The sequence below is a fragment of the Methanosphaera sp. BMS genome (assembly GCF_003268005.1).
Taxonomy (GTDB): domain Archaea; phylum Methanobacteriota; class Methanobacteria; order Methanobacteriales; family Methanobacteriaceae; genus Methanosphaera.
On sequence record NZ_CP014213.1, the window covers coordinates 1,960,823 to 2,018,493 of the forward strand.

The 57,671-nt window shown below is 32.8% G+C and carries 49 protein-coding genes and 1 tRNA gene (2 of these 50 running past the window's edge); 25 read left to right on the forward strand and 25 right to left on the reverse strand.

Translation table 11 applies throughout. The annotated features are described in order from the left end of the window. The 3 genes in view from AW729_RS07130 to AW729_RS07140 are tightly spaced (at most 35 nt apart) and all read left to right on the forward strand, a layout consistent with a single transcriptional unit that may run on beyond the window. A protein-coding gene (locus AW729_RS07130) for a hypothetical protein (RefSeq protein WP_112124460.1) crosses the window boundary here: on the forward strand, positions 1 to 80 show its 3' portion. The gene continues 811 nt to the left of window position 1, outside the view; 80 of the gene's 891 nt are visible here — the last part of the coding sequence; its start codon lies off the left edge, out of view; its stop codon occupies positions 78 to 80. A gap of 17 nt (positions 81 to 97) precedes the next feature. Further along, the gene (locus tag AW729_RS07135) at positions 98 to 1,279 is read left to right on the forward strand and encodes a toxic anion resistance protein (RefSeq protein WP_112124461.1); all 1,182 of its coding nucleotides are present in this window, start codon (positions 98 to 100) and stop codon (positions 1,277 to 1,279) included. Positions 1,280 to 1,314: 35 nt separating this feature from the next. After that, positions 1,315 to 1,626 (forward strand): hypothetical protein, encoded by a 312-nt coding sequence (locus AW729_RS07140; protein ID WP_112124462.1) that lies wholly within the window; start codon positions 1,315 to 1,317, stop codon positions 1,624 to 1,626. A gap of 41 nt (positions 1,627 to 1,667) precedes the next feature. Here AW729_RS07140 and AW729_RS07145 read toward each other — a convergent pair whose 3' ends face one another. Further along, positions 1,668 to 2,834, reverse strand: coding sequence for an aspartate aminotransferase family protein (locus tag AW729_RS07145; RefSeq protein WP_112124463.1), 1,167 nt, complete (start codon positions 2,832 to 2,834; stop codon positions 1,668 to 1,670). 872 nt (positions 2,835 to 3,706) lie between these two features. Here AW729_RS07145 and AW729_RS07150 point away from each other — a divergent pair. Further along, positions 3,707 to 4,138 carry a peptidylprolyl isomerase gene (locus tag AW729_RS07150; protein WP_112124464.1) on the forward strand — a complete coding sequence of 144 codons (432 nt, stop codon included), beginning with the start codon at positions 3,707 to 3,709 and terminating at the stop codon, positions 4,136 to 4,138. Positions 4,139 to 4,631: 493 nt separating this feature from the next. Here the strand turns inward: AW729_RS07150 and AW729_RS07155 are convergent, their stop codons facing one another. From AW729_RS07155 to argF, 5 genes are all read right to left on the reverse strand, one after another. Then, positions 4,632 to 5,843, reverse strand: coding sequence for an ATP-binding protein (locus tag AW729_RS07155; RefSeq protein WP_112124465.1), 1,212 nt, complete (start codon positions 5,841 to 5,843; stop codon positions 4,632 to 4,634). A 255-nt stretch (positions 5,844 to 6,098) separates the two neighbouring features. Next, positions 6,099 to 7,019 (reverse strand): DNA glycosylase, encoded by a 921-nt coding sequence (locus AW729_RS07160; RefSeq protein ID WP_236951214.1) that lies wholly within the window; start codon positions 7,017 to 7,019, stop codon positions 6,099 to 6,101. Between the two features lie 83 nt (positions 7,020 to 7,102). Further along, positions 7,103 to 8,026: a hypothetical protein gene (locus AW729_RS07165; protein ID WP_112124466.1), complete on the reverse strand. Its 924-nt coding sequence runs from the start codon at positions 8,024 to 8,026 to the stop codon at positions 7,103 to 7,105. A gap of 8 nt (positions 8,027 to 8,034) precedes the next feature. Further along, positions 8,035 to 8,859, reverse strand: coding sequence for an imidazole glycerol phosphate synthase subunit HisF (gene hisF, locus AW729_RS07170; protein WP_112124467.1), 825 nt, complete (start codon positions 8,857 to 8,859; stop codon positions 8,035 to 8,037). A gap of 44 nt (positions 8,860 to 8,903) precedes the next feature. Beyond that, complete coding sequence (gene argF / locus AW729_RS07175) at positions 8,904 to 9,803, reverse strand: ornithine carbamoyltransferase (protein ID WP_112124468.1); 900 nt, start codon at positions 9,801 to 9,803, stop codon at positions 8,904 to 8,906. A gap of 535 nt (positions 9,804 to 10,338) precedes the next feature. Here argF and AW729_RS07180 point away from each other — a divergent pair. Then, positions 10,339 to 11,391, forward strand: coding sequence for a carboxypeptidase-like regulatory domain-containing protein (locus AW729_RS07180; protein WP_112124469.1), 1,053 nt, complete (start codon positions 10,339 to 10,341; stop codon positions 11,389 to 11,391). A gap of 284 nt (positions 11,392 to 11,675) precedes the next feature. Further along, positions 11,676 to 11,981 (forward strand): hypothetical protein, encoded by a 306-nt coding sequence (locus AW729_RS07185; protein WP_162685839.1) that lies wholly within the window; start codon positions 11,676 to 11,678, stop codon positions 11,979 to 11,981. Between the two features lie 34 nt (positions 11,982 to 12,015). On the opposite strand, the gene AW729_RS07190 is transcribed toward AW729_RS07185, so the two are convergent. Beyond that, entirely contained in the window at positions 12,016 to 13,224 is a 1,209-nt protein-coding gene (locus tag AW729_RS07190) for an IS4 family transposase (protein WP_162685782.1), read from the reverse strand. Between the two features lie 395 nt (positions 13,225 to 13,619). Here AW729_RS07190 and AW729_RS11285 point away from each other — a divergent pair, with 395 nt between their 5' ends. Beyond that, complete coding sequence (locus AW729_RS11285) at positions 13,620 to 13,757, forward strand: hypothetical protein (RefSeq protein ID WP_162685840.1); 138 nt, start codon at positions 13,620 to 13,622, stop codon at positions 13,755 to 13,757. Between the two features lie 154 nt (positions 13,758 to 13,911). Here AW729_RS11285 and purD read toward each other — a convergent pair whose 3' ends face one another. Next, on the reverse strand, positions 13,912 to 15,228 hold the full coding sequence (purD, locus tag AW729_RS07195; RefSeq protein ID WP_112124471.1) for a phosphoribosylamine--glycine ligase: 1,317 nt from the start codon (positions 15,226 to 15,228) through the stop codon (positions 13,912 to 13,914). A 271-nt stretch (positions 15,229 to 15,499) separates the two neighbouring features. Here purD and AW729_RS07200 point away from each other — a divergent pair, with 271 nt between their 5' ends. After that, positions 15,500 to 16,066, forward strand: coding sequence for a GNAT family N-acetyltransferase (locus tag AW729_RS07200; RefSeq protein ID WP_112124472.1), 567 nt, complete (start codon positions 15,500 to 15,502; stop codon positions 16,064 to 16,066). A gap of 98 nt (positions 16,067 to 16,164) precedes the next feature. On the opposite strand, the gene AW729_RS07205 is transcribed toward AW729_RS07200, so the two are convergent. From AW729_RS07205 to AW729_RS07255, 11 genes are all read right to left on the reverse strand, one after another. Next, complete coding sequence (locus AW729_RS07205; RefSeq protein ID WP_112124473.1) at positions 16,165 to 16,770, reverse strand: ABC transporter ATP-binding protein; 606 nt, start codon at positions 16,768 to 16,770, stop codon at positions 16,165 to 16,167. 2 nt (positions 16,771 to 16,772) lie between these two features. Next, on the reverse strand, positions 16,773 to 17,723 hold the full coding sequence (locus tag AW729_RS07210; protein ID WP_112124474.1) for an ABC transporter ATP-binding protein: 951 nt from the start codon (positions 17,721 to 17,723) through the stop codon (positions 16,773 to 16,775). A gap of 9 nt (positions 17,724 to 17,732) precedes the next feature. After that, entirely contained in the window at positions 17,733 to 18,596 is an 864-nt protein-coding gene (locus AW729_RS07215) for an ABC transporter permease (protein ID WP_112124475.1), read from the reverse strand. After that, the gene (locus tag AW729_RS07220) at positions 18,574 to 19,509 is read right to left on the reverse strand and encodes an ABC transporter permease (protein WP_394339569.1); all 936 of its coding nucleotides are present in this window, start codon (positions 19,507 to 19,509) and stop codon (positions 18,574 to 18,576) included. Before AW729_RS07220 ends, AW729_RS07215 begins: the two co-directional genes overlap by 23 nt. A gap of 141 nt (positions 19,510 to 19,650) precedes the next feature. After that, complete coding sequence (locus AW729_RS07225; RefSeq protein ID WP_112124477.1) at positions 19,651 to 21,270, reverse strand: ABC transporter substrate-binding protein; 1,620 nt, start codon at positions 21,268 to 21,270, stop codon at positions 19,651 to 19,653. Between the two features lie 218 nt (positions 21,271 to 21,488). Next, the gene (locus AW729_RS07230) at positions 21,489 to 22,100 is read right to left on the reverse strand and encodes an ABC transporter ATP-binding protein (protein WP_112124478.1); all 612 of its coding nucleotides are present in this window, start codon (positions 22,098 to 22,100) and stop codon (positions 21,489 to 21,491) included. Then, complete coding sequence (locus tag AW729_RS07235; protein WP_112124479.1) at positions 22,084 to 23,040, reverse strand: ABC transporter ATP-binding protein; 957 nt, start codon at positions 23,038 to 23,040, stop codon at positions 22,084 to 22,086. The genes AW729_RS07230 and AW729_RS07235 overlap by 17 nt, the downstream gene beginning before the upstream one ends. Positions 23,041 to 23,054: 14 nt before the next feature. Then, complete coding sequence (locus tag AW729_RS07240) at positions 23,055 to 23,906, reverse strand: ABC transporter permease (RefSeq protein WP_112124480.1); 852 nt, start codon at positions 23,904 to 23,906, stop codon at positions 23,055 to 23,057. Next, positions 23,899 to 24,894, reverse strand: a complete 996-nt coding sequence (locus AW729_RS07245; protein ID WP_112124481.1) for an ABC transporter permease — start codon at positions 24,892 to 24,894, stop codon at positions 23,899 to 23,901. The genes AW729_RS07240 and AW729_RS07245 overlap by 8 nt, the downstream gene beginning before the upstream one ends. A gap of 95 nt (positions 24,895 to 24,989) precedes the next feature. Next, positions 24,990 to 26,597 (reverse strand): ABC transporter substrate-binding protein, encoded by a 1,608-nt coding sequence (locus AW729_RS07250; protein WP_112124482.1) that lies wholly within the window; start codon positions 26,595 to 26,597, stop codon positions 24,990 to 24,992. A gap of 234 nt (positions 26,598 to 26,831) precedes the next feature. After that, positions 26,832 to 28,253 carry an IS4 family transposase gene (locus AW729_RS07255; protein ID WP_112124483.1) on the reverse strand — a complete coding sequence of 474 codons (1,422 nt, stop codon included), beginning with the start codon at positions 28,251 to 28,253 and terminating at the stop codon, positions 26,832 to 26,834. Positions 28,254 to 28,918: 665 nt separating this feature from the next. Here AW729_RS07255 and AW729_RS11290 point away from each other — a divergent pair. The 9 genes from AW729_RS11290 to ilvC all read left to right on the forward strand — a co-directional run bounded on the left by AW729_RS11290 (position 28,919) and on the right by ilvC (position 39,555). Beyond that, positions 28,919 to 30,343, forward strand: coding sequence for a hypothetical protein (locus AW729_RS11290; RefSeq protein WP_162685841.1), 1,425 nt, complete (start codon positions 28,919 to 28,921; stop codon positions 30,341 to 30,343). Between the two features lie 280 nt (positions 30,344 to 30,623). After that, positions 30,624 to 32,294 (forward strand): biosynthetic-type acetolactate synthase large subunit, encoded by a 1,671-nt coding sequence (gene ilvB, locus AW729_RS07270; RefSeq protein WP_112124486.1) that lies wholly within the window; start codon positions 30,624 to 30,626, stop codon positions 32,292 to 32,294. A 2-nt stretch (positions 32,295 to 32,296) separates the two neighbouring features. Next, entirely contained in the window at positions 32,297 to 32,791 is a 495-nt protein-coding gene (gene ilvN, locus AW729_RS07275) for an acetolactate synthase small subunit (RefSeq protein WP_112124487.1), read from the forward strand. Between the two features lie 193 nt (positions 32,792 to 32,984). Then, a complete protein-coding gene (locus AW729_RS07280; RefSeq protein WP_112124488.1) occupies positions 32,985 to 34,661 on the forward strand; it encodes an acetolactate synthase large subunit in 1,677 nt (558 codons plus the stop codon). 5 nt (positions 34,662 to 34,666) lie between these two features. Continuing rightward, a complete protein-coding gene (gene ilvN, locus AW729_RS07285) occupies positions 34,667 to 35,167 on the forward strand; it encodes an acetolactate synthase small subunit (protein WP_112125258.1) in 501 nt (166 codons plus the stop codon). A gap of 101 nt (positions 35,168 to 35,268) precedes the next feature. Then, entirely contained in the window at positions 35,269 to 36,051 is a 783-nt protein-coding gene (locus AW729_RS07290; protein WP_112124489.1) for a hypothetical protein, read from the forward strand. 414 nt (positions 36,052 to 36,465) lie between these two features. Next, entirely contained in the window at positions 36,466 to 37,242 is a 777-nt protein-coding gene (locus AW729_RS07295; RefSeq protein ID WP_112124490.1) for a hypothetical protein, read from the forward strand. Further along, entirely contained in the window at positions 37,242 to 38,045 is an 804-nt protein-coding gene (locus AW729_RS07300) for a hypothetical protein (protein WP_112124491.1), read from the forward strand. The genes AW729_RS07295 and AW729_RS07300 overlap by 1 nt, the downstream gene beginning before the upstream one ends. 517 nt (positions 38,046 to 38,562) lie before the next feature. Then, positions 38,563 to 39,555 (forward strand): ketol-acid reductoisomerase, encoded by a 993-nt coding sequence (ilvC, locus tag AW729_RS07305; RefSeq protein ID WP_112124492.1) that lies wholly within the window; start codon positions 38,563 to 38,565, stop codon positions 39,553 to 39,555. A gap of 175 nt (positions 39,556 to 39,730) precedes the next feature. On the opposite strand, the gene AW729_RS07310 is transcribed toward ilvC, so the two are convergent. Together AW729_RS07310 and AW729_RS07315 are read right to left on the reverse strand one after the other, a co-directional pair. Next, positions 39,731 to 41,998, reverse strand: a complete 2,268-nt coding sequence (locus tag AW729_RS07310) for a right-handed parallel beta-helix repeat-containing protein (protein ID WP_162685842.1) — start codon at positions 41,996 to 41,998, stop codon at positions 39,731 to 39,733. Positions 41,999 to 42,241: 243 nt separating this feature from the next. Beyond that, positions 42,242 to 45,364 (reverse strand): hypothetical protein, encoded by a 3,123-nt coding sequence (locus AW729_RS07315; protein WP_112124494.1) that lies wholly within the window; start codon positions 45,362 to 45,364, stop codon positions 42,242 to 42,244. Between the two features lie 578 nt (positions 45,365 to 45,942). Here AW729_RS07315 and AW729_RS07320 point away from each other — a divergent pair. Then, a complete protein-coding gene (locus AW729_RS07320) occupies positions 45,943 to 46,953 on the forward strand; it encodes a methanogenesis marker 12 protein (RefSeq protein ID WP_112124495.1) in 1,011 nt (336 codons plus the stop codon). Here AW729_RS07320 and surE read toward each other — a convergent pair. Next, the gene (surE, locus tag AW729_RS07325) at positions 46,950 to 47,723 is read right to left on the reverse strand and encodes a 5'/3'-nucleotidase SurE (RefSeq protein ID WP_112124496.1); all 774 of its coding nucleotides are present in this window, start codon (positions 47,721 to 47,723) and stop codon (positions 46,950 to 46,952) included. The two genes, AW729_RS07320 and surE, sit on opposite strands and share 4 nt — an antisense overlap. A 193-nt stretch (positions 47,724 to 47,916) precedes the next feature. Between surE and AW729_RS07330 the strand changes: the two genes are divergently transcribed. After that, on the forward strand, positions 47,917 to 48,801 hold the full coding sequence (locus AW729_RS07330; protein WP_112124497.1) for a restriction endonuclease: 885 nt from the start codon (positions 47,917 to 47,919) through the stop codon (positions 48,799 to 48,801). 286 nt (positions 48,802 to 49,087) lie between these two features. Here the strand turns inward: AW729_RS07330 and AW729_RS07335 are convergent. After that, positions 49,088 to 49,159: transfer RNA gene (locus tag AW729_RS07335), tRNA-Val, on the reverse strand. A 280-nt stretch (positions 49,160 to 49,439) separates the two neighbouring features. Here AW729_RS07335 and AW729_RS07340 point away from each other — a divergent pair. Together AW729_RS07340 and AW729_RS07345 are read left to right on the forward strand one after the other, a co-directional pair. Continuing rightward, positions 49,440 to 50,360, forward strand: coding sequence for a branched-chain amino acid transaminase (locus AW729_RS07340; RefSeq protein WP_112124498.1), 921 nt, complete (start codon positions 49,440 to 49,442; stop codon positions 50,358 to 50,360). Positions 50,361 to 50,818: 458 nt separating this feature from the next. Then, positions 50,819 to 51,658, forward strand: coding sequence for an undecaprenyl-diphosphate phosphatase (locus AW729_RS07345; RefSeq protein WP_335645347.1), 840 nt, complete (start codon positions 50,819 to 50,821; stop codon positions 51,656 to 51,658). A 445-nt stretch (positions 51,659 to 52,103) separates the two neighbouring features. On the opposite strand, the gene AW729_RS11295 is transcribed toward AW729_RS07345, so the two are convergent. After that, on the reverse strand, positions 52,104 to 52,409 hold the full coding sequence (locus AW729_RS11295) for a hypothetical protein (protein WP_162685843.1): 306 nt from the start codon (positions 52,407 to 52,409) through the stop codon (positions 52,104 to 52,106). A 232-nt stretch (positions 52,410 to 52,641) separates the two neighbouring features. On the opposite strand from AW729_RS11295, the gene AW729_RS07355 reads away from it, so the two are divergent. Next, complete coding sequence (locus AW729_RS07355; RefSeq protein WP_112124501.1) at positions 52,642 to 53,334, forward strand: class I SAM-dependent methyltransferase; 693 nt, start codon at positions 52,642 to 52,644, stop codon at positions 53,332 to 53,334. Positions 53,335 to 53,338: 4 nt separating this feature from the next. Then, positions 53,339 to 54,139: a class I SAM-dependent methyltransferase gene (locus AW729_RS07360; RefSeq protein WP_112124502.1), complete on the forward strand. Its 801-nt coding sequence runs from the start codon at positions 53,339 to 53,341 to the stop codon at positions 54,137 to 54,139. Between the two features lie 383 nt (positions 54,140 to 54,522). Here the strand turns inward: AW729_RS07360 and AW729_RS07365 are convergent, their stop codons facing one another. Then, positions 54,523 to 56,136 (reverse strand): bifunctional N(6)-L-threonylcarbamoyladenine synthase/serine/threonine protein kinase, encoded by a 1,614-nt coding sequence (locus AW729_RS07365; RefSeq protein WP_112124503.1) that lies wholly within the window; start codon positions 56,134 to 56,136, stop codon positions 54,523 to 54,525. 137 nt (positions 56,137 to 56,273) lie between these two features. Here AW729_RS07365 and cobT point away from each other — a divergent pair, with 137 nt between their 5' ends. Further along, a complete protein-coding gene (gene cobT, locus AW729_RS07370; RefSeq protein ID WP_112124504.1) occupies positions 56,274 to 57,350 on the forward strand; it encodes a nicotinate mononucleotide-dependent phosphoribosyltransferase CobT in 1,077 nt (358 codons plus the stop codon). 154 nt (positions 57,351 to 57,504) lie between these two features. Next, positions 57,505 to 57,671: the 5' portion of an XTP/dITP diphosphatase gene (locus tag AW729_RS07375; RefSeq protein ID WP_112124505.1), read on the forward strand. It continues 385 nt past the right edge of the window; 167 of the gene's 552 nt are visible here — the first part of the coding sequence; its start codon is at positions 57,505 to 57,507; the stop codon falls past the right edge of the window.

Below are 57,671 nucleotides of genomic sequence, written 5' to 3' on the forward strand. Positions count from 1 at the left end.
ACACTAATTCGGATGAAACAATTAAGAATCTGATAGATCAAATGGATAAATTAATAGATTCTGTAAAGGAATATAAATAAACAAGTGAGTTGATATTATGGGTGAATTTTCACTTGATGTAGATAGTATAAGAAATGATGTTGAAAAAACACTTAAACAGGAGGAAGAAAAACTACAGGATTCCCCTCTTAAAAGTCAGGCAGAAACGAATGCAGATGCAATATTTGATTCTGACTTAAATAATCCATATGAAAGAGAAAAAATAATAGAACCAATAGAAAAATTTGGAATGGCAGATATGGACAAGTCAAGCAAGCAAAATGAACTGTTAAGTCATCGTTTAGCTGATTTTTCAAATGGAGGAGAAGATGCAAATAATATTGGAGAGAAAATACTGCAACTGGATAAGCAACTTCAGGAATTAGATCCCGGCCAAGTTGACTTTTCAAAAAAGGGAATTCTAAAGAAATTACAAAATCCTGTGAAGAAATACTTCGGCAAGTACCAGAAGGCCGAACCTGTAATAGCGGATATTATTGATTCTCTTGAAAACAGCAGAAAGGTATTGGAAAACGATAACGTAACACTTCTTCATGAAGAAAATGCATTAAGAGAAACAACCAATAAATTGATTGCAGATGTTGAACTTGGTAAAATGATGGACAAATCCATTGAATCACAAATAACTAAGGCTGAAATGGAGGGAGTAGATTCAGAGAAAGTTGCAATTGTAAAGGAAGAGATATTGTTCCCATTAAGACAAAGGGTAATGGATTTACAACAGATGGTTGTGATTAACCAACAGGGAATCATCTCCTTAAACACTATCAGAAAGAACAATAAGGAACTTATTCGTGGAGTAAATCGTGCCAAGAATGTTACAGTAACTGCTTTAAAAACGGGTGTGATGGCTGCAACGGCATTATATGACCAGAAAATTGTAATGGATAAAATTAACCTATTAAATGATACGACAAGTGACATTATTATGTCAACTTCACAGATTCTACGTCAACAGGGAAGTCAGATTCAGAAATCAAGTGCTTCAACAATGATTTCTACGGAAGTTCTTCAAGAAGCATTTGCCGAGGCTATAGCCGCGGTTGAAGAGGTAAGTACATATAAGCAATTGGCACTTCCAAAGATGAAAGAAACAATTGATTCATTTAATCAAATGGCCATTGAAGGTCAAAAGGTCGTTGAAAGAATTGAAACTGCTGATAAATTAAAAGAGGAGTCCACCGTTGACAATAAAACCAAGGCTTCTTTGAATAAATAATGCCATTTTCCAATATTATTTTTTTAGGTGAGTATATGAAAATAACTGATATTATCATTAATTCATTATGGGTCTTGCTTTCATTGATTAACTTTATCAATGGTGTGGGTTTTATCTATATGGGTTTTAAAACAAAAAATAATATGTGGCTACTGGAGGGTATTGTATATGAAATGCCATGGATACTGATAATTATCTGTGGATTATTGATGCCGAATGTTATTGTAATGCTATACCTGGGAACATTTGCCTTTTTACTGCAGGTAATATCAATAATAAGATCAATATGGGTTGATTATAAATACATACAATTTATCCATTCCAATGAAAAGTATTTAAACGAATAAATCCTTAAAAATTAGTTAAAAAAAAGAATAATAAAGTAGTATTAAGGTAATATTTCATCAATTACACATACTACTTTATCCAATTCATCTCTGGTTATTATAAGTGGTGGTACGAATCGTATCACGGTATGATTTGCAACGTTTATAAGTACTCCTTTTTCTTGAGCTTTAGCTACCAAATCGTCACATCCATAGTTAACTTCTACTCCGACCATTAAACCATGACCTCTTACATCAACGATACAGTCATGATTAGCTTTGAGAGCTTCCAATTTTTCCATGAAGTATAATCCGTTTTCATGGGATTTGTTTACCAAATCCTCTTCTTCATAGATATCCAATACCGTGTTTCCTGCACAGCATACGAATGGACTTCCACCAAATGTTGTAGCGTGATTTCCTGGCTGGAACGCTTCAGCTATTTTTTCATTAGCCAGTACTGCACCCATTGGTAATCCACCTGCAATTGCCTTAGCACAGGTTGTTATATCAGGGACTGTGCCTGTTAATTCTGATGCAAACATTTTACCTGTTCTTCCATAACCGGTTTGTACTTCATCGAATATTAAAAGGATTCCTTTTTCATCACAGATTTCTCTTAGTGTTGGCAGATAATCATCGTCAGGTACTCTTACACCACTTTCTCCCTGGATAGGTTCAACCAGTATAGCAGCAGTATCATCTGTTATGGCCTCTTTTATCTGTTCAATATCATTGTAGTCTACATGTTTGAATCCTGCTGGTAATGGTTCAAATCCTTTCTGGTATTTAGGCTGGCCTGTAGCTGTTATTGTGGCTAGTGTTCTTCCATGGAATGAGTTCCAAGTTGATATTATTTCACCTTTTCCCGTGTATTTTCTTGCCAGTTTTATGGCCCCCTCATTTGCTCCTGCTCCACTGTTTGCAAAGAATACTTTGTCATGTGGTGATGCTTCAACCAATCTTTTAGCAAATGTTGCCTGTTCTTCGGTATAATACAAGTTAGATACATGTATCATCTTATCTAACTGTTTTGTCAAGTTTTCTGTCATCTTTTTATGAGTATGACCTATGTTGTTTACTGCTATTCCTGCAACACAGTCAATATACTCGTTACCTTCACAATCATATACTATGCTTCCATGTGCATGATCTATTACTAAATCATATCTTCCATAGGTATGCATAACATATTCATCCAAGGTTTCTTTTATGTCATTTGAATTCATATTTAACCTCCAATTTTTTTTAATGAAATAAATTAAAATGATTAAAGATATTATACAATATTATTTATATTCATATTCTATGATAAAACTTTCTACATCTTAAAATTATAGGGGAAAATATTAATTAAATATGGTTGAGACTTTACATACATTAATTCACAATGAAAAAAGAATATTTCGATAGGGATAAATATGGAAAACAGAGAATTAATAATTAATCCGTTTGATAGAATTTATATAAATCTTGAATCTGAGTAATTTATACGTTTTAGTAGCATCTTTACAACTTTAATAAGTACTCTTCATTTACCCATTTAAAGACTTTCTTAAATTTTTAATATAAGTACCATCTTTCACTTTGATAGTTCAATCTTCTCTTGAAGTATATTTTAAATATAATTTCTCATTTTGAAGAATTAAAGAAATATGAAATGCTAAAAAAAATATTAATATTAAAATAGTATGTGACAGTGATGAAGAATCCCATAATACAATATGAATCATAGTATGTTGATGTTTGTTGAGATAGATGTTTGATATAACTTTTTATTAAATATTAATGATGGCATATTACAAACAAATTTATATATTATAATGTAATGTTATTATCAAAAAGTTTGCCTTAAACATCCGCCATAAATTATTAATTAATTAATTATCAGGACTTTCAGCAGCAAAATTTACTGCAAGATATATCTACAATTAATACGATAGTATGAGAATTAATCCATGGGAGTCTTGAAAAGTAATAATTAATCATAAAATAACATAACTCCAAAAAATTATTAAGGATTACAAATAAATAATACTATATACTTTATGTAAACACTCTAATTATAACAAATTATAAATTTAATTAAAAGGTGAAATATATGAAAAAAGCTATAATTAAAACTGACAAAGGTGACATTACAATAGAATTATTCCCTAATGAAGCACCGGGAACTGTTAAAAACTTTGAAAAACTAGCAAATGAAGGATTTTATAATGGATTGACATTCCATAGAGTTATTCCCGACTTTGTAATTCAAGGCGGATGTCCTAATGGAAACGGAACCGGTGGCCCTGGTTATACAATCAAATGTGAAACCGAAGGAAACCCACATAAACATGGTACCGGAGCTTTATCAATGGCACATGCCGGTAAAGATACCGGTGGAAGCCAGTTCTTTATTACTCACAGCCCTCAACCACACCTTGATGGGGTTCACACCGTTTTTGGTCAGGTAATTGATGGAATGGATGTCGTATACGAGATTAGACAAGGCGACAAAATGAATGAAGTAATAATCGAAGATGATTAAGTTATTACAAATTGAGTGAAAAATAGCATAATATTATTAATAAGAAAAAATAAACTATATATTATAGAATTTATATTATATATTCATTCTACCCTTCACCTCCCAAAATACATTTCTTTTATTTATTTATTTATTAAAACTATTTTAATGGCAGTATACAAAATACAGTCCTACTTTCTAGAGATTTAATTATTTCAGGCGGTTTTATTGCAAAAAACGGGCATGATAAATTTTTTCAAGTGTACTTTCAAGAATTCCAATCACAATCAGGATAACTTGACTGATTAATTAAATAACAGTTAATATATAATTTAATTGATGATTAAATTGTTGTATATTATTATATTGTATTTTAACATGTTTTAAATAATAAAAAAAATAAAATAATTCATGGAATAATTTCATATCATTAACAGACACCATAACTCAGAGCATATTTGGGATACTCCTTACCATGTCCCGAATTAAAAAAATATCTTTTTGAAACTGTGTCTTATATTGTTTCATCTTTTAAGAAGTCCATTATATTGATATTTATAATACCCTGTTTTGAATAGTCAGTTATGTCTTCAGTAATTATATATTTTGGATAATTGTCTTTAATCTTCATTAAAGGCTTGAATTCTCTTTTTCTAGTTTTTTCTCCTTTTAATGTTTCTGAAACTTGAACATAAAGCACTTGGTTATTTTTTTTACATACAAAATCGATTTCTAAATCTTGATATATTCCTACGGTAATCTTATAACCCCTTCTTAATAATTCATTGAAAACTATGTTTTCAAGTTTTTGACCTTCATTATGATTGTTATCTCCGACTAATGCTTTATAAAATCCATGATCCATTAGATAATATTTTTCATTAACTGATAGAATTTCCTTACCTTTTAAATCTTCCCTTTTTACTTGTGTGAATAATAATGCATTTCTCAGTAGTTTTATATAATTTAATACTTTTTCAGGATTTGCTTTTCTTTTTTCATGTTTGAAAAACTTGGATATGCTATTGGCTGAAAACATATGCCCCATGTTATCAATTAAGAAATATATTAATCGTTCAAGAAAATCCAAATCTCGTATATCATAACGTCGAACTACATCTTTTAGTAGTATTGAATCATAAACATTATTAATATAATCCATTTTTCCTTTATTTAATTGTTGTAAATAGGGTAATCCCCCATATTCCTTATACTCTTCAAATAATTGCAGTTCTTCAAATCTATTTAATTTCTTATTTTGAGATTTATAGGTTAAAATTTCATTAAATGAGAAGGGATATATTTTAAATTCAATATACCTGCCGGCAATATATGTTGCTAGTTCTCCTGACAATAAATTAGAATTAGATCCTGTAATATATAAATCACAGTCTAAATCCACCATGTATGAATTTATACTTTTTTCCCATCCTTTTACATTTTGAATTTCATCAAAAAATAGGTAGGATTTACCATTGATTTTTTCAGTCAGCTCCCATACAATTTCATCTAATTTTTCTGCATTTTCTATCCATTTGTATTTTGTTGATTCAAAGGATATTAAAAAGATGTTATCCTCTGGGATGTGATATTTATTTATTAATTCCTTTATTATTAATTTGAACATAGTTGTTTTTCCACAACGTCTCATTCCTGTTAATACCTTAATTAAATCCGTATCAACAAATTCATTAATCTTGTCCATATAAAAAGGTCTATCAATCATTGATGAGCAACCCCTACATTATAACATTAAAATATACTCGGTATAATAATTTTATACGATATAACTTATAAAATATCTCATAGTAAAATATATATATGATATAACATATAAAAGTTTTTAAAAATAAATAAGGATATACTGATATTTTGCATTTGAAAAGAGGTCATGAAGACATATTTATAGAATAATTATATATAGAATATGTCACATCCTAATCGAAGAGATAAAGTTCACATACATTTTCCAAATAATCGATTATTTTTTAAGTTTCTCCATTAATCCGGAGAGTCTTGCATAATTAAACAGATATAATTGAATATAACCGGAATACTTGCCAAATCTTTCCTGTGCAAATTCCATAATCTTCCTATTAGATAGCTTCTGACCATTAAAATACAGGTAAGTTGTAATCCTATTTATCCATACGTCAACAGGATATGCCTCACGCTTATTATATGCATATAACAATATACAATCGGCAACCTTAGGACCTACACCCTCCAATTCAATGATTTTCTCAAAGGATTCCTCATAGCCCATTTCAAATATATTTTCATGGAAAGCATCCTCCTCCAATATCATCCTAGTGGTATTTAGCATGTATGAGCTTCTATAACCTACACCAAAGGACTTTAGCTTATCTTCATCTATCTGCACAAAGTCTTTCTCGGATGGAAAAGTAGGGTATTTTTTTCCGTCAAATATGTGTTGATTACCACATGATTTTTTTATATCATCAATGGATTTTGTCCATCTTTTTATGGAGTTATTTGCTGAACATATCGATGATATTATGGATTCAAAAGGATATTGAGCCTTATATAATCTTAATCCCCTGTTGAATTTATACACATCCCTTAATTCTTCATTGGATTCTAAAAAATCATATACTTCAGTAATGTCATAATCCAAATCAAAGATGTAAAAAAGCTTATCCTTAACCAATTGACAGTCAACATCACCATCACAGCAGTATGATACGTCAACATCAGCATTTAACTTTTTCTGGCTTATTTTAACAAGCACATCCTCATTTTGAATAGACAGTATCTCATGATATGTTCCATCAACATTCATCCATGGCGGTTGACTTGTCTGACCGGAGTCCATCGTTAGTTTTAAGTCAAAGTCACCCATATAATCATCATATTTTATTACAAAATTCTTAGTAATCATATTATCACTATGCTGTTCAAATCGTTTAATTAGTAATATAATTTAATTTATTCTCATTTAGAAAAAATAGTTAAAAAGAGGGTTTAAAAGTCTTGGGGATAATGCAATTGTTTTTTATTAATCCAATCCACACCTTCATCAAGTCGTATTACCGCTATGTCTATTGGCCCGCCGACATTCTGAACATCACCGATGTCCATGTTGATTCCATCAGCATAAGCTTGAATCATCTGTGTTGACTTAATGAGAAATACAGCCAGGTTAATTGCATCCTGCAGTGTCATTAATCCCCATTGTATATTGTATTCAAGTCCATGCAACTGATTTAACAATTCCTTCTTATGATTGGACATCCTGTCGAATACCGGCATGTTTAACATTTTTGAATCATATCCCAATATCAACCGGCTTACTACATCTCCCTGACCTACCCATGTACTGCCATATTCTTCAATATCACGTTCCAGTGTTATCTCACCGGGACATCTTAGTTCATATGTTTGAGTTGTTCCATTCTTGTTATATCCACTTACAAGAATATCCACTGCCTCAATATCAAGGTGTCCCTCTTCTATTCTTCCATTTGCCTGTTTTATCTTAAATTCAATGGAATCATCGAGTTTTTCTATGGACAATACCTGTGCACCTTTCTGTTCGGCTTCAATCTTCAGCTGTTGAGCAGACAAGTCCAACTGCTTTTCCCATGGATACTTCGTATTTATATAATCATGTAACTTATAGGCTATCTCCTTAACGGTCAAATCATCCAAGTCATTTTCCTTGGAAAAATCAGTGATGTATTTTGAAACATTTGTAGGCATGCCCTTTTCGTTTGGGAAAAATGCAAGACCTGCTGTCCCAACGATGACCCGGTCATTTATTTGAAATAGCTTATCCGCCGTATTGGTGGATATTCTTGTGATTTGCTTGATGTTTCTTTGGGATTGCCTGCTGTCTGATGCCATTATTATTCCATCAGGTGTCGTTACATTTATGATTAATGTCATTTTTATCCCTATATTCTTGTAGCTATGTCCTTTTGTTTAATGTATTTTTTTACTTCAGGTATTGGATATTCATCAAAGTGGAATATGCTGGCAGCCAGTGCGGCATCGGCTTGACCCTTGGCAAATGCTTCATATATGTGTTCTGGATTTCCAACCCCACCAGAGGCTATCACCGGTATTGATACGTTTTGACTTATTGTTTTTGTCAAATCCAAATCATAACCGATTTTGGTTCCATCACGATCCATACTTGTAAGCAGTATCTCACCGGCACCTCTTTCTTCACATTCTATTGCCCATTTGACTGCATCGATTCCAGTAAACTCACGTCCACCATATATGCTGCAGTCAAACCAGCAATATCCATCATCGGTTTCTATAATATAATGGTCATCCTTTTCTGATGGATTTTCAACATATCTTCTTTTTGCATCGATTCCTATTACACATGCCTGGCTGCCCACATGACTTGAAGCCCTGTTTATCAGGGAAGGATCCTTTATTGCCGCCGTGTTTGTTGAACACTTATCAGCTCCTGCCTTAAGCATGTTAACATAATCCTTTACTTCACGTATTCCACCACCGACACATATGGGACAGAATACATTTTCAACCGTTTTTTTAATTACATCGGCCATTGTTGATCTGCGTTCATGAGAAGCGGTAATGTCCAGGAATACTATTTCATCGGCTCCATCCTCATAGTATTTTGTTGCCAATTCCACCGGATTTCCGGCATAGCGTATCTGCTTGAATTCTACTCCTTTAACTACTCTTCCTTCAGGTACTTGTAAGTCACAGTCCAAACATGGAATTATTCTTTTTGATAACATGGTATCACTTTTATAACAATTTTGGGGAAAGGGTGTTTTATAATTTATAGTAACTTGTACATTATTGCTTTTTGAGCGTGTAGACGATTTTCTGCCTGGTCCCATATGGCTGAATGTGAGGACAGCATTACCTCATCGGTTATTTCCTGGTCTCTTATGGCAGGTAGACAATGCATTACTATCACATCTTCTTTTGCCTTGTTTACCAGATTCATATTTATTTGATAATCCTTGAATATTCTTTCCCTTTCTTCTTTTTCTTCTTCATCACCCATACTGACCCATACATCGGTGTAGAGAATATCCGCATCCTTTACTGCTGTGTATACGTCATGTTCGATTTTTATGATGGAACCGGTTTTTTTGGCTTCTTTTTTGGCTAATTCATATATGTCTTTATCTGGTTCATATCCCTCAGGACATGCTACCGTTACATCCATTCCGGTGTATGCTCCGGCTAGAAGTAATGAATTGCATACGTTGTTTCCATCACCAATAAATACCAGTTTTCTGTTAAAATCACCCTTGTATTCCTTTATGGTAAGTAAATCGGCAAATATTTGACATGGATGTTCCATGTCGGTTAATCCACTTATAACAGGTATTGTTGAGTATTTTGCCAATTCTTCCACATTGGAGTGTTTTTTGGCCCTTATCATTATTCCGTCAAGATATCTGGACAATACCCTTGCGGTATCTGCTATTGTTTCTCCCCTGCCTAACTGCATGTCATCACTAGACAGGTATAAAGCCTGTCCTCCCAACTGGTACATTCCAACTTCAAATGATACCCTTGTACGTGTTGATGATTTTTCAAATATCATTCCCAATGACTTAGCTTCTAATGGTTTATCAGTTATTTTTCCACTTTTTAAGTCTTCTGCAAGTTCAATTATTTCAAAAACTTGATCTTTTACATCAGACATTGATAATAAATGTTGCATATTTATCCCTTTCCCATAATACCCTTAAATTAAAAATATATAATAAATCATATTTTAACAATAAATAATATATTGATTTGTATTTTGTAATTTAAAAAATTTTGTATTGTAAGTCGATGTTATCAAGTTAAGAAAATATTTATATTAACTTTCCTAATTTTTTATTTAATCCTTTGATTTGCTTTAATTTAGATTATTAATCATTATCATATAATTATAATGAATATTAAAGGTATTTATTTATATTTTTTTAATGGATTAACTATTTAATTTATTATTCAGATGCAATTGCATATGACTTAGGAATATGTTATTATTAAAGTTTATATATAACTTATTCTAAACCTTTTTAATATAATAAAAATGAAAAAAAATACATAATCAATAGAAAACATGAAAATGGGGTGATTATAATCCTAAATTAATATTTAATAAATGAAAATATTTTAACAGATTATAATAATGCATCCTATTACAAAGTGTGAATATTGAAAAAACCAGGAAAAATTTAATAGTATTATGGGAGATAAAAAAAATGAGAACTTCAAGTGCTGTAATATTAATGGGTGGATTAATATTATTAGTATTAATAGGAGTAGTTGTAGCTGAAGACTTCATCATGCCTCAGGATTTTGAGGAGGAAGTTTCTGTATTGTCAACCAACAACAGTACAAACAATACAACTACTGGAACTGTAAGTGTTAAAAAACACGTCCCACCTAGAGGTATAATGCAAAAATTTGTCGTAATCTTTTGGAATCCTTGGGCTACTGCACCAACATACAATGGATTCGTAGTTTATAAAAATTACATATACAACCGTTTATCAAATAATATGTGGACCAGTGTTGCATCGGTTGATAAGAACAACCAGATTGTTAACATAACCGCGTCTGATCAAAGTATTGTGGATAAACTGAATGAAACTTTCAACATAACCCCCAATGCAACAATAACAATGACAGAAACACCATCAACTAGCATTACAAATGAAGGAAATAGTACAAATACCAATGAAAATAGTACAAATACCAATGAAACAAGCACCACACAAAACAATACGGAAAAAATTGGTACAAGCATTAATTTAAATGATCAAACTCTTGAAAACGGTACCTCTTCAACAATAACAGGTACTTTAGTTGATGAAAACGGTACTGGAATTGCCGATGCCGAAGTAACCATTACAATAAATGGTGAAACTACTACACAGACCACAGACTCCAATGGACAATTTAGTTATCAATACACCAGTGATTCTAACTTAGATGTTGGAGAATATAGCATGGATGTGAGTTATCAGGGAAATGATACTTATCAGGAATCTTCCAAGTCAATAACAGTTACCATTAAAGCTTCGGCTGATGAAAATCCTGAAGAGAATACGACTGCAGATGAATATAGCAGTGCAAATGAAAAACAGTCAAGTAATTATAATAATGATAATTCGTACAGATCATCATCCTCTTCATCATCACACAAATCATCAAGCAGCGATTCATCAAGCTCATCAAGCAGTTCCTCTGGTAGATCATCTTATGATAGTTATTCCAATGAAGAGAATTATGCTAGTTCAGAGTCCTATTAGATAATTTAAAGAATATTAATTTATTCTTAAAACTATTTTTTTTATATATTTGAGGGTGTGCGACAACTCTCATTGAAGACTAAACATTTTTATTATTTTCACGTATATTTATTTTATTAGGGTATTTTTTTCTGTTTTTTCTCACGGTTTTTGTTTTCAAGTTTAATAGATTTTTTAGTTTATTATTATGTGTATATTACTAATACAAGCAAACAACTAGCATCGCATCAAATAAGATCTCTTACGAAGATAACATCAACAAATATCAAACAACAATAAATAATGTGGATTTTCAAAAACACAACAGGATATATGATGAAGAAAAAACACTGATATGTCTGTACAGAAAAACAAAGAATACCCATCAACAAGTCTACCCTGGAAAATGCAACGACAGAATAATATACTACACACATAAATGCAGTAAATGCCCTTCAAAAAACATATGTCTAACCAATAAACTGACAGGAAAAGTACTCACAGACTACACCAGCCAAGCCAAAGAATTACTGGCCTATAGGTTTGAAACACCACATGGACAAAAACAATACAAAAAACGAATGCCAATCAATGCTGTCAAGTTAAGATAGTTTTTATGTGAAATTTTTTTGTAGTGTGTTTTTTTTAGAATGATCTTTTGTTGTTGTCGTTGAATTTGTGTCCGTAGTCTACTGGTTCTCGGGTTGTTGTTTTTGTTTCTTCTTTTATGGGTATTAGGTTTTTTTGTAGTATTTTGAATATTTTTTGTATTGCTTGTTGTTGTTTTTCTTCATCAGGAGTTAGTAAGTTGAGTAATTCTTTTTTTACTAGTCCTACTGCTATGTTGAAGTTTGTTGAGTATTCTTTGTATTGGTGTTTGTTGTTTTTTTGGGGTTGTCGTGTTATTTGTTGGTTTGCGTCGTGTTTGATTACTGTTGCTATGTTAAATACGTATACGTCTGAGTAGAAGTCTTGTTCTATGATTATTTTTCTGCGGCCCGAGAAGTTTTCTGTTTCTAATTTGTTTTTTAGTTTGTCGTAGTTGGTTTCTATTGTCCATCTTTTGTTGTATATTTCTTTAAAATCTTGTATTGTCATTGTTTTATCGAATACATTGGTTGCTAGTGTTTCTATTTCTCCGGTTGGTAATTTTATGTTTATTATTCTTATTTTGAGTTTTTGTTCTTTGTTTGCATAGTTTCTTAATTTTTCGTCTTGTATTGTTTTTATGAATGATTTAGTTAGTGGTACTTCAATTATTTCATCATCAGTAGTCATTTTATATCTTTGATCTATGAATGTGTCTTTTTTTAGCCGTATTACGAAATATGAATTTAGTTGCATTATTTTTAACATTAGTTTTTTTGAACCATAACCTCTATCACATATTGATATTGTTTTTTGAAGGTTAATCTTATTTTTAACATCTTCTAAATGGTCAATGGCAAGATCAGGTTCACTGGACTTTCTGCTGGTAATGGTAGAACTTAAAATAAATTCATTTAGTACATCAACCATTGTAGATACTCTGGCAGTAGCCGTATGTTTGGAATGATCAATATTATCTTCAATACCAAAATCTTCACGGATAGTAGGATAATTCGGCAAATCAAATATAGAACCATCATGAGCTGCTAAATAATAACCTTTAAATGTTTTTAATTCGGGTTCCGTATATATTCTTTTTAATAAATCACCATTCATATCAATATATGCCTGTGGGTCAATAATCATCCTTCTTTCAGAAATAGCCTGTTTAGACACATCCATATCCATTTCACCCCAAAATTCTTCCATAAAATACAAGGCCTCTAATGCAGTTGTACGTCCACGATTCCATGGAACATATTTCATAATACATTCCTGAGGCAACTTACGATTACGAACAAAATTATTTTCTCCTAATATATATTTTTCACAAACATAATTATTAAAATTTCCTAAATTATCCAACAAATGATTACATAAAAACATAATTACCACCAAAATACTATTACTCAAATCCACACAAAACAATAATAAAAAACAAATATAAACACAATGTGAATTTACTAAATAATAATATATAATAAGTAATATATAAATTAAACTATAATTTATTCTTAAAATAAGCTCAAATAAAATAAACACTTATAATATTTAATATAATTAAATATGCTATGGAATTAAGTAAAATTAAAGTAAATATTGGTTAGAATAAGTAAACTAAGGTATAAAAATAAGTAAAAATCTTAACTTGACAGCATTGAATGCCAATGGTAAAACCACGATTCGCATACAACAAATACACCCTGAAATACAGACAATATCATATATTGGGCCTTGAAAATGCAAAAATGCAACAAACACTCATGGCAACAGCACAAAAACATAGTGAAAATACATAATTTAGAACTAAAAGAACAAACAAAAAATAAAAATTTAATTGATTTAACTTGAAGATATTCCATTTATGTTTTGAAAATTATTCAGTTATTTAAAATCAGTAAATGTATCATTTGTCATATTACTTTATAAAACACCAAAAAAAATAATGGGGGATTAGGATTTAACTTCCTTCATGTGTTCTAATTTTTCATTTAATAATTCTTCGGTAGCAACGTCACATCTATGATATACTTCTCCGTTGACATATTTTATTGCCTCTTCACAGACTTCTTCTGCCTCTTTTATGCTATCACGTACGGCAAGTACTGCTATGGCCCGTGATGAAGTTAAGCGTATGTCCTCGTTTTCATCCTCATATACTGCGGCGTAGTATACCTGTGCATCCATTTGATTGATTTTTTCTTCATCCACTTCCACTATTGTGTCGGCTGCTTTTGTGTCAGGATACTTATCCGGTACAATGTATTTGCATACTGATGCCTTGTTTTCAAACAATGCCTTATCAAGAGTGCCGTCGACTATTTGTTTGGATATTTCTGCCAGGTCATAGTCGAATACTGCCAGTACGTTCATTGACTCCGGATCGCCAAATCTTGCATTGTATTCTATGATTTTTGGTCCTTCTTTTGTAAGCATGAATTGACCGTAGAGTATTCCCTTGTATGGTGATGCCTCTTTTTTTATTGCATCTATTGTTTCTTTCATTATTTCAACAGACTGGTCATATTCTTCCTGGCTTAAAAATGGAAGTAAATGATTTTTATCGGAGTATGAACCCATTCCACCGGTTATTGGTCCTTTGTTTCCTACGAATGCGTGTGGATGATCCTGTGCTGCTGGCATTGGGATGAGGTGTGTTCCATCTACGAATGCCTGAATGGTATATTCTTCTCCTATGAGCAATTCCTCTATTACCACTCCTTCGAATCCGCCCATTTTCTGTTCGAATATTTCCTTGACATATTCCTTAGCTTCTTCATTATCTGCAAGCTGATCACCTACAATTTTAACTCCTTTTCCACCTGTTAATCCTATGGGTTTTACTACGACAGGTTCGTTAAAATTATCGATAAATTCATATGCTTCTTCAAGTGTGTAGAATGTTCCATATTTTATTGAACCGGATATATCATAGTCTTCAAAAAGTTTTCTCATGAATGCCTTGTTTGTTTCAATTTGGGCTGCATCCTTATTTGGTCCAACAGACTTAATTCCAACTTTTTCCAATTCATCAACTATGCCCTTTTCAAGTGGTGCTTCAGGTCCGATGAATGCTATTTCAATTTCATTATCCTGTGCAAACTTTATAATGTTTTCAAAGTCGGATTCATCTGCTACTTCATATTCTTTTGACAATCTTGCTAGTCCAGGATTTTTACGTCCCATATATGTAAATACATCGGCGGTTTTGGCAAGGGACTTTGCTATTGCATGTTCTCTTGCTCCACTACCTACTACTAATATATTCATTATTTAAACACTTCCTATTAAAATGAAAAATTTTATTATTATATATTTATGTCATAATTTCTATTTAGATTTTTACTTTTTAACCAATGTGAAATGAGATATCTTTCTGCAAGAAGTTTACTGTTAATACATTTTAGTGCTTTTTTCATGGATTTGTAATACAAAACAAAGTATTTATAATACAAACAATATAATTTAAATTAATAATATACATTACAATAGTAATACAAATGTGTGTTAAATCAGGCAAAAAGTAATAACGTGAGTAAATATGAATCTTGAAATAATAGAACTAAAAGAAAAACACCTATCAGAATACCAAGTAGAAGACTTCATTTTTAAAATGATAAAGGAAAGCTACGGTTTAGATTACGTGCCGGAATATCATTTTGATGTGATTGACTTGAAAAACTATTATATAAATCCATCAAAAAATAACCTATTCATGGTAATAGATAAAGACAACAATCAATTAATTGCTACAGCCGCGGTAAGAGGTTATGACAGAAACGACAACATAAAAAACAGAAACTATAACCTAAACAGCACGGCCAGCATCTACAGATTATTCGTTAAAAAAGAATACAGACACAATAAAATCGCTACAAGACTACTTAGAAAAATAGAAGATTTCTGCAGAGAAAAAGAATATAATGAAATATATTTACACACACAAAAAGACAGTTATGGTGCATTGGCATTCTGGCTACATCAAGAATATGAAATAGTAGATGACACACACGATTCAATGGGAACAATACACATGGAAAAGGTATTGAATAAAAATGTATACAAGTTAACCTCCATAAATGAAGTAGAAGACAAGATAGAATCATAATTCTATTTTTCTAATTTTTAATATTAAATAAGCTATTTTTTCAAATAATTTAACTTTAAAGACAAAAATAAAAAAAAGTGTAAGGTTAAATGTTAACCTTAATCTGTAATATCCCGTAAATAGATTATATCATCACATATACGATTTAATAACTTTTTATCGTGACTGACTACAAGTACACCCACCTTGTTTTTACGAGCCACAGTCAACAGGCTTTTCCATATTTGTACCTGTGTAACAGCATCAAGCATAGTACTAATCTCATCGGCTATTATAAACTGTGTCTTTGGATTTAACGCTCTTAATATGCTAAAACGCTGCAGTTCTCCACCGGATAGCTCTGAAGGATATCTGTCAAACCATTCCTTTTTGATACCGAATTCATCCAGTATATTATCGTCAGGCATCCACGACTCCTCAAGTACGTCCTTCATCTTCCAGCGAGGATTCATAACCTTTTCAGGATGTTGATAAATCAACTGAATAGGATTATATCCTTTTTTATATTTTTGGTCATTGACCGTGACACTGCCTTCATAATCCTTTATAAATCCAGTCAATACCTTACAGAGAGTACTTTTTCCAGAACCGCTGTCACCGAACAACCCTATTACCTGCTCGTTATTCATCTCAAAATTCAGATTCTTGAGAATTTGATGTGAACCATAACCGAAACTAACATTTTCCGCTTTCAATACATTCATATCTAATCACCATCCACCAATGGATTGAAACAACGGATAACCGTTCCATTTACCTCTCTAAGTTCGGGAATTTCATAGTGACACTCCCTTACCTGATGAGGACAGTTTTCATGATATGGACATCCCTTCGGTATATGCAAATAGGAAGGCTGATGACCCTCGGTCAGTTCAAACTCGGTTTCCGGAAGAGCCCTGTAAAGAGACCTTGTATATGGATGAAGTAATTTTTCACCATTTCCGGAGAAGTTTTTGGTATCCGTAATCTCTATAACATAACCCAAGTATAATATTGCTATTCTATCACTGGTTTTTATAGCAGTATATATGTCATGGGTAATGAGTATCATACCAATACCCCTTTCCTTTAGCTCTATGAGATTGTTGATTGTTTCTTCAACCGCATGTTCATCAAGACCGGGCGTCGGTTCATCGGCTATTATTATTTCAGGATCATTAAGCAATGCAGTTGATATTAAAACCTTACGTGCCATTCCACCCGACAACTGGAAGGGATACATTTCATCAACTTCGTCGGATAAATTATATTGATTGAAAATTTCTCTCTGCTTTTTAAGTACTTCCTCTTTTTTATCCTCATCATCAATATAACCTATTGCCTGCTCCTTAACTTTCATCAAGGGATTTAAGTTATTTACTGATTGTGGAATAAAACTTATCTTATTACCCCTTAGTTCTTGCTTAAATTCATCATCCATTTCTTTGCCCTTATACCGTATACTACCCGATACTTTGGCATTTGTTGGCAATATGCCTAGGATTGCATGTGCAAGCAAACTTTTTCCAGAACCACTACTTCCAAGAACAGCCAATATTTCATGATCATCAACATCCATCGTCAAATCAGATAATACCTTTAGTTCTCTCTGCTGGAGACCTTTGAAGTATTGTGAGAAAGAAATTGATAACTTTTCTACTTCCAATAATTTACTCATTCTAAACACCTACTCTTGTGCACTTTGCGGATCCAATAATTTATGCACATTTTCACCTATTAAGTCAAACAACAGTACCAGGAATAATAATGCTAAACCCGGATAGAAGGCTAGCCACCAATATCCCATACTAAGATATTTCATTGATTCCGATAGGATAATACCAATGGCCGGTTCATGAGCCGGCAATCCAAAACCTAAGAATGAAATACTTGCTTCGTGCATAATTGCATGAGGGAACATCAATATTACCCCTACAATAATTTGTGATATTATAAGTGGGAATATGTGTTTTTTAGCTATCCACATTTTAGATTTTCCGAATTCATTTGATAGTTTGATGTATTCACTGGTATTGATTTTCTTAATTTCTGCTCTGAGTACCCTGGCAAGCGGGGTCCAGTGGGTTAAACCTACGGCCATAATAACACCATAATAACCTCCACCAAATGCAAGAGATACCAATATTATTAACAGTATGTGAGGAATTGAACCGAACAAGTCAATTACTGCAGTTACCAATTCATCAACCAAGGTATTGACGCTGGAGAATACGCCTAAGATTATTGCAACTATGGTACTTATTACTGATGCAAATGCTCCCACACCTATACTTATTCCAAGACCAAGTAATGTACGCATGAACATATCCCTTCCCATCCAATCGGTACCAAACCAATGCTCAAAGGATGGTGGTTGATTTATATTATAGAAATTACTTGTAAGTACGGCGGTATGATCAATAAAGTAATTACTTATAAATACTGAAAATAGTATAATAAATGCAATGACTATTATAAGTAGAGTTTTTGTTCTTAAATTAAGATTTAAGATTCCTTTTTGTTTTTCTTTACTGTCTGTCAAGGTTCTCATTCTCCCTAATTCTTGGATCAACAAAGTAGTACATTATATCCGCCAGTAGATTTCCTACAAATACAAATACTGCACTTATCAATACGATACCCAAGAGTAACGTAACATCACTTTGTAGTCCTGCAGCTACAGCCGTTTGTCCTATTCCAGGATAAGAAAATACCTGTTCTACTAGTACTGCTCCACCAAATAGTTCTGCAAAGTTCTGGAACTGTAATGTCAATGCAGGTAAGAGCACATTTCTTAATGCTTGTCTCTCAATCAATGGCCAGCCACTTTCTCCTCTAGCTCTGGCAAACAAGATATAATCTGAGGACAATACATTTACCAATTCATTTCTGGTATACATTGCAATAGGAGCTACTCCAACCAAACTTAAAGTCAACGTCGGCAGTACCAGCCGTGCAAGCCACTGCCATATTGTAGCATCCGAGCTAACCGTTCCTATGGCAACACTCATCCCTATAGGGAACCATCCCAGCTCTACCGAGAATATGATTAAAATAACCAATCCTATCCAGAATGAAGGTGCTGACTGTAGGATATAACAGTATAGTTTTACCAGTTTATCTATCCAGCTACCCTTATTTTTTCCGGCAACTATTCCCAATCCAAATCCAAGCAATCCGCTAAGTACCCATGAAATTGCCATTAAGACAAAAGATGCCATGAATCTTTCTTTAATAACATCTATAACTGGTATACGATATATTAAAGAGTTTCCAAGGTTTCCCTGTAATAAGTTACATAGCCAACCCCAGACTTTAGTAATCAGTGGCTGATTCACGCCCCAGTACTGTTCTAGAACAATCCTTTGTTCCGGGCTGATTACGGCTTGTTTAAGATAAGCATTTACGGGATCTATAGGAGATAATTCAAGTAATATAAAACTAAAAATAGCTACTGCAAACATTAAGACTATGAAATGAATTGCTTTATTTCTAATAAATTTTTTTGTTTTATTATTCAAAAATAAAAGCCTCCTAATAAAAAAAATGATAATTAAAAGTATGGTGATACCTTTAATTATCTTGTTAAAGTTTTTTTTATATGATTATTTACGTTTCCAGTCAAGGATATTACAGTAATAATCCTGACCTAATTTGGATAATGTTCCCATGTCAACATTGTCTTTTACGAAGTATCCGAAGTGGTTGTCTGCTGCCCATAGCCATGGTGCATCACCATTAGGACCGAATCCTCCACTTCCTGTGTATGCTGCCTTACTCCAGTATTGATTTGCATCTTCTAGGCTTCCGGCCTGCATACCCTGTTCGAGGATTGCATCCACTTCTGAATTGTTATATGCGTTAGGGTTTCTGTAATCGGATTCCAGGTATCCTTCCTTATCCTTACTTAGGTATTGTTGATATACTGCTGAGTATGGGTTATCTGAGGATTGTTGCATTACTACTGCCTGTGAATACATTTTGGTGTAAATTGTATCCCAGTCGGCTGATTTAAGTACTACTTCAATACCCAGATCTTTAGCCTGTTCGGATATGATTGTTGCAAGGGATTGTCTGTCTTCTTTGTTAGGTGGATAATATACTTCAAATGATGCTTTTACACCATCTTTTTCTCTTATTCCATCACCATCGGTATCTTTCCATCCGGCTTCTTCCAATATTTTTTTAGCTTCATCCGGCTTGTTGTCTGTTACTTTAGCTTGTTCATTGGCAAATGGCAGTGAGTCTACTCCGGTATATTCTGCTTTTCCAAATCCTTTATATACTGATTCTACTATAGCTTCACGATTTATTCCTATGTTTAATGCTTTTCTTATTGCTGGATCTGAGGTTACGTTGTTACCTACAGGGTTTCCATTGTCTGTCTTGAGTCCGGTATCAGGTAGGTATGGTAATGAGAATCCTTGTGCCCTTGGACTTTCGAATTCTACCAGTTTGTATCCTTCTACTGTTTCGTTGTATGCTGAAATTGGTGCTTCAGCCACATCGATTTGACCTGATTTTACCATTTGTAAGACATTGTCCTCTTCAGGGAAGACCATGGTAATCTGTTTGAAGTATGGTTCCTTACCGTAGTATTGGTCGTTGTATTCAAATATTGCCTGTTGACCTTTATCCCATTGTTTGAGTTTATATGGTCCTGAACCTATTGGGTTTGCACCATATGATTCGTTATTATAGTCTTTTTCAGGTACTATACCAACATATCTCAAATCATAAATGAATGTGGATTGTGGTTTTTTAAGCTTAAATTCAACAGTAGTATCATTGACTGCTTTTGCTTCCTCCAAATTGGTAAGGTCAAGTTCCCCGTCACTTACTTTTGCTTCGTTGAAGGTGAAGGCAACATCTTTTGCCGTCAATGTTTCGTTGTTCGTGAATTTTACATCATCTCTAATGTTTACCGTCCAAGTTAACCTATCCTCACTGATAGTGTAATTTGTCGCTAAGTCATTAACAAAACTACCATTTTCATCTGAACCGAATAATGTACTTTGAACTAATGGATTGAAGTTCAAGTGTCCATTACCCCACCCTGTCAGTGGGTTGAATCCTGTTTCAGGCTCTCCTGTATGTCCAGGTACCGTTATGACGATGTGAGTTGGATCATCGTCTGTACTGTTACCCAGCATTGAAGAAGCTGCAATAATAGCTATGATAATAACTGCTAATGCTATAATAGCATATTTTATCTTATTATCCATAGTTATTTCTCCTACTAATAAATATAATAAAGAATTTATTCAGGAAGTAATACATTTTACCCAAAATGGACTAAAAAAGTAATACATGTCATAAATTAATTATTACATATGTTTAGTTTAATTAAACTTGTATTTAAATATTACTTTAATAAGATAAAGTAATACGATTAGGGCAAAAATCAATTAAAAAGTAATACGTTCAAAAAAAGAGAAAAAAATTATATCTGATTTATTTCATTGAACAAAACAATGTCATCAGATATAACTTCCAACAAATCCTTATCGTGACTTACTGCAAGTATGCCTATGTCGTTTTTCATACAGTAGTCAATCAAGGAATCCCATATCTGTACTTGCGTAACGGCGTCAAGCATCGTGGTTATTTCATCGGCAATAATAAATTTGGTCTTTGGATTCAATGCCCTGAGAATACTGAATCTCTGCAGTTCTCCACCGGAGAGTTCACTGGGCCATCTTGTCATCCAACTGTCCTTCAAACCGAAAGTTTCCTTCAGTTGGTCGGGAGGATTCCAGGACTCTCTAAGTACCTTATTCATTTTCCATTTAGGATTCATGGTTTTTTCAGGGTGCTGGAATATCAGCTGAACCGGACAATAGCCTTTCTTATCTATGGCCTTTTCATCCAATGTAACAGTTCCGCTATAATTATCTATATACCCAGCAATTATCTTGCATAAGGTACTTTTTCCACTACCGCTATCGCCCATCAAACCAATGACCTTATCGTGACTTACCGAAATAGATAGATTTTTTAATATTGGCTTGTTCTTCTTATATGCAAACGAAATGTTTTCAGCCTTGAGAGTCATCTTCTACCTCCTTGCTATAGTTATGACAACGTATCATTACACCATCGACATCTATAAGCTCCGGTTTAACGTTTTGACAAATGTCTTTTCTTACAGGGCAATTTTCATAGTAAACGCATCCTTGAACTTCTTCCAATGGCTGCACACCCTTTGTTAATTTAAAACCGTTCTTAGGTAGAGCTTCCATTAATGATTTCGTATAAGGATGCAGCAGCTTATTGACATCCCTGAAGTTTTCCGTATTATTAATCTCGATTACGTATCCGGAATAAAATATGGCTATTCTGTCGGCGGTCTCCAAGGCCACCTTTATATCATGGGTAATCAATAGAACGCCTTTTCCTTCATCCTTTAAAGCTTTGATATCCTTAACGGTCTCCTCAACACTTTTTTCATCCAAACCCGGCGTCGGTTCATCTGCTATCAATAAGTCCGGATTGTCCAGCAATGCCGTGGACAAGAGTACCTTTCTTGCCATCCCCCCGGACAGTTCAAATGGATACAAATCATCAACGCTTTCGTCCAATCCATATTTGGCGAATACTTCCCTTTGATGAAGCTTCTTCCTATCGTATTCATCCTCATCTTCACATTCTCCAATTGCTTGCTGAGAAACTTTCATTAATGGATCTAAAAAATTAACGGACTGTGGAATCAGACAAATCTCCTTACCGCGTATCTCTTCCTTTAAATTTTGATCCAATACTTTTCCTTTATATTTTATTTCTCCTATAACATTAGCATTATAAGGTAAAATTCCTAGAATTGAATGGGCTAAAAGACTTTTACCTGAACCGCTTGAACCTAATACTGCAACAATTTCATGTTCATCAACATCAATAGTTAAGTCAGATATTACTTTAAGTTCATGACGATTCAAACCTTGAACATATTGAGTAAAGGATATTGATAAATTATTTACTTCTAATAATTTTTCCATGAAAACCACCAAACCTAGTTATTCGCTTCTGAAGGATCCAATAACCGTTTAAGGTTATCACCTATAATGTCAAACAATAATACAACTATTAATAATGCAATTCCTGGGAAGAATGCTAACCACCAGGCGCCCATTGCAAGATAAGACATTGATTCTGACAATATTATACCAATAGCAGGTTCATGTGGTGATAAACCAAATCCTAAGAAAGTAACACTTGATTCATGCATAATTGCATGAGGAAATACCAATAAAGTACCTACAAATACTTGAGATAATACTAAAGGCAGTATATGTTCTTTTGCTATCCATAACTTACTTTTACCAAATTTTCCTGATAAGGCAACATATTCAGATGTGTTAATTTGCATTATCTCCGCTCTCAACACTCTTGTTAAATTAATCCAGTGCGAAAATGCCACTGCCATTGTGACTCCAAAAGCACCCTTTCCTAATGCGATAGATATCATCATTATTAATAAGATATGAGGTATTGATGCGAACAAATCAATTAACCATGCAACTACTTCGTCAGAAAGTCTGTTTATACTTGAAATGAATGCCAGTATAACTGCAATAATACTGCTTATTATAGAAGCACCCAATCCAATGATTATACTTAAACTTAAACCTTTTACCGTTCTTATGAACATGTCCCTACCCATCCAGTCAGTACCAAAAATATGCTCAAAGGATGGGGGTTGCATTTTTATAGCAAAATTTGTGGGTAAATTTGCATCAATCATTAAACCCGATACAAAAATTATTAATAAAGCGAAAGCTGTAAGTCCTATGGTTAATAATGTTTTTTGTCTTAGATTTAATGAGCTGAATAAACCTTTATTATACCATGGCAGTTCAGTCATCGTCAACACTCCTTATTCTTGGATCAACATACTGATAAATTATATCAGCAATAAAGTTTCCCACATATACAAAAATTGTACTGACTATTACAATTCCCAATAATAAGGGTACATCTGATCTTAATCCTGCCGCTACAGTTGCCTGACCTATTCCAGGGTATGCAAATACCTGTTCAACAAGGATTGTTCCACCAAATAATTCATTAAATGATAGGAATTGCAAGGTAATGGCCGGAAGCAATACATTTCTAATTCCATGATTTTTTATCATTCCCCAAAAGCTTTCACCTCTGGCTTGAGCAAATAGGAAATAATCACTTTTCTTAACGTTGATAAGTTTATCCCGGGTATACATGGTAATGGAAGCAATTCCTACAACACTTAATGTTATTGCAGGCAATATTAATCTGTATAACCATTGCCAGAAAGTTACAGTATCTGATAATTGTCCGATAGGAACCGATAGACCTATAGGGAACCAGCCTAAATATACCGAGAAGACCATTAAAAATACAAGTCCTATCCAAAAGGTTGGTGATGCCTGTAATATGTAACAATATGTTTTAATTATTTTATCTGTCAATGTACCTTCCTTTGCTCCGGCAAGTATACCTAACCCAAAACCAACTACTGCAGATATTAACCAGGATGTAACCATAAGTGTTAATGAAGCTGTGAATTTTTGCATGATTACTTCTGTAACGGGTACTCTGAATATTAATGAAAAACCCATACTTCCGGAAGCCAGTGTCTTTAACCATCCTAATACTCTTTCAGATAAAGTTAAATCTGTACCCCAATAATGTCCAATGATAGCTAATTGCTCTTGACTAACTATCCTTTGACCAAGATATGCTTTAACAGGATCTATTGGAGATAATTGAATCATAATAAAACTAATAGAAGCTATAACTATCAGTAAAATGATTAATCGTACAATTTTAAATCCTAAAAATTTAGCTAATTTTTTGTTATTAATTTTAATCATCTCTTAAAATCTATTTAAAAAAAGTATTTGAAATAGTGAAAAAAAATGATGATTTATTTATAAAATAAATCATTAAAATATTTTTTTAACTATTATTATGTAGTTGCATTTACACGTTTCCAATCGTAGATGTTACCCCATATGTCTCCACCGTGTGGATAAATAAGGTGTGTGTCAGGGGATATATCTAATGAATCATCTACAAAGTATGTGTAATCCATTGTAGCAATCCATAAATATGGATAATTAGTGTTAGCTTGTTGTGAGGCTTGACTCCAAGTACCGTATGAACTGTTCAAGTCTTGACTCATGGCTGAATTAATTAAATTATCTACACTAGAATCATTAAGTATTTCAGGATTATCATAACCTTCACCTGCTACTTCTGAATCATATTGATGTTGAATTGCATATGGATCTGCTGAACCGAATCCCCATACTACTGCTACTTGACTACATGCTGGGTAGATTTCATCCCAACTTTTACCTTCTGGAGTAATTTCAATACCAAATTGTTTGGCTTGTTCTGCTACTGAAACTGCTATTGCTTGTCTTTCAGTTGCTTTAGAATTATAATATATAGGGAATGATGCTTTGAGTCCATCTTTTTCTCTTATTCCGTCACCATCAGTATCTTTCCATCCGGCTGCTTCAAGTGTTGATTTAGCCTGATCTACTTGTCCATCTTTTATAGTGGAGTCATATGCCCATGGTAACTGATTGGCAACACCTGTAGTGGTTATATTTCCAAATCCATTGAATGCACCATCCAATAGTTGTTGTCTATTTATTCCTACACTTAGTGCTTCTCTTACTGCTGGATCTCCTGTTACATTGTTACCATATGAACGGTTTTCTGAACCTATTTGTAGTCCATCATCCATTTGTGTTGGTAATGAGATTCCACGAACATCAATTGAATCAAAAGATTCTAAATGATAACCTTCTACTGATTCATTTGCATAGGATACTGGAACTTCTGCAATGTCAACTTCTCCTTTTTTAACTGCTGCAAATGCTGCATCGGAGTCAAGGAAAAGGTTGGTAATCTTTTTGAAGTACGGTTTTTCACCATAGTATTCATCGTTTCTTTCAAGGATGAACTGCTGTCCTTTGTCCCATTGTACCAGTTTATATGGACCTGAACCTATAGGATTCTGACCATATGATTCATTGTTATAGTTGGCTTCAGGAACTATTCCAACATCGGTTAACTTGTTAATGAAAGTTGAATCTGCTTTATCAAGAGTGAATACTACTTTGGTATCACCATCTGCTTTAGCTTCTTTCATTGAACTTAAATCTGCACCTTCTCCAAATTCTTTTGCAGTATTATAGGAGAATGCTACATCTTTAGCCGTTAATTTTGATCCGTCGGTGAATTTTACATCGTCACGGATATTTACCGTGTATGTCTTATAATCACCGGAGATATCATAATCGGTTGCTAAATCATTTACAAAACTGTTATTTGCATCTCTTTTTAAAAGAGTACTCTGTATCAACGGTTCCGTACCGGAGTCGTGGTAACCCCATCCGTGCATAGGGTCAAAACCGTATTCCGGTTCTTCACCGTGAGCGGCAACACAGGCTACCAATTCATCTTCGGCATGTGCCGTGTTTGAACCACCTAAAGCAATTGCAGCTATGGCGGCTACTGCCACGACAGCTATAATTGCACCTATTATATACTTTTTATCCATTTTTTTATCCTCTTTATATATTGAAAATAAATTTAATTAACATAAATATTAAAAGCAGTATTACACATGTTGATAGACATCACAAATAGTAATACTTATTCTTAAATTAATGTTAATGATTATAGTTATATTTTTATCAGATATATAAATATTACTTTTTTAGCAATGTCGTCAGGTTAAGATTTTGTCATGACTTATCTCTTCCTAAGAAATAATAATATTCTTTTTTTTCTTTTAATATGTTAGTTTATATTGTGTTTGTAAGTATCTGCGTGGTGTTATTTTTTTTCTTTCGTATTTTCGGGGTTTTTTAATTTTATTGGGTGCTGGTGTGCATTTTTTAATTAAATTGTTGATGAAATTTTTATTTTTTGTTGAATCTAATATTGCTTCGAATAGATCTATTTTGAGTCTACTGATTAAATTAGATTGATTTACATCATATTTGTCTTTTTTTCCTTTTTTCCTCATTTTTTGGTTTATGATTAGATTTAAGTATAATCTTGAATAGCAAAATACGTTATATATTAGAAATGTTGAGTAGATGTCTTGTTGTATTCCGATTTCTGTTTGTGCTGTGTAATTTTGTATTTGAAGTCTTTGTTTTAGTGTTTTGTATGTGCATTCTATTCCCCATCTTGCATCATATATTTCTTCTAATTGTTCTTTACTCATTGTTTCTTGTGGTAAATTTGTTATTAAGGTTTCAATTTCACCTGTTTCTAGTTCTATATTCACGATTCTTAAATTCAATGAACTAATTATATTCATTTTTTGTTTAAGATAATTGCTTTTGAATTGGTTTCGTCTCATTTTATCTAGTTCTATCTGGACTATTTCATCATCAGAAGTCATACATTCACGTTCTCCAATGTATGTGTCTTTTCTTAGTCTTATAACAAAATAACTGTGCATTTCTATTATTCTTACCATTAATTCTATGGAAGTATAGCCTCTATCAAATATAAATATGGATTCTTCAGGAATTATTAGTCTTCTACACTTTTCAAGGTTTCGATGTATCAGAGTATGTTCTCCAACACCTCTTCTTCCAATTAATCCATCGATTATGAAATTATTTAGAACATCCACAACTCCTGAAAATATAACATTAACCTTTTTATCGTAATTTTCTTTAAATCCAAATTCTTTCAAGGTTAACTTTTTATTTGGTAATTCAAATCGAGATCCATCACCAGCAAATAAACGAAATCCATAAAAAGTTTTAAAGAATGGATTTATTTTATTTCTATTTAAATAACCAATATTTCTCAAATAATTAAGACTAATTCTTTTAAACACATCCGGATTAATATTAATTCTCTGTTCTGAAAAACTTTGTTTACTATAACTATCAACACCATCTTCAACGTACTTCAAATGAGTATCAATATTATTCTGAATAGTTTTTCGTTGATTAAACAAAATATGTTTAACATAATCACCAAAACCCCATATACGATTACGAGTAAAAGCAGAATCATTTAAAACATGCTTTCTAAAATCAATACACTCGGATTCTATAGAATCTTTAATGAAGGAGTATTTAAAACTATCATTTTCATAGGAACAAACTTCATTAATTCCATCAAAAATCAAAAAATAAATTAACAACTTACAACAACATAATATTGAGGGGAGGTATTTTCGTTTCATAATATAATATATCCCCTCTTTTATTATATAAACCTATCATATACCATAAAATAACAAATAAAAATAGTACTACTTTTAAAAAATACATAAAATTGATAAATATCAAAATAACAAAAAATAAAAACCAATAAACAACCTATTAAATAAATAAAATAACCATAAATAAAATAACAACAAATACAAAACAAATATTTATTTAATAAGCAAAAATATAATTAAATTAACCTTAATTCTAATTTTAATAATAAATAACAATTTATGATAAAAATCAATAATAATCAACAAACTATTAATGATTTTAATCTATAAAAAGTTGCTGTTGAAAATCAGGTTGCTTAAATCAGAAATTAAAGTATTATTAAAACTTTAATTAGAAATTATTGCATAAATTAATCTTTATTTTTTAATCTAAAAATAACAAACTCTTTTTATTTTGAATTGATAATTATATATTTGTTATTCATTATTTTAATAGTTTTAGGTAAGTTTTTATAATATTTAATTAGGGCTTTGTTTAAATTATTAAAACAGTGATTTATATCATTATTTATTAATATTGTGATAAATATTAAGTCTATTATAAATATTAATATTGTTTAGAATGTTATTTTTGAAAATAAGGTTGTATAAATGTTTATATAATGTGTGGAGTAATATATATTATTATGAAGAAAAATACAAACTCCACATATAAATGTTTGAGTGAACTTCCATTTATTTTTTGTGGTCCCTCTGGTGATGTAGAAGTTTACGAAGATATCAATCCCGAATTAATTGAACACCTCTTAGTTATCTGTAAAATATGTAATAAAAAATTACGTATCATAAAAAGAGAAACTATTTGTCATGTATGTAATAAACCTCTTACACGTAATGGATATAAGTCTGATTATATCAACAATACAGATGAAATACATTTACAAAAATATAACCATAGAAAATGTGAAAACAGTAGTTGTATGGCTTCAGCAAAATCTATTAAAGAAAAAAATTGTACGTATACTAAATCAGTACAAGAAAAGAGCGTATTGATTAATTTGGTTAATTATGAATCATATGAGAAAAAATCAGAGGAAATAGCCAATCAAATGGGTGCAAAACCCCACAGATCTACCTTGTTCTATTATCATAAAAAATACTCAACAGAACTCTTCGAATATTTAGAACACCTACAATTCAAAAGAATAAAAGAACTCGATATAAAAGCTTCCGGCATATATTGCTTTGACGAACAGTACGTCTTTGTAAATAAAAAACTATATTTAAGACTTACATTGATAGATTACCATAATAAACTTATTATAGGCGATTTTCTTGTATGTGAAGAAGATTACAATAACCAAACCATACAAGAATTCCTAGAAGAATCATTGAAAGATCAACCAGTTGAAGTCATAGTTACTGACGGACGTAAAGGATACAAAAGCATAATAGAAGCAGTAGGAGCAATACAACATCGATGCTTCTTCCACATAATGCAAAACCTCATGACACCACTAACCAAATACATAAACAGAAAAAACAGACAAATCAAAACACTAGAAGGAAAAATCAAAGATAATAAAGAAAAAATAGCAAATATCAAGGCAGTAAAAAAGATTTATACAGGAAGAACACCATATTCAGACAAAAAAACAATAAGACAAGAAAAAAGAATAAAAAAATACGAAAACAAAATAAAAGACTACAAAAAAGAAATCAAAGAAATAGAAAAGGAACTCAAAAAAATTGACAAACAAAAAGAACGAGTACATAAAATATGGGAATCCAAAACATTCAAACAAGCAAAAAGAAGATACGACACAATACACAACCAAAAAGACCAACTAAACCCCATAATAGCATCATTCTTAGATAAAATAGAATCCAAATTAGACGTAATGCTAAATCACCTAGAAAACGAATCAATACCAGCAACAAACAACAGAGTAGAAAACTACTACAGAACAACCCTACCAAGATGTCAAAAAAGAATATACAGAACACTAGAAGGACTAAAAAGAAGAATACGAGAACAACAAATACGATGGACACACAGAAACATACTAAACCAAAACACACCACTCAACTACCAAACCACATACAACTAAAAAAAAAACAACCTCATATTCAACAGCAACATAAAAATAAAAATAAATTTTCTTAACCTGACGACATTGACTTTTTTAGACAATTGTATTACTTTTTATCTAATTATAATGGTAAATGTAATACATAAATTAAATTAATTAATAGATACAATTCCGATAATTTAATTGAAATATAATAATGGTTGGAAAAGCCATGGAAAAAATTAGAAAATCATCATTAAATATAATTCAAAGTAACTACAAATGTATATACATTATATAAACTTCAAGGTGTTTTAAAATGAAAGGTAGCAAACTATTAATAGATAAACTAAAGGAAAATGGAGTGGATACAATCTTCGGTTACCCTGGAGGTGTACTGCTTCCATTCTACGACGCACTATGCGAATCGGATATAAATCATATACTTGTAAGACATGAACAGGCTGCAGCCCATGCAGCGGACGGATATGCAAGGGCATCCGGTAGAGTCGGTGTGTGTTTGGCTACCTCAGGACCTGGAGCAACAAACGTGACGACAGGAGTTGCAACGGCGAACATGGACTCATCACCGGTCGTAGTACTTACCGGACAGGTTCCAACCGCCGCTATAGGTACGGACATGTTCCAGGAAGTAGATACGATAGGAATAACCATGCCCATATCAAAGCATAACTTCCAACCTAGAAGTCCAAAAAGAATAGCCGAAGACATTGACAAGGCATTCTATATAGCTTCAACAGGCAGACCGGGACCCGTAGTGATAGACCTTCCCCGCAACGTACTGGAAGAGGAAATAGATATAAGCTCATTAACCATAAACACTGACATTCCAGGATACAAGCCGACAAAAAAAGGCAACCTCAAACAGATCAAAAAGGCGATAAACGTAATCAACCAATCAAAAAAACCCATTATAGTAGCAGGTGGAGGAGCTATACTAAGCGACTGTGGTAAACAGCTCTACGAATTTGCAAAGCTAGCCAACATTCCGATAGCAACGACACTCATGGGAAAGGGGATAATATCAGAATATGATGAACTCTCACTTGGAATGATTGGAATGCATGGAATACAAACCACCAATAGGGCATTGACGGAGTGCGACTGCCTTATAGCAGTGGGATGCAGATTCTCAGACAGAAGCGTAAGTAACGCCACCAAATTTGCACCTAATGCCACGATTATACAGATAGACGTTGACCCCGCAGAGATAGGAAAAACAATACACGTCGACATTCCAATAGTTGGAGATGCAAAAATAACCCTGGAAGAGTTCATCAACCAAATGGATAAAACGGACAATGCGAACTGGACAAAAGAACTTATCGCAAAAAAACGGGACAACGAAGAAAACATATCCTACACGCAAATACCTTTAAAGCCACAGGAGTGCATAAAGGAAATCATGGAAGCTGTAACTGCCGATACTATAGTGACGACCGACGTTGGCCAAAACCAGATGTGGATGGCACACTACTACAAGACCAGAAATCCGCGGACATTCATCTCAAGCGGAGGACTCGGAACAATGGGATTTGGACTGCCGGCTGCTATGGGAGCACAATTTGCAAAACCTGACGCAAATGTACTTGCAATATGTGGAGATGGTGGATTTGCAATGGTATCACAGGAGCTTGCAACGATAAAGGAAAACGACCTACCTGTAGTTGTATGCATACTGAACAACCGTTACCTTGGAATGGTGGCACAACTACAGAAGCTCTTCAACGACCACGTATATGCTACGAAACTGACTGCAACCCCGGACTTCGTAAAACTGGCCGACGCTTATGGAATTGAAGGCCAGAGAGTCGAGAAAGTGGGTCAGCTGAGAGAAAGCATAGAAAACGCGTTCAAATCAAGGGAAGCTACCCTGATAGATGTGGCAATAGACCGGGAAGAACTATTGCCGATAGTACCTCCGGGTCAAAGTCTGGACAAGATGAAAATGACATTTGATGAGGAATAGAAATGACCAACAAGCACACGATAAGCATACTTGTAGAAAACAAGACGGGAGTACTGCAGAGAATAGCAGGACTCTTTACAAGACGAGACTTCAACATAGACAACATCAGCGTCGGTAAAACCTCGGTTGAAAATATGTCCCGTATAACGATTACGACATACGGCGACGACAAGACGCTCGAACAGATTATAAAGCAACTAAACAAGCTAATAGAAGTAATCAAGGTACGGGAAATGAAACCGGACCAGACAATAAGAAGACAGCTGGCACTGGTAAAAATACACGCACCGACAGAAGAGGACAAATCAGAAATAATACAATACACAAACATCTTCAGAGGAAAGATTGCCGACGTTACGCCAAAAACCATCACGGTAGAAATAACGGGAAATCCCGACAAGATAAACGCACTCATAGACCTTTTAAGACCATACGGAATAAAGGAGATGACAAAAACAGGGACTACAGCAATTACCAGAGGACAAAAAACATTATAATCCCCCATCATTTCTATTTTTCAGCTGATAATCAACCTTTAAGCGGGTTAATACTAAATTTTAAAAATTTCATGATTCCATTTAATCACTTAAAAAGTAATAAATAAGAAGCGATATAAATATAATCACTTATTAATTGGAAGAAAAAAACAATAACCATAATTTTTATCAATCATTTTATAGGAGAAAAAAAATGAACGGAAGTGAAGCACTACTGAAAAAACTAAAGGAAAATGGTACAGATGTAGTCTTCGGTTATCCCGGAGGGGTACTGCTACCATTATATGATTCAATATATGACTGTGACATAAAACACATACTAGTTAGACATGAACAGGCCGCAGCCCATGCAGCCGACGGATATGCAAGGGCATCAGGAAAGACGGGTGTATGCATCGCAACATCAGGACCGGGAGCAACAAACCTTGTAACCGGTATTGCAACCGCACAAATGGATTCAAGCCCGGTAATAGCATTGACCGGTCAGGTCGGAACACCTATCATCGGAACGGATGCATTCCAAGAGGTAGATACCATAGGTATAACCATGCCTATTACAAAAACGAATTTCCAGCCAAGAGACTCAAGTGATGTGCCTAAAATAATAGATGCCGCATATCACATAGCATCAACCGGCAGACAGGGAGTTGTAGTTGTAGATTTGCCAAAAGACGTGCTTGAAAATGAAGTAACGGATGAGGATATGGATGCAAAACTGGAAATACAGGGATACAAGCCAAATACTAATGGAAATCCAAGACAGATAACGAAGGCTATCCAAACAATATTGAATTGTAAAAAACCCATCATCCTTGCAGGTGGAGGTGTAATACTTGCAGATGCATCCAAAGAATTGGTTGAATTTGCAACCAAGGCAAACATTCCAGTAGCCACGAGCCTTATGGGTAAAGGATCAATACCTGAAGACCATGAACTGTCACTTGGACTATTGGGTATGCATGGACTGGAATCAACAAACAATGCGGTAACCGACTGTGACTGCCTGATAGCAATAGGCTGCAGATTCTCCGATCGTACAACGGGTAAGGTATCTGAATTTGCATCGGATGCCGTGAAAATCCAGATAGATATAGACCCGGCGGAAATCGGCAAGAACGTCGACATAGACATACCTATAGTTGGAAACGCCAAGATAATACTTGAAAAATTCATAGGCGAAATCGATGGAGTCAACCACGGTGACTGGACCAAGCAAATCGTGAGCAAAAGATGGGCATACAAGCCTAAATATAACTTCGGATGCGTACCATTCAAGCCACAGGAATGCATCAAGGAAATAATGGAAGCCATAACCCCTGAAACAATTGTTACGACCGACGTGGGTCAAAACCAGATGTGGATGGCACACTACTTCAAAACAAAAAATCCGCGAACATTCATCTCAAGCGGAGGACTCGGAACAATGGGTTATGCCCTGCCGGCGGCTATAGGAGCACAAGTGGCAAAGCCCGACGAACATGTACTTGCGGTTGCAGGTGACGGAGGATTCCAGATGGTATCACAGGAACTTGCAACGATAAAGGAATATGATTTACCTATAGTAACATGCATCCTAAACAACAGGTATCTTGGAATGGTATATCAATGGCAGGTGTTATACTACAACAACAGGATATCCCAGACAGAACTGGCACCTACGCCGGACTTTGTACAGTTGGCAAAGTCCTATGGAATAGATGCCGTATCGGTTGAAGAAATAGGTAAGCTTAAAGAGAATATAATGGAAGCATTCGATCAAGGAGAAGCCCGTGTAATAGAAGTTAAAATCGATTCGTCAGAACTGCTGCCAATGGTTCCGCCGGGTGAGAAGATTACAAAAATTGTTGGAGAATATAAGCAAGAGGAATGATTAATATGACAAAACAGAACAAACATACAATCAGCATACTCGTTGAAAACAAGACGGGAGTACTGCAGAGAATAGCAGGACTCTTTACAAGACGAGACTTCAACATAGACAACATTACAGTGGGAAAAACGGCTGAGGAACACATTTCCCGAATGACAATCACGACATACGGCGATGGCAAGACGCTCGAACAGATTATAAAGCAACTAAACAAGCTAATAGAAGTAATCAAGGTACGTGAAATGAAACCGGACCAGACAATAAGAAGACAGCTGGCACTGGTTAAAATACACGCACCGACAGAACAGGACAAATCAGAAATCATACAATACACAAACATCTTCAGAGGAAAAGTAGCTGACGTCACCCCAAAAACCATCACGGTAGAAATAACGGGAAAACCGGATAAGATAAACGCACTCATAGACCTTTTAAGACCATACGGAATAAAGGAGATGACAAAAACAGGAATAACTGCAATTACCAGAGGACAAAAAACATTATAATCCCCTTTTTTTACAATTTTTTTAAATATTATATTTGAATATGTTAAAAAAGTTATTTCCACCTACAAATGATAGAAAGACTATAACAAAAGAGGTTGATTATGGACAAGTATATTATTACTTATTTAGCAATGATAGCAATTTTTTTGATTATGACATTAATATTAAGAGTTTTATATCAAAAACTTAAGAATACAGACATACACATTTTAAAACCAGAGGAATATTTACCTAAACAAGAGATTCAAACACTCAAACAAGTATTTTATTTAGTCATGATGACATTGTTTGTTATAAATATCTTTTATCAAGTGGTTGCTCAGGGAAATGATGTGCTGTATTTTGCAGTATTGGATATTATATTGTCCCTAATTACACTAGCAAATATAAGAATACATGATTTAAAATCCATTTTAATCGCATTAGCAATCATTCCATATTCCAGTATGGATTATATGATATTTGATGATTCATTTATTATATTATCAGTAATATTATTCACGATTCATCTGATAGCGTTATTCTATTTTACCATGTATTTCTATAAAAAGTTTAAGCAATTTACAAAATCTCAGGGTTTAAGTTACACCATTCTGCTATTATTTGGAATAGTATTCTTTAGTTTCATATTCACTTCAATAGTCGAAAGTGTAAACCTGTTGGATTCATTAGTAATGGTATCCAATGCATTTACAAGTAATGGTTATGCAATTCTAGGAAGTACAATACCAGGTAAGCTAAATTCAATATTCCTTGTTTGGTCAGGTTATATTCTATCAAGTGTGGGTACTGCCACATTAAGTGTTGGATTAATGATAAAATATTATAATAATCGATTTGATAAAATGGAAAAAATGATCCAAGAATTAAAAGAAGATAAATAAATTCAGCAAATTATAATCCAGACGAGTTTAATCATAATATTAACCTCTTTATTCTTAATTTTTAAGATGAAAACATTTCTTCATTGGAAAACAGAACACCCCAGAGTGTCAAGAATAAATGCTTTATATTACTACTATGACATGGGGGATAAAAGATAAGAAAAAACCGGGATAACCTCCATAAGAAGAGGACAAAAATACACCATAACTAACCTCCACCTTTTTATCATTTCATTTCAAGTTAATGGTTAATATAATCAGGATTAATATAGATGACTGATTTGTTTTGTCTTAAAGGTATTGGGCAGAATCTTATTCTATTATACTCAGAATAGAAATGCATTGTTGAAACTGCAAAAATGTTAATATCCTTAAATATAAATAGTTAAATAAGAAATAAATTGGTGAAGATTTGTGGAATTATTGACTGAAACTATATTTCAATTTGCTATAGTAATTTCTATTTTTTTAGTTTTAACCATTATTGGCGAATATGCATATAAATTAAAAAATAAATATGGGAAATCTATAGATGTGAATGAATTATTGCCCGAAGATGAAATTCATAGCTTAAGACAGGTTTTTTATTTAATTTTAATGGCACTGTGTGTTGTAGATATCTTCTATACTTTTATTGGTGATGGAATCGAATTTTTGTATTCCTTTCCAATATTTGATATTGCACTTTCATTATATTTTGCAATAAAAATAGACAAAAGTTCTATGAAAAATAAGATCATCTGGTTGTTGCTGGTGCCTTATGGAACATTGTGTTTCCTGCTATTCCATACCCATTTGGTAATTTACATGGGTTTGATTCATGTATTGGTATTCATATACTTTGCCAAACTTAGCTTCGATAAATTTATGGAATATACCAATTCAAATGGTTTGGGAATAACCATAATATTATTATTTGTTATAATATTTGCCAGTTTCTTTATAACACAACATGCTGAAGGTGTAAATGCCCTGGATTCTCTTGTAATGATTTCCAATGAATTTACAGGTAATGGCTTTGCCGTTTTTGGAAATTCAATTGCCGGTAAACTTAATAGTTTACTTCTAGTTTGGGGTGGATATGTCATTTCAGGAGCGAGTGCTGCAACATTAACTGCGGCAATTTTAATCAAACACTTCAAAAAAAGATTTGCTGAATTAGAAAAATTAATTGAAGGAGAGGATGAATAATGGAAAGTCTACCTGCAATATATCTTATCATTCAATTATTGTGTGTAATTGGAGTTTTTGCCTTCCTTGCATATGCCAGTAAATATATTGTTAAAAAGGTTAAATCCAGTTCCTGGTTTAAAAATTCAAAATTTTTAAATCCTATGGAATATTTTCCTCAAGAGAAAATATTATCTTTAAAACAGCTTTATTACCTGATAATGATACTTGTCTTTATAGTGATTGGTTTATATATAATATTTGAGTGGACGGATGGTTTGTTTGCCATTTCTATTTTGGACATTATTATTTCAATATATCTATTTAGTAATATGGGCTGGAATTCTTTAAAAGACAAGATTATATTCTTTTTATTAATTCCTATTGGTTCTATGATAAGAATATTATTTGGACATAACATACTCATCTACTTTAACATTGTCCACGTTCTTGGATACGTATACCTCATCCAAGTTTACTATCGTAAATTTGTGAAGTATACTGAAAATAACGGTTTAGGTATAACTATACTATTATTATATACAATAATATTGGTAAGTTTCATATTTACAATAATAGTTGAGCAAGTTTCTCCGTTGGATTCGATTGTTATGGTTTCAAATGCCTTTACAAGCAATAGTTTCGACGCTGCCGGAAAATCAGTGATTGGTAAACTTGATTCATTGGTACTGGCATGGGGTGGTTTTATTTTATCCGGAGTTGGTACTGCCACATTAGCCGCCTCTATTGTAAACAGATACGTTGATCGTCAATTTGATGATATGAAAGATTTTATTAAAAATAATAAAAAAGACAACAAATAAAAACTAACTAACGATTGATGCATAGGAAAATATGAGATATAATCAATTAATTCTAAAACAATGAAAAAAATAAGAAATACTGGTTTAGACCAGGATATTCATAATCCCCTCTTCTTTTTTATCCGAGATTAAATTCATTGTTAACTATAATAAATTACACCCCCATAAAACTATCAACCAACATTGTTATTATAACATATTCATCCAAATACCTGAAATACAAGTTATTAACTCCGAGCAAAAACATCCCATTATCAAAATTGAAAAAATATAATAAATTCCTATAAATACATGATTCCATGGTTTTTTTAACTGATGATGAAAATATAATCCTGTTTTTCAAATAAAAACAACCTATACAATAGATAGTGGCAGTAATTATCCATAACAGATAAAGAAATTATACTTATATTAATATAAATTAAATAATCATTTTATATAAGTTACAACATAGATATAAATATATAATATATCTAGATATAAAAATTTTATAAAACTAAAAGGAGTACTCGATAAAATGAAAATTTATTATGACGATGACGTCAATACAAACGTATTAGAAGGAAAAACAATAGCCGTAATAGGTTACGGTAGTCAAGGTAGAGGACAATCATTAAACATGCATGACAGCGGATTAAATGTTGTAATGGGATTACGTGAAGGTGGAAGTTCATGGAAAAAAGCTGAAGCTGACGGACTTACAGTAAAAACAATCGAAGAAGCAGCAAAAGAAGCAGACATCATCCACATCTTAATTCCTGATGAATTACAAAAGGACGTATATGAAAACCAGATAAAAGACAACCTTGAAGCAGGAAACACCCTATCATTCTCACACGGATACAACATACACTTCCAACGTATAAGAGTACCTAAAGATGTAAACGTTACAATGATTGCTCCTAAAGGTCCAGGATCCAAAGTAAGACAAACATATGAGGAAGGATTTGGAATACCAGGTCTAATAGCAGTAGAACAGGACGCTACAGGTGAAGCATTTGATATTGCAATCGAAATGGCTAAAGCAACAGGCCTAACAAGAGCAGGTGTAATCGAGACAACCTACCGTGAAGAAACCGAAACAGACTTATTCGGAGAACAGGCAGTACTATGTGGTGGACTTACCGCTCTTATCAAAGCAGGATTTGAAACACTCGTAGAAGCAGGTTACCAGCCGGAAATGGCTTACTTCGAAACATGCCATGAAATGAAACTCATCATCGACTTAATCTATGAAAAAGGATTCAAAAACATGTGGCAAGATGTAAGTAACACCGCAGAGTTTGGTGGACTAACCAGAAGAGACAGAATCATAACAGATGAAGCAAAAGCAAACATGAAAGAAATCTTAAGAGAAATCCAAGACGGTTCATTTGCAACAGAATTTGCAGTAGAAGGAGCAAGTGCATATCCTAAACTCTACGCACAAAGAAGACTTGAAGGAGAACTCTTAATCGAAGAAGTTGGTAAAAGATTAAGAACCGCATGTGGATTAGAAAAAGAAGAATAAGGTTATCTTTAACCTATCTACTTTTTTTAACTTGAATAACCCCCAACTGATTTTAAAAAAAGTTTTATATAACTATTTTTGGTAAAGATTATATTAATGCAATTTTAAATAAATTGCTTAAAAAAACGGTAAAATAAGAAAAAAGGTAGGAATAAATCCTACATTAAAAATAATTTTATGATTCGACTATCAAAGTTTTAACATTCTCCAACCTACCATATTTACTTGATATCAATACGGCCGTAATGTTATATGTGCCGGCTTTCATATTAGCAGGCAATGTATACTCAACACTTACCTGATTGTTTATTACCTTAGCATAGATAACCTTACCGTTAGAGTCCTTGACTGTTTTACCGTTGATTTTAAATACCACCTTACCACTATTAACCGGTACTGGTGCATGAATAGTGGCAGTTAACGTAACTGTACTTCCAACGCTTGTCCGAACACTAGAACTAGCAATACTTGGATTATTTGAAAAAATGTTAATGCTTACCTTTTGACTGGTTATTTTATCACAATCTGATGAACCAGAATAAATTGCTTGAATAGTTGCATTAGGAATATTCCATGATTCCGTTATTGTGTAATTTTCAATACTTGCAGTTCCGTTTACTACATTAGCATAGATTACCTTACCCTTTGAATCTTTTAGTGTTTTACCATTAACTTTAAATGATACTTTACCTTTGTTAACATTGCTTGCCACTTCATCATTATAATATAATGTGGATGATACCGTTTGATTTAATCCAAGACCAAAATCAGTTATATCTATTTCAAACGTGTAGCCAATTATTTCTACTGGTATATTATTCTGTACTGTATTATTTTTAGGGGCTAAAACCGCCCTACTTCCAGTATGTTTAGTAGTAATTAACGTATTGTTTTCAATCTTATTGTTTATACCATTCAGATTAGAGGAGTTAGTTACTTCAACTGCATAATCATGACCTACGACATTTATCGTATTATTCAATATATTAGCATTATTTGAGGATTTTATAAGTATTCCACGACCATTTATGGATGTTATTGTATTATTCATCATCACAATAACTTCTGAAGTAAATAATGTATATAATCCAGTATTTATTGCTTCCAGGTAATCTGCTGTTCCTTCTGATCTGTTATGTGTACCATTGTTTATTATATGGTTATCTGCAATAGTAATATTTGATCCTATTGCACCTATACCCATAGGTGTACGACCCGTGATATTGATAGTGTTACCACTAAGATTTGTATCACTAGTACCATAAATCTCTATACCATATATCTGTCCGGCAGAACCTACTATCGTATTATTCACAAAGGAATTGTTATAAGGATGATTACCTGATGAAGAATATGCACCACCACCATAACTAAAGTCCAACATCTCCAGTCCATATGCCACTCCTGCATTTCCCCATGGAGCAGAACCATAACTGGCTGTTACATTAACATGGTTATTGTTTACCATATTGTTTTGGAAACGCACCATTTCCAAATTAACACCAGCTGAATAGGTCTGTGAAGATATGCTTATATTATTATGGGATATGGTATTATTACTGCTTCTTACCACTATACCATAAGCATAACCTGTGGCATTATGCATGATAATAGTGTTGTTTGTCAAAGTAGTATTTGACTTCATAAGATAGATTCCAAACAAGGAGTAATGTGTTCCACTACTATGTCCACTTGAAATTATTTCAATAGTATTGTTTCTTAAAATACAGTCATTGGCATTAATATGAATACCATAAGCGTCGGGTGTTTTAGGACCGGTTTCCCAGTCAATAATTGTTTCCACAAATCTGCCCCTGATAAATGAATTTTCAATTGTTGTACGACCAACAATTCCAATAAGATAACCATAAGCAACATTGTCCTTATCCATATCTATGGAAACATTACGTAAAACGCAATGTTGAACATTATCGGAGATTGTGAAATAATCAGTACCCGTGTATTCGTTATTATAGGTAACATTAAAGTTTTCCAATGTCAACGTTTTAAAATTACTGGATAAAAGCACTTCCATATTAGTTAATGCTAAATTTCTATCAGAAGTAATTGTTAGTGATCTGTTTAGAAACTTTTCACTATTTTCATCTAATCCAAAATAATTTACATTATCAGGGAAATATTGCAGATTCAATACCAAACTATTATTTGAATTAATTATTCCTTTTCCAATAAACATTTGTTTACCCATAACAGTAAAATAATTTTTATAGTTATTTTGGGTAATGTTCACATATTCAACAGGAACACTCTCCTCATCAGACTTAATATTTTTTGGAGAATCTTCAAATGTTGTAACTGTATTTTCCGAAGCTATATCATCACTACTTGAATCAATGGCCTCATCCACATATTCTTCTTGTGCTGACTGTTCTTCGATATTTACCTGGGTCTGTGAATCGTCAACTGCATAACCGACAGACACTAAAAAAACAAAAACAATCATAAACAAGAAAAATTGCTTAATATATATATTCATATAATCACACATCCAATTATTCTAGAAAGATATTTCTTATCTTGTTAAAAAAATATACTCATAAAAAATCATCATAAAAAAATAAATATGAAGAATAATAACATTAAAGGACAAATTTTATAAAGAAAGAAGGTGAGGATTTACCTCATAATTCTTCAATATAAAGGATTATCCGTATTATTTATTATTCTAGCCTGTAACTGTCAATGTTTTAACATCCTCTAATCTACCATAGTCGCTACTGATAAGTACGGCGGTTAAAGTGTATTCTAGTGCTTTCATATCACTTGGTAATGTATATTCTACATTAACAGTTCCATCAGTAACTTTTGTATAAATGACTTTGCCGTTAGCGTCTTTGACTGTTTTACCATTTATCTTAAATACTACTTTACCGTTGTTAACTGGTGTAGCAGCTGTGACAGTAGCAGTTAATGTAACTGTAGAACCTACAGTTGCTTGAACATCCTCAGTTGTGATTGTTGGTTCTTGACTTGTAACTGTGATTGTTTCTTTATCACTATTTAATTTTCCAATATCACCAGAACCTGAGTATACTGCTTGTATTGTAGTACCTTCTTTAGCCCAATCCTGTGGAACTTCATAACCATCAATAGTAGCAACACCACCAGTTACTTTAGCATAAATTACCTTACCACTAGCATCTTTAAGAGTCTTACCGTTTACTTTAAAGGATACTTTACCTTTGTTGATATCGTTTGCTACTTCATCACCATAGTAAATACTAGCACTAATTGTAGTGGTACTGCCAACAGTGAATTCCGTTGTATCTACCTTTAGTACTGGTTCAACAACTTCCACATATGGGTTCTGTTCAACAACATTGTTGTTACCTGTGGTAATGACAGTAGCATCACCTTCTGCTAATTCAGTTGTAAGGGTATTGTAATGCACAATGTTATTATCACCAATAAGATTTATAGTGTAATCTCCGTTCATAATGTTTATCGTGTTATTTTCAATTATAGTATCATTAGTTGTTAAGTTCATTCCCGGAACATATCGGACATTTACTTCATTGTTTATGAAGTTTAATTCTGTTATATTTCCGGCAAAAATCGGACTATATTGATAACTACTCATTGATGAATCTTTTTCCATGCTGTCAATTGAAAAGGCATTATTAAGGAAAGTTACATTCTTAGAATGATAGAAGAATACTGAGTATACATGCCAATCATTTGCATCCATATGGAATACATTACCTCCACCCAAATCAATATTAACTTCATCAGTATGCATATAGGGTTGTTGGCTGATTGTGAATTTACACTCCTCTACATTGATGTTTTCTCCTACAATATATATAGCTGAAGCTTTAGCAGTTTCACCTTCAACAATAGGTACAAAGTATTCACTATTACATATTCCAGCTAAGTCTCCGGGACATGTGAAGGTATAAGTACAGTTTTTAAGTGTGATATTGTTTCCAACTAATCCTAAAGCTGGCATTCCCTTAGTATTGTCTGTGAATTTTTGTGCAATATTTAAATTTTCATATGTGAGTGTTTTCCAGTTTCCTGATACTTTAAGTCCTTTGAAAGTAAATGATGGATTACTAATCACGAAAAGATTTATATTTTCTTGATTATTCATTGTAAATAGGACTTCAGCATAATTACCTGGAGAAGCGTTCACATATATTACAAGATCAGTTATTTCATAGTTTAGTTCATTTAACTTAGTTGTGTATGCATTAGTTAGTCCACGGAAAACCATGCTAATAACATTTGATTGTGATAATACCATTACTGCTGTTCCATTAGAATATATTGTTAAATCATTTTCACCATTCAAACTGTATTGATCTACTATTTCAACGGTAGAATCTGATTTCATATTTTTTGAACTTCCGGATAGCGATGCACCTCTTGTTGGAACACAGTTTGGACAATTACCATTACATGATTGATAATATCCATAATATGGATTCTGTAACAATGAGAAGGTATTTCCTCCACAATTATATGTTGTGTATGCTCCATTGATTTTAAGAGTACCACCGATATTATCTTTAAAGCAACTATTTGGTTTTGATACTGTTATCATTTGACCTGTCTGGGTATTTGAGTGGTAACGTACATTGTTTTTAACTGTGATTGAATTTATAAATGTGTTGCTTGTTACATTACTATGTCCTGCAAAATTACTTGTTCCTGTGAAATAATTATTTTCAACTACACTATAGTTTCCACATAGGAATGTTGCACCGTTATATAAATTATTGTAATAGTACTTGTTTCCTTCATATACTGTTTCGAAGTCATCATCTTCTAATTCTATTATTTCCACATCATAACTTCCTTGCCAATTAGTAGTTATTCCCGTACCACCATAATAAATATCATTATGTTCAATAGTATTGTCTGGGCCAGCTATTGCTATAGCAAAACAGGTATTAACAGGAGTAGTTGGTCCAGTTAAAGTATTGTAACTTATAGTATTGTGACGATTTGTTACTGTTGGGGCTGGGTTGGTATTGTAGAAGTATGTGTTTAAATATATTAGATTTCCAACACTACCACTACCAGTAATTACATTATGATCAATAAGACAATCTTCAGCATTGGTTAATGCTATTACACTTATACCACCATTATTATTTATATTAAAGTAATTATTAGTAACTGTTATATGTGTAGAACCTTCACGTAGGGCAAATATACCTGTTCCTTTACCACAAGGTTGATTTGCTGTAACTGTTATATGATCAAAGGTTATATAATCTGCATCCAATACAAATATTTGACTGTTATGGAATTGCATATAACTTATAGTAGAACCTGATGCTCCGCTAGTGAAGTTTATGGAAGTCCAATGTTCTATAATATCTGGTTCATAACCGTTACTTGTATTCAAGTCAATAGTATTATTATAATCACTAGTTAATGTTATAGGAACATTAATAATATATGAATGTTCATTTCTTGTTATATCTGTATTAATTTTAATTGTTTTACCAGAATATTCACTTTTAATTTGATGAACTCCGGGAGATACTACGGTAAATAACGTATCAAAGTTATCACCAGTTCCATCATTAGTTACTATTATTGGGTCATTTTCATCGCTTTTAACGCTTTTTGTTTCTTTTATTATTTTTTGATTATTATCTTCACTTACGCTTGCAACTGCCTGTGTGTCAACTGTTGATGTAGTGTCAACTTCAACAGCATCTGATACATCTGAGCTTGCACTAGCAGTATCATCAATATCTGCTGCTACTGCCACACTCATACCGGCAATCAACAGTGCTAAGAAGATAATCATATATCTACTATTTTTTATCATGAGTTTTCCTCCCATTCATTATTTATGAGCATTTGCCCATTGTTATTATCGGTAGAAATAATAAATTTTTCATTTTTAAAAATATTTCTATTTAAGATTAGAATTTACATAATTCTACGATAACATATAACTTAATAATAATTATATAACTGTATTAATAATAAAATAATTAAGAGATTTACCACTTAAGAAATAAATATCATCTTAAAAATTATCAAGTTATATTTTATTATTTTTTTTCACTATATAATATACTTTATTATAATTATTTTAAAATAAAGAATACTTACTTTATTTATCCAATTAACGTGATTATCCGTTTATATCACAAATATATTTGTTTAACATTTCATGAAAATCATTATACTATTTTAGTTAAAATTTCTAACCAATCCCATATAAGTTATATTCTATTAAACACGTTTAGAATGTATACATTATCTGAATTGATTCATTATTTTTTTCAAATTAAAGAATTGAACTTCGATGCTGATATTTGATTTGGCTTCCAACAATATTAATTACTATTTCCTTTAAATATTTAATTAGGAAATAAGATTTTTAAGGATTTGTTATTTATGAACTACTATATGGGTATGGATCATGGGACAACTGCCGTCAGTTTCAACATCATAGATGAAAATAAAAAACAGGTTGCTTATTTTAAGCTTAATAGAGATAAACTATCAAATAATGAAGTTAACTTTAAAGATACGCTAAGTAGATATGTTGACTATAAAGACATCGGGTTACTTGCCATAACTTATGCTATGGGAGATAACATTAGTAAAATCACCCCGATAGAAAAAGTAAAGGATAGGGGCATTAAGTCAATCGAAGGAGCCGGAAAGGTAACCGGTGGTGGAAGTAACGTATATGCGGAAATTGAAGAGTTAAAAATCCCATCGGTAGTTATACCCGGGATGCATAGAGATAGTGACTTTTTAGATAAGCGATTCAGGGCATTATACTCCCACTGTGCCAGTAGCGAGAAGGTTAGCCTATCATACTATGCATACATGAAATATAACTTCAAAAACATGATAATAGCGGATATCAGCAGCAACAGCGTGTGTATATTAGTGGAAGATGGAGCAATCAAAGGAGCTATGGATGCTTGTATCGGTGCCTGTGGATTTATCCATGGACCCTTGGATTTGGAGATGATAAGAAATATCGATAGCGGTAATAAAACTGCTAACGAATGCTTTTCACATGCCGGAATATCTAAGATAGCACATGTAGATGACAAAGTCACCAATGTCAAAGACATGATTATCAAAAATGCAGTGAATGAGGATGAAGATGCCCTGCTTGCAATTGATTCATTGGTAACAAGCGTAGTTATGGAAATATATGGACTATATGGAATAAGTGAAAAGGAACTTGATGCTATTGTACTTACCGGTTCCGGTGGAACAATGACAAAGCCTATTGATATCAGCGGTAAAATAAGTAAAAAGATAGAAAAGATAGCACCGGTATATGTGATGACAGAAAAAAGTGGTGCTATAGGAAGCAGTCTAATAGCCTACGACATAGCAGTCAACAATAAGAAAAAGATATTGGGAATAGAAGTTGTTGATTAATCTTCCAGCCACTTTGACAAATCAACATCAACACCCATATCCGTTGATATGGCTGTAATTGACGGTTGGTTCAATACACGTAATGTGTGTACATCACTACCCCTCTGGTCATCACTGATTAAATCCCCTATAATCCAGTAATATGGATGACCATACGGGTCTATTCTCTTTTCTACATCAGTCGTATACATCCTATCTGCAAAGGATGATTGTATTATCTCATCACTGTCAGGGTGAGCCGGAATATTCAAGTTAAGAATATTAACCCCCTCGGGCATTCCATGCTCTATCACTTTTTTTACAAGCGTATTGAGAATACTTATACAATGGGAATAATCAATCTTGTTAACCCCGTCTTTGAATTTAAGTTCCTCATGCTTGACCTGTAGGCTAACTGCTATGGCAGGTATACCAAAGTGTGCAGCTTCAAAGGTTGCACCTAATGTACCGCTTGTGGTAATGGATCTTGACAGGTTTTCACCAATATTAATACCTGATATAACCAAATCAGGTTCATCATCCATCAATCCCTTACTGCCCAATATTACACAATCTGTTGGTGTGCCTGTAACGGCATAGGCATCCGTACCATCATCCAAAGTCATTGGCATTGCACGCAATGCTTTCATTAAAGTTATTGCATGACCTACTCCACTTTGCTGAGTTAACGGTGCAACTACAGTAGTTTCACCCAAGTCCTTTACTGCATCTTTTGCTGCTAAGACACCATTGGAAGTTACCCCATCATCATTTGTTATTAAAATCTTCATAAATATATTTTTATATTTAATCAATAATCAATTTGATTGTTTACATTAAATATGATTATCAGAAGTAGTATTAATAATAATAAAAATCAGCCCGAAAAAAATTACTTTTAAGTATATTGAAATACATAATATAAATCATAATTAATCTAAGATATGAATTATAATAACAAATATTTTTTAAGGAGGGTTAAAGTTGGAAAAAGAACGATTAGTTAAATTTGTAGCCACAATCATGGAAGAAAATGGTTTTGAAGTAATAACAAATTATGCAGTAGCCGATCACGTCATAGATATCTACGGAACTCTTCAAACCAATTCGGGAGAAGTTGGTGTTGTGGTAGCATGTAAAAACTATGAAGAACCATGGACCATTGGTATTGATGTTCTTAAAGAAATGGAAGTTGCAGCCAGATTAGTTAAAGCATCAAAGATCATAATATTCACGACCAGTAGATATAACCATGGAGCAGCCGTATATGCCCAAAGAAGAAACATAAAGCTAGTTGATAGGAAAGGTTTATTAAAGATTGCTCAAAACTACTCTAAAAAACGAAACATCGTAACCGAAGAAGATGCTTATGAAGAAGAGATTTATGAAGAAGAAGATCCAATATGCATCGAAACTGATAATGCAAAACCTGCACTCTTATATCCACAGACCAATAGAACTACAAATAATACACATAGAATATTCCCGACCGGATTTCATAGAAATAACAACAATAGAACCACAAATTACAGAACCAATACACTTTCAAATACTCATAGAACGTTAGATGCTGGAAGTATCAGAAACCCCGTTAAGTTTAATGTTGATTTAGAGAATCTTTTCGAATTCTTTAAAAATCATAGTACAATATTCCTATTATTGTTAATAATATTATGTACTCTCATAACGTATGCATTAAATGTTATAACCGTTGGTCCATATACGGGTGTTGGTAAAATATTATCATGTGTAATCTTATGTTATGGTGGTGTTGCATTAATAAATAAGAATTTATCAGATATTCTATTCAAAGGAAGTGTATTATTCTTTATCTCAATAATTATTTCCATATTTACCGCAAAATTATAAAATCAACTACCCTCTACTATTTTTTTTAGATTAAATAATCAATTATAAATTATTTTTTTTCAAATATATTATCCTCTATTCATAATGAAATTTTAAAATAAGACAACAGCATTAAAAAAGTGATAGTAAAGCAATTGGTTAATTGAAAGCATATTATTAAGAATTATATCAATCTATACAATATTACGTGAACTATTATTTAATATAAAGGCTATCAAAAACAGAAAGCATATAAAATCATAAACCTAAAACAATCTTAGATAAAAATAGTATTGATATAAAGTAATGGGCCGGAGGAGATTTGAACTCCTGATCCCCTCCTTGTAAGGGAGGTATCATACCCCTAGACCACCAGCCCAGATTAAAAATAATACATGTCATTAAGACACTATACAATAGTATATTACTCATAGTATATAAATGTTACTATTTTTCCATTCCATTTATTGGAATGTTTAAATCATATTAAGCCTACGAATGTATTACAATGAATATCCATGATAATACAAAATTCGAAAAGAATCAATTAATATAATATTGAGAAAAAATTTAAAATATTATAAAAAGTTATATAATTTAAACAAGAAAATATTATATAACTATAAATTAAAATAAAATAAAATTATGAAGGAAATAATATGGCATTCGATGAAAGCGGAAAAATTTGGTTCAATGGAGAATTAATAGACTGGAAAGATGCTCAAATACATGTATTATCACACGTTGTTCACTATGGAAGTAGTGTATTTGAAGGACTTAGATGTTATGACACCGAAAATGGACCAGCAGTATTTAGACTTAGAGATCATATGAAAAGATTAATTAATTCAGCTAAGGTATATAGGATAGACATTCCATATGACTTAGACGAATTATGCGAAGCAGTTAAAGAAACTATACACATCAATAAATTAAAATCATGTTATATAAGACCTATAGCATTTAGAGGATATAACGAATTGGGTGTTTATCCATTAAACTGTCCTGTTGAAACCGTAATTGCTGTTTGGGAATGGGGTCAGTACTTGGGTGAAGATGCATTGGAACAAGGTATTGACATTTGTACATCAACATGGAGAAAAATGGCACCTGATACCATGCCTAACATGGCAAAAGCAGGTTCAAACTATATGAACTCACAACTTGCAAAGATGGAATCGGTTGCAAACGGTTATAAGGAAAGCATTGTATTAAACTACAACGGTGATGTTGGAGAAGGTTCAGGTGAAAACCTATTTATGGTAGAAGATGACATAATCTACACGCCAGATATAGGTTCATCCGTACTTAATGGAATTACAAGAAACAGTGTTATACAAATAGCCAAAGACTTAGGATATGAAGTAAGGGAAGAACGTATACCAAGAGAAAGAGTTTACACTGCAGATGAACTATTCTTTACAGGTACAGCTGCTGAATTATCCCCTATAAGATCAGTTGATAAAATACAAATAGGTAAAGGTAAACGTGGCCCTGTTACTAAAAAGCTTCAGGATAACCTATTTGACATAGTAAACAATAAAGTTGAAGACAAATATGGATGGCTGGATTTCATATAAACTAATTTCAACTATTTTTTTATTTTTTTTATCCTAAAAGAGGGATATGCAACCCACTCAAATGACTAATTTTTTTATTACTTTAAGAGACGTGAAACAAATTCTGTTCCAGGGTTCTTTAGCATTATATCTACCAATCCTATATTTAATAGGCATTTTCTTAAAAAAAATATAATTCATTTTTATCAGATTCATTAATAGACCCTTTTATGACATGATTTTATCAAAGTATAATGTTTCCTGATTTCGGATGGAATTAGCCTTTGAAATTTGTCATATATCTTTGTTGTAGTTAGTATCATTTTCTATTGCCAAAAACAAACAATAAAAAAATTCACAACAGGATTTAATAATTCAAAACAGTTATATATTGTTTAGAAAATATTATAGTATAGAGCATTATTTAATAGATAAAAAAAACATGTGACTATAATCTTATATTGCAAACAGATTAAGAGGTGATTTTTTTGTTAGATTTACTTTCAGCTATCATTTTGGGTGCTGTTCAGGGATTGGCTGAATTTTTACCGATAAGTAGTTCGGGACATTTGGTAATAGTACCGGCATTACTTGGAGTTGAAACAACCTTAGCATTTGATACCGTGTTACATATCGGTACATTGATTGCCATATTCACATTCTTCTGGAAGGATATAATTGATCTTATTAAGGGATTTATATTGAGTTTAATAGATTTATCAGAAGGTGTGGATAAGTTTATAGGAGGATTGAAGAAGTCTCCACAAAAAAGGTTTTCGTGGCTAATCATCGTCGGTAGTATTCCAACAGCATTTATTGGATTATTCCTGAAGGATGCTATAGAAAGCATTTTTAGAGGAACATTATTTGTAGGTATATTCCTGATAATTACAGGACTTCTGTTATATTACTCAGAAAGACAAAGACATGGTACAATAAAAGAAGATAGAATGTCCTTTGTTCAAGCAATAATTATTGGTATTTGTCAAGGTTTAGCTGTTTTACCGGGTATATCAAGATCAGGAGCTACAATTTCATCCGGTTTATGTCTGGGATTAGAAAGGGAATATGCTGCCCGTTACAGTTTCCTATTATCAATACCTGCAGTTTTAGGTGCTGGTGTTTTACAGATAAAGGATATTGCAACTATTGACGTTTCATTTATCGTGCTAATTGCAGGATTCTTATCCTCTGTGATATTCGGATATCTTGCAATAAAGTTACTTATGAAAATGATTAAAGGTTGGAGCTTAAACATCTTTGCATTTTACTGTTGGATTGTTGGTATATTAACAGTGATATTCTCAATAATAGTATAGAGAGTGTACACAATTATAGGTATAGAACATAATTATTCTTTGACTCTTATTTTCTTTTCTTTTATTTTTCAATTGTAGACACTTATTGTCATATTACTAGTTTTTCTTTTAGTTTCCAAGATTATGTATTTACCATCATGGTAGCATCGTGAAGTCACTATATATTATAATAGTTTCCATTTGTAATATATCATCATTGCATCTGAATAAATCTTTAAGACCTATACAAGCATTTTACCTGAAACACTTTTAAATAATGTGTACACCCAAATAACATTGTTCCCACAAAACATACACCCCTTTTGAACCCACAAAACAAGACCGTTCCCACAAAAAGCAACATCAAATTTAATAATGTACCCCCAACAAACAACTGTTCCCACAAAACATACACCCCTTTTGAACCCACAAAACAAGAACGTTCCCACAAAAAGCAATATCAAATTTAATAGTGTACCCCCCAATATACAATTGTTCCCCCAATCAATACAATCGCCTTAATATTCAAGTCACACACTTTTAAGTTACCCCTCAGATGATTAAGATATATGTATTTAATCTTCGTTGAATTAACCTTGATGACGTGTTCTAGTTCTTTTCTATTGGATTGAAAGACAAGTTCATCAGTTTTATAGTCTCCATAGTTTAGTGATGTTTGATTTTTTGTGTGCGAATCTTGGTTCTGCATACACATTTTGTATTTGTATTTTTTCTTGTCTTTCTGGCATGTGGATGTGACGTTTATTTTCAATATTTTTCATTCAAAGTGTTGGTGATGCTATTTTAAAAAGAGTTTCTTCTTTCGGAAAAAAGTTCTAAAAAAAGAAAAAGTATAAATTTAGTCACACCTAAAAATATTCATATTGAAAAAATAATAAATAAAATTACAGCAAAATACAATTATTTTCCCATAAAGGTTATGAAGCAGATAATTATATCAAACTACTAAAAAAACATGAAAACAACTATACAAAGGTGATACAATGGGATTTTTTGACAACATGCGTAAACCACAAGGAAAACTTGGAAACATACAACTAAAATCAATGAACAAAGAACACACCCCCGTTTCACTATGGGGACTAAAGCACTTAAACATAAAATCAGATGATATAATATTAGATATCGGTTGTGGTGGTGGAATAAACATAAATAGAATGGCAAAAGATGCCAAAAAAGTTTATGGTATAGATTACAGTATAGAAAGCGTTAAACTATCCAAAAAAGTAAATGAAAAATTCATTGAAGAACAAAAAGTAGAAATCATTGAGGGAAATGTTGAAAAACTACCCTTTGAAGACAATACATTTGATATAGTCACGGCATTTGAAACAGTTTATTTCTGGCCAAATATCGAAAAATGCTTTGGTGAAGTAAAAAGAATCCTGAAACCGGGAGGAACATTTTTAATCGGACTGGAAACAAACGGATCAGATAATTTCATAATGAAATTCTGGAAAAATTTCATAGATATGGAGACATATAATGATAAAGAAATCACAACTTTTCTAGAAAATAACAACTATGCTGAAATTACTGTTTATTTAAGGGATGGAAAGAACAAAAAAGAGATAATTAAATCAAACGGTATTGAAAAAATTGTAGATGATGACTATGATAAAGCATCATTTTCAGATAAATTCCTGCAATGGATGACAGTAGTGGCAAGGAAGTGAAAAGATGAATAATTATGAAGGTGTAGAAGATACACTGTTTATACCACTGACGGCAAGAATTAATATTTCAAAAAGATTTCCAGAATATTTTTATGATAAAAAAGCGTTGGAAATGGAATATTTAATAAAAAACAGCTCTATTGAAAAAAAATCATCCGAATATACATTGATGGCTTCTGTTTCAAGAAATTATAATTTAGACGAAATAACACAAAATTTCATAGATAAACATGAAAAATGTAATATCGTCAATTTAGGAGTAGGTCTTGAAACATCATATTTTAGACTCAACAGAAAAGACTCATTGTTTTATGAAGTCGATTTGCCTGAAGTGATTGACCTGAGACAAAAATACATTAAAGCAGGTGAAAACGAAAAATACATAAAAGGAGACTTATTTGAACTAGAATGGTGTAATGAATTAGATACAAGCATTCCAACACTAATGATAGCCTCGGGAGTTTTCCAGTACTTCCATGAAAAGGACATACTATCTTTCATCGAAAATATTAAAAGTATTTTTGAAAAAGCAGAACTGGTATTTGATGCAACAAACAAATTCGGAATAAAATACTCAAACATTTATGTCAAAAGAACAGGTAACAAATCGGCTTTAATGTATTTTTATATAAAAAATCCAAAAGAATTTGCAAAAAAATGCAATTGTGAATTAATAGAATGCAGAGGATTTTATAAGGATGCTTTGGGATTGCTTTCAAAAAAATTAGGAATATACACTAAAATATCAATGAAAATAGCTGATAGACAAAAAAATGCAATGATAATAACTCTTAAAATATCTTAAATATAATCAAAAATAAACATTTACGAATAATCAGAAATCTAAAATCAGAATACATACACCAAATACGCAAAAAGAAGTATAAATAAAGAGTGCCAAGTCCAATCCACAATTTTAATCCAACAAGTACACTTCCGGATATAGACAATACAATATTATAAAAGCATTAAAGGCCAATACACGATGAAAGAATGAAGCAACACAAAAAATACATATAATCTATGTCATGGAATAAAAAAAGAAGCAACAAAGTTAAAAAAAATGAAATAATAAACAGGATACGTGTGTTGACCGGATTACTTAAACTCCAACAATGTCGCATCCTTCATATATAAAAGAAAAATACGTGGTGTTATCTATAGCACTGATTGTTATGGGCAGATGTTCTAAAGATATCTGCCCCTTGATTCTATTTCTTCTATTTTTTTAAATACGTCATTATTATCATAGCCTTCAATGAAGTAATTGAACAATTCCTCATAATAGTCAGGCACTATTGTTGTGAGTGACTTCTTAAATACCAACAGGTCAGTTCCCTTATCCTCTATGAGATTACTATACCTTCCCAGTCCAAAATCGATAAATACTGGCTTTTTATTGTCAATCAATATATTTTCTGTTGTTAAGTCCCCATGTATTATTTCTCCATCATGTAATTTTGAAACGTCCTTGCCTATCAAGTTAAATAATTTCTGTAAATTGTTCTTATCATCGGCGTTTATTATTACATCATGCAGCTTAGTTGCGTTGATTTTTTCTTCTATTATAGACTTGTTTTCCAAATCGATGGAATAGATATATGGTGTTTTTACTCCAAGCTCTTTGGAATCGGATATTAACTTGGCTTCCTTTTTGGTTCTTTCAAGTCTTAATTTATCATCCAGTTTACTGTTTCTGTAATTCTTCTTTAGTCTATGTTTGATTATGACTTCCTTATCATCCCACATAGCATCCAGTATGTCTGCTTCTGCTCCCTTGAATGATATGTTTTTGGGTAAGGTTATGCTGGTTGTTGGAATATCCTTAATCCAGGTTACGTTAACTTGGTCTGTCCTATACTTTGGATTGATATAACTGTTTTCTATACCGGATAATTCATCTGTATATGCAAGCAGTCCTAGCCTTGCTATCATAGACCCGTTATCACCACAGTACTTCATAGGCGGCATGTAGAAATCAACGTAGTGTTCATCACACATTACTTCAAGCATACTTCGTAGCTTCCTGTTAGCGGCTACTCCACCACACAGTAAGACCTCGTTTTTGTTTGTATAGCTGAGAGCCCTTTCGGTTACCTCACACAGCATTGAAAAACATGTTTCTTGAAAACTGTTACATACTACATCCAAGTCCACTCCCTGGTTATACTTGTTGATAGCACTGGTTAATATTCCTGAAAATGACAGATCCATCCCCTTAACTACATAGGGCAGTTCTACTGATTCATCGGTTTTTTCTGCGTGCTTTTCTACTATTGGACCTCCAGGATGACCCAGTCCTATGCTTCTTGAAAATTGGTCAAGGCAGTTTCCTATGGCTATGTCCAATGTTTCACCTATTATTCTATATCTGCCAGCCTCGTAGCTGATTATTTGAGTATTTCCTCCACTGGTATATAATGTCACCGGATTTACTGCCCCAGTTGTTAACTTACCTATTTCAACGTGTCCTATACAGTGATTTACACCTATCAATGGTACGTTAATATGTTGAGATAAACTTCTAGCGGCTGTTGCCACGGTACGTAATGCCGGTCCCAGTCCGGGTCCTTTGGAGAAGGATATTAAATCAATATCATCCAATGACAGACCAGACTCATCTAATGCATCATTTATTAGTGGAACTATGTGTTCTGCGTGAAAGTTAGCAGCATCCCTTGGATGAATGCCACCTACTTCCGGATATAGTTGGTCGCCACATGTGGCCAATATATTTCCGTCACTATCCACTATACCAATACCTGTTTTTTCAGCCGTTCCTTCAATACCTAAACAAATCATAGATTCACCATGTTATCAAATTCTCTTTAAAAAAGTTAATATTTATAAAAAAATCTTAAAATTTTCTTCATAAGTATATTATATTAAAAAGCAATATTTATTATTATACTTAGTAAAAATAATTAGAGGAAATAAAAATGGTAGACAACGTAAAAATATTCGGATCAGACAAAGTACTAAAAGAACTTGAAAAATCAGAGAACATGTTATTTGCATGTGTACTTGGTAACACAGCGGTATCAAAAATCGAGGGAATAAGCGGAGCAGGTGGATCACCTGAAATGACACCATACACTCCGGCATTAGACGTGGAGTTAATGCTGAGAAATGAAGCTTTAAGTCTTCCGGAAATTGCAATAACAGAATCAGATGAAGTACCAGCACCAACACCTGGTCTATTGACAAAAACAACATATGAACTATTGAATATGCCATTTGTAGCAGTTAGTGCAGGTCTAGAAGTAGAACCTAAAACATCATACATCAGCTTAAACGGTCAGCCTGGTGGAGACTTAAGGGAAGGAAAAGGTGTTCCAAATCCAAAGGAAATCTTTGACAACGCGGTTGAATGCGGTAGATTCCTATCACAAATAGCAGATCATTTAATGATTGGTGAATCAACACCGGCAGGTACAACTACAGCACAGGGAGTATTAACGGCACTTGGTTATGACGTGGAAGGAAAAGTAAGTGGATGTATGATTCATAATCCTCATGAACTAAAAACAAGCGTTGTAAATGCGGCATTGGAAAAAAATAATGTCAAGGCTGGAGACTTGAAAGATGATGCATTTAAAGCTGTGGAAATTGCCGGAGATCCTACAATCATAGCAGCAGCTGGTATGGCAATAGGCAGTAGTGTACCTGTTACCCTTGCAGGTGGTACTCAGATGACAGCGGTATTAGCAGTTATCAAATCAATAAAACCAGACTTTGACTTCTCAAATATTGCAATAGCAACAACAGTATATGTAGCTAACGATGAAACATCAAACATATTGGATATTGTCAATCAGATAGCTGATGTGGCAGTGTATGCAGCTGATCCTAAAATGGAAAATTCATCAAACCCAGGACTTGCCAGTTTTGCACAGGGTTCAGTTAAAGAAGGAGTAGGTGCTGGTGGTAGCGTATTGTATGCTTACTTAAATGGAATTACCCCAGAGGAATACCTTGCAAAACTTGAAGAATTAACAGCAAAAGTATTCGGATAAGATTTATCCACAATAACCCTCCCACATAACCTTTTTTTTAATTTATAATATCTCATCCACGTATTAGCAATATTATCTAAAATGTAATTTACTTTAAATATTTTTTAAAAGAAAAATTTTTTTACTACAATATACATATATACATATGATTGATATGAGGGTAACATTTATTACTGGTAACGAACATAAAGTTAAAGAGGCAAGAGGTATTTTCGAAAAATTCGGTATAGAAGTTGACCATGAAAATCCAGGTTATCCGGAGATTCAAGGTTCAATTGAAGAGGTTGCGGCATATGGAGCAAAGTATGTTGCTGACTTACT

Excerpts from the sequence above, each read along its gene's own strand:
- ilvB (WP_112124486.1), top strand. The coding sequence starts at position 30,624 with ATGAAAGGTAGCAAACTATTAATAGATAAACTAAAGGAAAATGGAGTG.
- AW729_RS07220 (WP_394339569.1), bottom strand. The coding sequence starts at position 19,509 with ATGTTTGCAGTAGCTATTTTTAGTTTTATATTACTTGAATTATCTCCT.
- AW729_RS07355 (WP_112124501.1), top strand. The coding sequence starts at position 52,642 with ATGGGATTTTTTGACAACATGCGTAAACCACAAGGAAAACTTGGAAAC.
- AW729_RS07200 (WP_112124472.1), top strand. The coding sequence starts at position 15,500 with ATGAATCTTGAAATAATAGAACTAAAAGAAAAACACCTATCAGAATAC.
- AW729_RS07140 (WP_112124462.1), top strand. The coding sequence starts at position 1,315 with ATGAAAATAACTGATATTATCATTAATTCATTATGGGTCTTGCTTTCA.
- ilvN (WP_112124487.1), top strand. The coding sequence starts at position 32,297 with ATGACCAACAAGCACACGATAAGCATACTTGTAGAAAACAAGACGGGA.
- surE (WP_112124496.1), bottom strand. The coding sequence starts at position 47,723 with ATGAAGATTTTAATAACAAATGATGATGGGGTAACTTCCAATGGTGTC.
- AW729_RS07320 (WP_112124495.1), top strand. The coding sequence starts at position 45,943 with ATGAACTACTATATGGGTATGGATCATGGGACAACTGCCGTCAGTTTC.
- AW729_RS07360 (WP_112124502.1), top strand. The coding sequence starts at position 53,339 with ATGAATAATTATGAAGGTGTAGAAGATACACTGTTTATACCACTGACG.
- AW729_RS07215 (WP_112124475.1), bottom strand. The coding sequence starts at position 18,596 with ATGAGAACCTTGACAGACAGTAAAGAAAAACAAAAAGGAATCTTAAAT.
- ilvC (WP_112124492.1), top strand. The coding sequence starts at position 38,563 with ATGAAAATTTATTATGACGATGACGTCAATACAAACGTATTAGAAGGA.
- AW729_RS07210 (WP_112124474.1), bottom strand. The coding sequence starts at position 17,723 with ATGAGTAAATTATTGGAAGTAGAAAAGTTATCAATTTCTTTCTCACAA.
- AW729_RS07145 (WP_112124463.1), bottom strand. The coding sequence starts at position 2,834 with ATGAATTCAAATGACATAAAAGAAACCTTGGATGAATATGTTATGCAT.
- AW729_RS07150 (WP_112124464.1), top strand. The coding sequence starts at position 3,707 with ATGAAAAAAGCTATAATTAAAACTGACAAAGGTGACATTACAATAGAA.
- cobT (WP_112124504.1), top strand. The coding sequence starts at position 56,274 with ATGGTAGACAACGTAAAAATATTCGGATCAGACAAAGTACTAAAAGAA.
- AW729_RS11285 (WP_162685840.1), top strand. The coding sequence starts at position 13,620 with ATGCCAATGGTAAAACCACGATTCGCATACAACAAATACACCCTGAAA.
- AW729_RS07315 (WP_112124494.1), bottom strand. The coding sequence starts at position 45,364 with ATGATAAAAAATAGTAGATATATGATTATCTTCTTAGCACTGTTGATT.
- AW729_RS07230 (WP_112124478.1), bottom strand. The coding sequence starts at position 22,100 with ATGACTCTCAAGGCTGAAAACATTTCGTTTGCATATAAGAAGAACAAG.
- AW729_RS07180 (WP_112124469.1), top strand. The coding sequence starts at position 10,339 with ATGAGAACTTCAAGTGCTGTAATATTAATGGGTGGATTAATATTATTA.
- AW729_RS07240 (WP_112124480.1), bottom strand. The coding sequence starts at position 23,906 with ATGACTGAACTGCCATGGTATAATAAAGGTTTATTCAGCTCATTAAAT.
- AW729_RS07250 (WP_112124482.1), bottom strand. The coding sequence starts at position 26,597 with ATGGATAAAAAGTATATAATAGGTGCAATTATAGCTGTCGTGGCAGTA.
- hisF (WP_112124467.1), bottom strand. The coding sequence starts at position 8,859 with ATGTTATCAAAAAGAATAATTCCATGTTTGGACTGTGACTTACAAGTA.
- AW729_RS07155 (WP_112124465.1), bottom strand. The coding sequence starts at position 5,843 with ATGATTGATAGACCTTTTTATATGGACAAGATTAATGAATTTGTTGAT.
- AW729_RS07300 (WP_112124491.1), top strand. The coding sequence starts at position 37,242 with ATGGAAAGTCTACCTGCAATATATCTTATCATTCAATTATTGTGTGTA.
- AW729_RS07280 (WP_112124488.1), top strand. The coding sequence starts at position 32,985 with ATGAACGGAAGTGAAGCACTACTGAAAAAACTAAAGGAAAATGGTACA.
- AW729_RS07340 (WP_112124498.1), top strand. The coding sequence starts at position 49,440 with ATGGCATTCGATGAAAGCGGAAAAATTTGGTTCAATGGAGAATTAATA.
- purD (WP_112124471.1), bottom strand. The coding sequence starts at position 15,228 with ATGAATATATTAGTAGTAGGTAGTGGAGCAAGAGAACATGCAATAGCA.
- AW729_RS07365 (WP_112124503.1), bottom strand. The coding sequence starts at position 56,136 with ATGATTTGTTTAGGTATTGAAGGAACGGCTGAAAAAACAGGTATTGGT.
- AW729_RS07235 (WP_112124479.1), bottom strand. The coding sequence starts at position 23,040 with ATGGAAAAATTATTAGAAGTAAATAATTTATCAATATCCTTTACTCAA.
- AW729_RS07190 (WP_162685782.1), bottom strand. The coding sequence starts at position 13,224 with ATGAAATATGTTCCATGGAATCGTGGACGTACAACTGCATTAGAGGCC.
- AW729_RS07290 (WP_112124489.1), top strand. The coding sequence starts at position 35,269 with ATGGACAAGTATATTATTACTTATTTAGCAATGATAGCAATTTTTTTG.
- AW729_RS07245 (WP_112124481.1), bottom strand. The coding sequence starts at position 24,894 with ATGATTAAAATTAATAACAAAAAATTAGCTAAATTTTTAGGATTTAAA.
- AW729_RS11290 (WP_162685841.1), top strand. The coding sequence starts at position 28,919 with ATGAAGAAAAATACAAACTCCACATATAAATGTTTGAGTGAACTTCCA.
- AW729_RS07205 (WP_112124473.1), bottom strand. The coding sequence starts at position 16,770 with ATGAATGTATTGAAAGCGGAAAATGTTAGTTTCGGTTATGGTTCACAT.
- AW729_RS07225 (WP_112124477.1), bottom strand. The coding sequence starts at position 21,270 with ATGGATAATAAGATAAAATATGCTATTATAGCATTAGCAGTTATTATC.
- AW729_RS07165 (WP_112124466.1), bottom strand. The coding sequence starts at position 8,026 with ATGACATTAATCATAAATGTAACGACACCTGATGGAATAATAATGGCA.
- AW729_RS07135 (WP_112124461.1), top strand. The coding sequence starts at position 98 with ATGGGTGAATTTTCACTTGATGTAGATAGTATAAGAAATGATGTTGAA.
- AW729_RS07160 (WP_236951214.1), bottom strand. The coding sequence starts at position 7,019 with ATGATTACTAAGAATTTTGTAATAAAATATGATGATTATATGGGTGAC.
- AW729_RS07255 (WP_112124483.1), bottom strand. The coding sequence starts at position 28,253 with ATGAAACGAAAATACCTCCCCTCAATATTATGTTGTTGTAAGTTGTTA.
- ilvN (WP_112125258.1), top strand. The coding sequence starts at position 34,667 with ATGACAAAACAGAACAAACATACAATCAGCATACTCGTTGAAAACAAG.
- argF (WP_112124468.1), bottom strand. The coding sequence starts at position 9,803 with ATGCAACATTTATTATCAATGTCTGATGTAAAAGATCAAGTTTTTGAA.